At 67.8% G+C, this 44,611-nt stretch carries 48 protein-coding genes, 1 tRNA gene and 1 riboswitch (1 of these 50 cut by a window edge); of the genes, 26 read left to right on the top strand and 23 right to left on the bottom strand.

Translation table 11 applies throughout. The features are described from left to right. Positions 1–86 precede the first annotated feature (86 nt). The 3 genes from ON00_RS12755 to ON00_RS12745 all read right to left on the bottom strand — a co-directional run bounded on the left by ON00_RS12755 (position 87) and on the right by ON00_RS12745 (position 2,384). The gene (locus ON00_RS12755; RefSeq protein WP_010406287.1) at positions 87–392 is read right to left on the bottom strand and encodes a DUF6127 family protein; all 306 of its coding nucleotides are present in this window, start codon (positions 390–392) and stop codon (positions 87–89) included. Continuing rightward, positions 389–1,525 carry a phage portal protein gene (locus ON00_RS12750; RefSeq protein WP_010406286.1) on the bottom strand — a complete coding sequence of 379 codons (1,137 nt, stop codon included), beginning with the start codon at positions 1,523–1,525 and terminating at the stop codon, positions 389–391. Before ON00_RS12750 ends, ON00_RS12755 begins: the two co-directional genes overlap by 4 nt. Before the next feature lie 184 nt (positions 1,526–1,709). Next, positions 1,710–2,384, bottom strand: a complete 675-nt coding sequence (locus ON00_RS12745) for a spermidine synthase family protein (protein WP_010406285.1) — start codon at positions 2,382–2,384, stop codon at positions 1,710–1,712. Positions 2,385–2,545: 161 nt separating this feature from the next. Here ON00_RS12745 and ON00_RS12740 point away from each other — a divergent pair, with 161 nt between their 5' ends. Then, positions 2,546–2,917, top strand: a complete 372-nt coding sequence (locus ON00_RS12740; protein WP_010406284.1) for a hypothetical protein — start codon at positions 2,546–2,548, stop codon at positions 2,915–2,917. A 7-nt stretch (positions 2,918–2,924) separates the two neighbouring features. Here the strand turns inward: ON00_RS12740 and ON00_RS12735 are convergent, their stop codons facing one another. From ON00_RS12735 to ON00_RS12725, 3 genes are all read right to left on the bottom strand, one after another. Next, positions 2,925–4,262, bottom strand: a complete 1,338-nt coding sequence (locus ON00_RS12735) for a DNA-packaging protein (RefSeq protein ID WP_010406282.1) — start codon at positions 4,260–4,262, stop codon at positions 2,925–2,927. After that, positions 4,259–4,783, bottom strand: coding sequence for a hypothetical protein (locus tag ON00_RS19890; RefSeq protein WP_010406281.1), 525 nt, complete (start codon positions 4,781–4,783; stop codon positions 4,259–4,261). The genes ON00_RS12735 and ON00_RS19890 overlap by 4 nt, the downstream gene beginning before the upstream one ends. Before the next feature lie 165 nt (positions 4,784–4,948). Further along, positions 4,949–6,811 (bottom strand): methyl-accepting chemotaxis protein, encoded by a 1,863-nt coding sequence (locus tag ON00_RS12725; RefSeq protein ID WP_245535572.1) that lies wholly within the window; start codon positions 6,809–6,811, stop codon positions 4,949–4,951. A 179-nt stretch (positions 6,812–6,990) separates the two neighbouring features. Here ON00_RS12725 and ON00_RS12720 point away from each other — a divergent pair, with 179 nt between their 5' ends. Next, complete coding sequence (locus ON00_RS12720) at positions 6,991–8,205, top strand: carbohydrate porin (protein ID WP_010406279.1); 1,215 nt, start codon at positions 6,991–6,993, stop codon at positions 8,203–8,205. A gap of 34 nt (positions 8,206–8,239) precedes the next feature. Here the strand turns inward: ON00_RS12720 and ON00_RS12715 are convergent, their stop codons facing one another. From ON00_RS12715 to ON00_RS12700, 4 genes are all read right to left on the bottom strand, one after another. Next, entirely contained in the window at positions 8,240–8,770 is a 531-nt protein-coding gene (locus tag ON00_RS12715) for a glycine zipper 2TM domain-containing protein (protein ID WP_010406278.1), read from the bottom strand. A 71-nt stretch (positions 8,771–8,841) separates the two neighbouring features. After that, positions 8,842–9,786, bottom strand: coding sequence for a diaminopimelate epimerase (gene dapF, locus ON00_RS12710; RefSeq protein WP_010406277.1), 945 nt, complete (start codon positions 9,784–9,786; stop codon positions 8,842–8,844). Between the two features lie 37 nt (positions 9,787–9,823). Beyond that, positions 9,824–10,903, bottom strand: a complete 1,080-nt coding sequence (locus ON00_RS12705; protein WP_010406276.1) for a DUF2855 family protein — start codon at positions 10,901–10,903, stop codon at positions 9,824–9,826. 21 nt (positions 10,904–10,924) lie between these two features. Further along, entirely contained in the window at positions 10,925–11,398 is a 474-nt protein-coding gene (locus ON00_RS12700) for a DUF6456 domain-containing protein (protein ID WP_029622803.1), read from the bottom strand. Between the two features lie 91 nt (positions 11,399–11,489). Between ON00_RS12700 and ON00_RS12695 the strand changes: the two genes are divergently transcribed. The 9 genes from ON00_RS12695 to cobJ all read left to right on the top strand — a co-directional run bounded on the left by ON00_RS12695 (position 11,490) and on the right by cobJ (position 22,042). Then, positions 11,490–12,053: a helix-turn-helix domain-containing protein gene (locus ON00_RS12695; RefSeq protein WP_010406273.1), complete on the top strand. Its 564-nt coding sequence runs from the start codon at positions 11,490–11,492 to the stop codon at positions 12,051–12,053. Continuing rightward, entirely contained in the window at positions 12,050–12,817 is a 768-nt protein-coding gene (locus tag ON00_RS12690; protein WP_010406271.1) for a glutaminyl-peptide cyclotransferase, read from the top strand. Before ON00_RS12695 ends, ON00_RS12690 begins: the two co-directional genes overlap by 4 nt. 123 nt (positions 12,818–12,940) lie before the next feature. Beyond that, positions 12,941–13,999 carry a HoxN/HupN/NixA family nickel/cobalt transporter gene (locus ON00_RS12685; RefSeq protein ID WP_010406270.1) on the top strand — a complete coding sequence of 353 codons (1,059 nt, stop codon included), beginning with the start codon at positions 12,941–12,943 and terminating at the stop codon, positions 13,997–13,999. 72 nt (positions 14,000–14,071) lie between these two features. Continuing rightward, positions 14,072–14,300, top strand: a riboswitch (cobalamin riboswitch). Between the two features lie 180 nt (positions 14,301–14,480). Beyond that, positions 14,481–15,518, top strand: a complete 1,038-nt coding sequence (gene cobW / locus ON00_RS12680) for a cobalamin biosynthesis protein CobW (protein WP_010406268.1) — start codon at positions 14,481–14,483, stop codon at positions 15,516–15,518. Positions 15,519–15,527: 9 nt separating this feature from the next. Continuing rightward, a complete protein-coding gene (gene cobN / locus ON00_RS12675; RefSeq protein ID WP_010406266.1) occupies positions 15,528–18,797 on the top strand; it encodes a cobaltochelatase subunit CobN in 3,270 nt (1,089 codons plus the stop codon). Continuing rightward, the gene (locus tag ON00_RS12670; protein WP_010406264.1) at positions 18,794–19,930 is read left to right on the top strand and encodes a precorrin-3B synthase; all 1,137 of its coding nucleotides are present in this window, start codon (positions 18,794–18,796) and stop codon (positions 19,928–19,930) included. Before cobN ends, ON00_RS12670 begins: the two co-directional genes overlap by 4 nt. After that, complete coding sequence (locus ON00_RS12665) at positions 19,930–20,559, top strand: precorrin-8X methylmutase (protein ID WP_010406262.1); 630 nt, start codon at positions 19,930–19,932, stop codon at positions 20,557–20,559. The genes ON00_RS12670 and ON00_RS12665 overlap by 1 nt, the downstream gene beginning before the upstream one ends. After that, positions 20,556–21,287 carry a precorrin-2 C(20)-methyltransferase gene (gene cobI / locus ON00_RS12660; protein ID WP_010406259.1) on the top strand — a complete coding sequence of 244 codons (732 nt, stop codon included), beginning with the start codon at positions 20,556–20,558 and terminating at the stop codon, positions 21,285–21,287. The genes ON00_RS12665 and cobI overlap by 4 nt, the downstream gene beginning before the upstream one ends. Next, positions 21,284–22,042, top strand: a complete 759-nt coding sequence (cobJ, locus tag ON00_RS12655; protein WP_010406258.1) for a precorrin-3B C(17)-methyltransferase — start codon at positions 21,284–21,286, stop codon at positions 22,040–22,042. Before cobI ends, cobJ begins: the two co-directional genes overlap by 4 nt. On the opposite strand, the gene ON00_RS12650 is transcribed toward cobJ, so the two are convergent. After that, the gene (locus tag ON00_RS12650; RefSeq protein ID WP_010406256.1) at positions 22,012–22,767 is read right to left on the bottom strand and encodes a cobalt-precorrin-6A reductase; all 756 of its coding nucleotides are present in this window, start codon (positions 22,765–22,767) and stop codon (positions 22,012–22,014) included. The two genes, cobJ and ON00_RS12650, sit on opposite strands and share 31 nt — an antisense overlap. On the opposite strand from ON00_RS12650, the gene ON00_RS12645 reads away from it, so the two are divergent. Genes ON00_RS12645 through cobS form a run of 12 tightly spaced genes read left to right on the top strand, consistent with a single transcriptional unit; the run spans position 22,766 to position 31,911 of the window. Beyond that, positions 22,766–23,986 carry a bifunctional cobalt-precorrin-7 (C(5))-methyltransferase/cobalt-precorrin-6B (C(15))-methyltransferase gene (locus ON00_RS12645; protein ID WP_010406255.1) on the top strand — a complete coding sequence of 407 codons (1,221 nt, stop codon included), beginning with the start codon at positions 22,766–22,768 and terminating at the stop codon, positions 23,984–23,986. The genes ON00_RS12650 and ON00_RS12645 overlap by 2 nt on opposite strands. Next, complete coding sequence (locus ON00_RS12640) at positions 23,983–24,348, top strand: cobalamin biosynthesis protein (RefSeq protein WP_010406253.1); 366 nt, start codon at positions 23,983–23,985, stop codon at positions 24,346–24,348. The genes ON00_RS12645 and ON00_RS12640 overlap by 4 nt, the downstream gene beginning before the upstream one ends. Continuing rightward, positions 24,345–25,130: a precorrin-4 C(11)-methyltransferase gene (cobM, locus tag ON00_RS12635; RefSeq protein WP_010406252.1), complete on the top strand. Its 786-nt coding sequence runs from the start codon at positions 24,345–24,347 to the stop codon at positions 25,128–25,130. The genes ON00_RS12640 and cobM overlap by 4 nt, the downstream gene beginning before the upstream one ends. Beyond that, the gene (locus ON00_RS12630) at positions 25,127–26,443 is read left to right on the top strand and encodes a cobyrinic acid a,c-diamide synthase CobB (RefSeq protein ID WP_010406249.1); all 1,317 of its coding nucleotides are present in this window, start codon (positions 25,127–25,129) and stop codon (positions 26,441–26,443) included. The genes cobM and ON00_RS12630 overlap by 4 nt, the downstream gene beginning before the upstream one ends. After that, positions 26,440–27,162 (top strand): uroporphyrinogen-III C-methyltransferase, encoded by a 723-nt coding sequence (gene cobA / locus ON00_RS12625; protein WP_010406247.1) that lies wholly within the window; start codon positions 26,440–26,442, stop codon positions 27,160–27,162. The genes ON00_RS12630 and cobA overlap by 4 nt, the downstream gene beginning before the upstream one ends. Continuing rightward, positions 27,159–27,923 carry a precorrin-6A synthase (deacetylating) gene (gene cobF, locus ON00_RS12620; RefSeq protein WP_010406245.1) on the top strand — a complete coding sequence of 255 codons (765 nt, stop codon included), beginning with the start codon at positions 27,159–27,161 and terminating at the stop codon, positions 27,921–27,923. Before cobA ends, cobF begins: the two co-directional genes overlap by 4 nt. Next, the gene (cobO, locus tag ON00_RS12615) at positions 27,913–28,539 is read left to right on the top strand and encodes a cob(I)yrinic acid a,c-diamide adenosyltransferase (RefSeq protein WP_010406244.1); all 627 of its coding nucleotides are present in this window, start codon (positions 27,913–27,915) and stop codon (positions 28,537–28,539) included. The genes cobF and cobO overlap by 11 nt, the downstream gene beginning before the upstream one ends. Continuing rightward, complete coding sequence (bluB, locus tag ON00_RS12610; RefSeq protein ID WP_010406243.1) at positions 28,536–29,183, top strand: 5,6-dimethylbenzimidazole synthase; 648 nt, start codon at positions 28,536–28,538, stop codon at positions 29,181–29,183. The genes cobO and bluB overlap by 4 nt, the downstream gene beginning before the upstream one ends. A gap of 25 nt (positions 29,184–29,208) precedes the next feature. Then, a complete protein-coding gene (locus ON00_RS12605; RefSeq protein WP_010406241.1) occupies positions 29,209–29,616 on the top strand; it encodes a DUF1636 domain-containing protein in 408 nt (135 codons plus the stop codon). After that, on the top strand, positions 29,613–30,629 hold the full coding sequence (cobT, locus tag ON00_RS12600) for a nicotinate-nucleotide--dimethylbenzimidazole phosphoribosyltransferase (protein ID WP_010406240.1): 1,017 nt from the start codon (positions 29,613–29,615) through the stop codon (positions 30,627–30,629). The genes ON00_RS12605 and cobT overlap by 4 nt, the downstream gene beginning before the upstream one ends. After that, a complete protein-coding gene (locus tag ON00_RS12595; RefSeq protein WP_010406239.1) occupies positions 30,626–31,195 on the top strand; it encodes a histidine phosphatase family protein in 570 nt (189 codons plus the stop codon). The genes cobT and ON00_RS12595 overlap by 4 nt, the downstream gene beginning before the upstream one ends. Then, on the top strand, positions 31,192–31,911 hold the full coding sequence (gene cobS / locus ON00_RS12590) for an adenosylcobinamide-GDP ribazoletransferase (protein WP_010406238.1): 720 nt from the start codon (positions 31,192–31,194) through the stop codon (positions 31,909–31,911). The genes ON00_RS12595 and cobS overlap by 4 nt, the downstream gene beginning before the upstream one ends. Here cobS and ON00_RS12585 read toward each other — a convergent pair. Genes ON00_RS12585 through ON00_RS12575 form a run of 3 tightly spaced genes read right to left on the bottom strand, consistent with a single transcriptional unit; the run spans position 31,891 to position 35,268 of the window. After that, positions 31,891–33,351, bottom strand: a complete 1,461-nt coding sequence (locus tag ON00_RS12585) for a cobyric acid synthase (RefSeq protein ID WP_010406236.1) — start codon at positions 33,349–33,351, stop codon at positions 31,891–31,893. The two genes, cobS and ON00_RS12585, sit on opposite strands and share 21 nt — an antisense overlap. Next, on the bottom strand, positions 33,339–34,280 hold the full coding sequence (gene cbiB, locus ON00_RS12580; RefSeq protein ID WP_040602080.1) for an adenosylcobinamide-phosphate synthase CbiB: 942 nt from the start codon (positions 34,278–34,280) through the stop codon (positions 33,339–33,341). Before cbiB ends, ON00_RS12585 begins: the two co-directional genes overlap by 13 nt. Next, positions 34,273–35,268: an aminotransferase class I/II-fold pyridoxal phosphate-dependent enzyme gene (locus ON00_RS12575; RefSeq protein WP_010406234.1), complete on the bottom strand. Its 996-nt coding sequence runs from the start codon at positions 35,266–35,268 to the stop codon at positions 34,273–34,275. The genes cbiB and ON00_RS12575 overlap by 8 nt, the downstream gene beginning before the upstream one ends. Before the next feature lie 99 nt (positions 35,269–35,367). Here ON00_RS12575 and cobU point away from each other — a divergent pair, with 99 nt between their 5' ends. Then, entirely contained in the window at positions 35,368–35,889 is a 522-nt protein-coding gene (gene cobU, locus ON00_RS12570; RefSeq protein ID WP_010406233.1) for a bifunctional adenosylcobinamide kinase/adenosylcobinamide-phosphate guanylyltransferase, read from the top strand. A 12-nt stretch (positions 35,890–35,901) separates the two neighbouring features. Here cobU and ON00_RS12565 read toward each other — a convergent pair. From ON00_RS12565 to ON00_RS20405, 7 genes are all read right to left on the bottom strand, one after another. Then, positions 35,902–35,977: transfer RNA gene (locus ON00_RS12565), tRNA-Val, on the bottom strand. Between the two features lie 84 nt (positions 35,978–36,061). Further along, positions 36,062–37,027 carry a winged helix DNA-binding protein gene (locus ON00_RS12560; RefSeq protein WP_010406232.1) on the bottom strand — a complete coding sequence of 322 codons (966 nt, stop codon included), beginning with the start codon at positions 37,025–37,027 and terminating at the stop codon, positions 36,062–36,064. Positions 37,028–37,178: 151 nt separating this feature from the next. After that, positions 37,179–38,081: a hypothetical protein gene (locus ON00_RS19885; RefSeq protein WP_010406231.1), complete on the bottom strand. Its 903-nt coding sequence runs from the start codon at positions 38,079–38,081 to the stop codon at positions 37,179–37,181. 54 nt (positions 38,082–38,135) lie between these two features. Further along, entirely contained in the window at positions 38,136–39,608 is a 1,473-nt protein-coding gene (locus tag ON00_RS12550) for an NAD(P)(+) transhydrogenase (Re/Si-specific) subunit beta (protein ID WP_010406230.1), read from the bottom strand. A gap of 110 nt (positions 39,609–39,718) precedes the next feature. Further along, positions 39,719–40,027, bottom strand: coding sequence for an NAD(P) transhydrogenase subunit alpha part 2 (locus ON00_RS12545; RefSeq protein WP_010406229.1), 309 nt, complete (start codon positions 40,025–40,027; stop codon positions 39,719–39,721). Positions 40,028–40,149: 122 nt separating this feature from the next. Beyond that, positions 40,150–41,277 (bottom strand): NAD(P) transhydrogenase subunit alpha, encoded by a 1,128-nt coding sequence (locus ON00_RS12540; protein ID WP_010406227.1) that lies wholly within the window; start codon positions 41,275–41,277, stop codon positions 40,150–40,152. Positions 41,278–41,279: 2 nt separating this feature from the next. Continuing rightward, on the bottom strand, positions 41,280–41,408 hold the full coding sequence (locus ON00_RS20405) for an aa3-type cytochrome c oxidase subunit IV (protein WP_086010570.1): 129 nt from the start codon (positions 41,406–41,408) through the stop codon (positions 41,280–41,282). A gap of 212 nt (positions 41,409–41,620) precedes the next feature. Here ON00_RS20405 and ON00_RS12535 point away from each other — a divergent pair, with 212 nt between their 5' ends. After that, positions 41,621–43,045 carry a sigma-54-dependent transcriptional regulator gene (locus ON00_RS12535; RefSeq protein ID WP_010406224.1) on the top strand — a complete coding sequence of 475 codons (1,425 nt, stop codon included), beginning with the start codon at positions 41,621–41,623 and terminating at the stop codon, positions 43,043–43,045. Between the two features lie 89 nt (positions 43,046–43,134). After that, positions 43,135–43,476 (top strand): hypothetical protein, encoded by a 342-nt coding sequence (locus ON00_RS12530; protein WP_010406221.1) that lies wholly within the window; start codon positions 43,135–43,137, stop codon positions 43,474–43,476. 35 nt (positions 43,477–43,511) lie between these two features. Here the strand turns inward: ON00_RS12530 and ON00_RS12525 are convergent, their stop codons facing one another. After that, on the bottom strand, positions 43,512–44,396 hold the full coding sequence (locus ON00_RS12525) for a bestrophin family protein (RefSeq protein ID WP_010406218.1): 885 nt from the start codon (positions 44,394–44,396) through the stop codon (positions 43,512–43,514). A gap of 42 nt (positions 44,397–44,438) precedes the next feature. Then, on the bottom strand, positions 44,439–44,611 hold the 3' portion of the coding sequence (gene folP / locus ON00_RS12520) for a dihydropteroate synthase (RefSeq protein WP_010406216.1). 886 nt of this gene lie beyond the right edge of the window; 173 of the gene's 1,059 nt are visible here — the last part of the coding sequence; the start codon falls outside the window, past its right edge; the stop codon is at positions 44,439–44,441.

The following is a 44,611-nucleotide window of genomic DNA, read 5'->3' as shown; positions in this document are numbered from 1 at the left end:
GTGCCGCCAATTCGGCATCTGCGACTGGTGGATAGGCCCCACCCCAACCCCTCCCCTGAAGGGGAGGGGCTTTCCGGTGGCCCCCCTCACTTAACCCAATCCCAAAAGCCGAATTTGGCGGCCAGCCCGGTCAGCAGCAGCGCGCCCGCGATCCGCACCACCCACGCGAGCGCAGCCTTCCACACCGATCTTTTGGCATCGCGCCATGCCCCCAGCAATTCGCGCAATTCGGCCATGTCCTTGGCCGCCGCCGCATCGTCGAGCCCGAGCCGCGCCATCGCGCGCGACGCCGCCAGTTCGCCCGCTTCCTCGGCAATCGCGCGCAGCGTGGTCAAATCCGCGCCCTCGCCCGCGCCTTGCGCCATCAACTGCGCCAACACCGCCCCGCTCATGGTGCCACCTCCGCCGCGCCGGGCCCCAACCCCACCATCGCGCGCTTTTCATCCCTCGAGAGGAAGTCCGCCGCGCCCACCTGGCTCCACAAGCGTTCGCGATCCTCGGCCAGCGCGGTCACCCGGTCGAGGTCGACCGACAATGCGGTGTCCGGGAACCATCCGCGCAACCCCTGCGTCAACCCGGCCAGGATCGTTCCCGCCAGCGGCAGGATCGTCGATCGCCACAGCGCGCGATTGGCCTCCTTGTAATTGGCATAGGTCGCGTCGCCGGGCAGGCCGAGCAGCATCGGCGGCACCCCGAAAGCGGTGGCGATCTCGCGCGCGGCCGCCCCTTTCATGCCAACAAAGTCCATGTCGGCGGGCGTCAGGCTCAGCGCCTGCCATGTGAGGCCGCCTTCCAGCAGCATCGGTCGCCCGGCGTTGCGCGCGCCCGCAAAGCTCGCCTCCATTTCCTCACGCAACCGGGCGAATTGCTCGCGCGACAAGGTCGAGCCATCGCCCGGATCATAGATCAGCGCCCCCGATGGTCGCGCGGCATTGTCGAGCAGCCCGGCATTCCATGCCGCCGCTGCATTGTGCAGCGCGATCGCGCTCGCCGCTCCGCCGAGACACCCCAGACCATAATGATCGTCGAGCGGATGGAACGTCTTGATCTGCACGATTTCGGGCCGTGGCTCCTCCGCCGACAGCCGTACCGATCGATCGCCCACGCTATAGCGATAGGCGATCGGCCACCCGCCCGCATCGGGCTCGACCGTCACCCGCTCGGGGCGCAGCGCGAACAGCTCGACCACATCGCCCGCCGCATCGGTCAGCATCTGCACATAGGCGTTGCCGTGCAGCAGCAGATGCGCCGCCAGCGTCGCGGTCAGCGCCTGCCCGCCCGATCGTGCCTGGACCAGCGCGATGGTTTCGGGCGTCCCCGTCAGCGGCGCATCGCCCACCGCATCGGCAACCAGCCGCACCGCGCGCTGCGCCATCGCATTGCGCAGATACAGCGCGCGCACCTGTTCCGCATAACTTTGCGGCAGCGCCCCGAAAGCCGCCCCCTCGGCAAAGCGCGCACGCCGAAACTCCAGCGCCGGACGCGATTCCTCGCGCCCGGCTGCCTTCCAGCCGAACCATTTCATGCTGTCTTCCTTCTTATCGAGAAAAGACGGACAGGCGTCGCGCTCCGGGAGAACCCCAAGCATCCGTCACCCCGGGCTCGTCCCGGGGTCCACCCTGATCCTTATCCTGCGGCCGCAGAACCTGCGGCACGGTGGACCCCGGGACACGCCCGGGGTGACGAGAGGCTCGCGCGCCTCTTGCCCGTTACCCCGCCAGCGTCGCGAACCAGATCACATGGCGCGGCCCCTTGCCATTCTGCCGCGCCTTCACTGCCACTTCGTCGACCACAAAGCCCGCGCTCTTCAACCGCGTAACGAAGCGCGCATCGGGCGCCGCCGACCACACCGCCAGCACCCCGCCCGGCCGCAACGCCGCACGCGCCGCCGCCAGCCCGCGCGGGGCATAGAGCCGGTTATTCTCGGCGCGCACCAGCCCGTCCGGGCCATTGTCGACATCGAGCAGGATCGCATCATACCCACCCGGCGCAGCGGCAATCGCCTCGGCAACATCGGCCTCGACCACATCCACGCGCGGGTCATCCAGGCACCCGGCCGCCACCGCCGCCATCGGCCCGCGCGCCCAGGCAAGGATCTCGGGGACAAGTTCCGCCACCGTCACCTCCGCCTTGGGGCCGACCACGCCCAGCACCGCGCGCAGCGTAAAGCCCATACCGTACCCGCCGATCAGCACGCGCGGTGCCGCCACCCGCGATAGCCGCGCGCACGCCATCGTGCCGAGCGCCTCTTCCGAGCCGTTCATCCGCGTGCTCATCAATTCGTTGCGGTCGATCACGATCATGAAATCGTCGCCGCGCCGGTACAGCGTCATTTCCTCGCCGCCGGGAATGCGCGCGCTGTCGATCCTTTCGCGGGGCACCATGTCGTTCGTCCTCACACCTTCATTGCAAGCGCAGCGCGGTACGCCCCGCGCGCGCAAACCGACACCAAATAATCTCGCGGCGATTCGGCCCCGCCCCCGCTCTCCCGCCTACAACGGAGTCGGGGCATTCCACCAACGGGGCCAAGCGAAGGTACGATCGAATGAACTGCAGCGTCAGCGCGATCAGCGCAACAACGCCCACCACTGCCAGTCAAGCAAGCGCGGCGGCGAAACAGCGTAAGCAGGATTATGCAAACCTCATGTCCTCCTTGCAATCCTCCGACATCGAAAGCGCGAAAACCGCTTATGCCAAGCTGACCGCCAATCAGGCCCCTCCGGCAAACAGCCCGCTCGCCGCGCTCGGGGCCGCGCTGCAGACCGGCGACACTGCCGCCGTGCAGAAAGCTACCGCAGCGTTGCAGCAGGCGCGCGGCGGGCATCACCACCACCATCACGATGCCGACGCCAGCAAAGCACCCACGCCGCCCACGCCGCCCGCCACCGCGAACAGCACCGTCAACATCCTCGCCTGACGCCCGCTCACAAGCCCCGCACCCGCCCGCCGCCGCGCCGTTTGAGCAACAGCTCGCCCAGCGCCCAGACCAAGGCGTCGGCGCGGTCGGGGGAGCGGTTCGCCCCTTGATAGCCGCCTCCCACCACCAGCCCGCACAATTCGCGCTCCAGATCGGGCATCGCGCCGACATGCGAGACCATTCCGCGTTCGTACAGCAACGCCACCGGCTCGGCGCGCGCGACTTTGCCATCGCTGGCATGGACCAGCTTCAGCGGCAGACTGGCATCGGCGGCGAGCAGCACGCTCTGCACCATCCGCCCGCCTTGATTCTTCTCGGCGATCACGCGGTCGGCGCGGTGCCGCGCGGCGCAGGCCGCCACCGCCTGCGCCCAGCCCTCGGGGGATAGCCCCGTGACGCTCGCATCCTCCAGCACATAGCCGCGCCCGTCGCGCCCCAGCCCGACCGCGACGATCCCGCACGCATCGCCGCCGCGCCCGGATTCAGTCCCGGCGGGCGGATCGACCGCGACCACAATGCGCACCACCGCCGGGGCAGACACCACCCGCGCCGCGTCGAATTGGGCGTGTGACCACAAGGCCCCCTCGACATCGGCGAGCATCTCGCCCGCAATCTCCTGCCGCCCCAGCCGCGTGCCGCCATAGGCCTGCTCGATCGCGGCCAGAAAAGCGTCGGGCAGAAACGGATTTTGGTGCGAGCTCCCGCCGGTCTCCCGACACCCGTCCAGCGCCATGATCCGCCGCAGCAATGGGGTCGGGCGCGGCGTTGTCGTCACCACCACTTGCGGGGCGTCGCCCATCCGCATCCCCAGCATCAGATTGTCCCAGGTCGCGTCGCCCTTGCGCCATTTGGCGAGTTCGTCGCACCAGGCGGCGGCATGTTCGGGCCCGCGCAATTTCTCGGGCGCGTGCGCCGAAAAAATCGTAGCGCGCGCCTTGGAGGCAAATTCCACTTCGGTGCCGCGCGAGCGATAGCCGACCGATTCGCCCGGCCGCGCCACCGCGATCAGCCCGCTTTCGCCCTCGATCATCACGCGCCGCACATCCTCGATCGTCGCGCCGACCAGCGCGATCCGCGTGCCCGGCATCGTGCGCGCAATCTCGCTCACCCATTCGGCACCCGCCCGCGTCTTGCCGAAACCGCGCCCGGCGCGGATCAGCCACACCCGCCACGGGCCGGCGGGCGGCTCCTGCCCCTGCTGCGCCCAGCGCTCCCAGCTCCAATTGAGTTCGGCCCGCTGCGCGGCGGTCAGGTCGCGGAGCAAGGCGTCCCGCACGCCCGCAGGCAAGCGCGCGAGCTCGAGCAACAGCGCCCGCGCTTGCGCGGCGGAATATCGCTCGCTCATTTCGGCCCCATCCGCCGCGCGAGCTGATCGAGCTTGCGGCGCAGCGCCGCGTCGGTCTCGGCCGGCGACGCCATTTTCACCCTGCGCCCGAGCGTAACCTTTCCCTCGGCGGCAGCGCGTTGCCGATTGAGCAAGCCGACCGCGAAGTGCAGATCGCTGGCCGAAATGGTACGCTCGGCAAGCGCCGTAATCGGGCTTTGCGCCAGCGCCTCGGGATCGGCGGCGGCGGGATCGGGCACCTCACCGACAACCCGCGCCAGCGCATAATCGAGCAACGCCTCCTCCAGCCGTTGGTAGCCGGTGGCGATCGCCTCCTCCCACGCCGCCGCGAAGGCCGCATCGCGCATCCGCGCGCGATAGCAGCTCGACTGAGCCACGCCCGCCGCCCGCACCGCCGAGGTGACGTTGCACGTCGCCGCCAGCGTATCGAGGAAGCGCTTGCGCTTGGCCTTGTCGAACCCGCCAGAGCGCACCCGGCGCACTTGCAGGACGCGTTTGTTTCCTGCCGTAATCGCTTCCATCCGGCCCCCCCGCACAGCAAAACGGGCCGAAAGGCGTTGCCGCCCCGGCCCGTTGATCGACCCCGAGAGGCCGACTCGCAATTCTTCATCGTTCCTGTTATGTACCAAATCAGCGTTGCGATGTCAAGGCTAATTGTGCCTATTTGGTTATTTGAACCTCGCCCGTCAGAAGGTCGCCCATTCAGCGTTTTGACCGCGCCCGCTGGCCGCGACCGGCACAGCGCGCGCTGCCGCCGCAGCCGGTTTGCGCGGCGCCTTGGCGTAGCTCCGCAACGGTGCCGGTCGCCCGGCGCCCCCGATCGTAAACTGCGCCGCCCGGCTCGACAGCGCGGCAACCTCGTCGGTGAGATTGCGCGCAGCCGCGGAGGTTTCTTCCACCATCGCGGCATTCTGCTGCGTTGCCTTGTCCATCGTGCTGATCGCCGTGCTGATTTCGGAGATCATCGCCGACTGCGCATTATTGTCGTTCGCCATTTCACCCAGCAGCACATGCACCTCGCCCACATCGCCCGAAATCGTGGACAGCGCGCCATCGACCTTGTGGACGCGCTCGACTGCGGCGACGATGTCGGTCTGCGTCGCGGTCAACTGGTCGCGCGCGCGCCCCGCTTCCTGCTCCGCCCGGATCGCCAGCGCCGATACCAGATCGGCCACCACCGCAAAGCCGCGCCCGGCCTCGCCTGCACGCCCCGCCTCGACGGCAGCGTTCATCGCCAGCACGCGCGTCTGGAATGCGATCTTGTCCAGCCCCTCGATCACGCTGTCGATGCCCTTGGCGCTTTCGCTCACCCGGGTCATCGCCTGCACCGCCTCGTCGGCAATGCCGCGCCCGCCGGCCACCGTGGCGATCGCTCCGTCGGCACGCTGTACCGTCCGCGCGGCGGCGGAGGCGGTGGCTTTCAGGCGCTGTTCGATCTGGCTGATCGCCGCCGTGGTCTGTTCCAGGCTGGCAGCATTGCCTTCGGTCCGCCGCGCCAGATCCTCGCTCGCCTGCGCGATTTCGCCCGATCCGGTGCTGATCGCCGACGCGCTTTCCGTCACCGCCGCGATCAGCGCGTTCAACCCGCTGACCGCGCTGTTGAAATTGTCCTTCAACGCGGTGAACGGTGCCCGCAGGTCAGCCGTCACCGCCACCGTCAAATCGCCTTCGGCCAGCGACATCAGGCCCGACCCCAGACTATCCACAATCAGTTGCGCCTGCGCCTCTTTCGAGGCTTCCGCCGCTTGCAACTGGTCGCGAAATGCCAGCATCGCCTGCGCCATATCGCCCAGTTCATCTGGACGATCCGCCCCGACCACCGCGACGCCCAGATTGCCCGCGCCGAGTTCGCGCATCGTGTCGGCAAGGCCGCCAATCGGGCGGATCACGTGGCGGATGGCCATCATCACAAGCGCCGACGTTCCGGCAATCCCGAGCAGCACGATCAGGATCAAAGCGGCGATTGCCACAATCCCTACGGTCCTGCCGGAATCCGACGCTTGCTTGGCATTGGCCTCGATCACGTCCGACGCTTTCCCCATCGAAATCTCAAGGGCGCGGAATTGATCGAAAAATCCTGAAAGGTCCGACCGGGCACCCTTCGGATCGGTCTTGATCCGATTCATGATCTGCGTCGCGGACGCCGCATAGGCTTCCATCGGCGCGACGAGCTTGCTGGTGACCGCGGCGACCTCGACAGATCCGGTATAGCTGCCATCGGCGGCAATCCCCGCGCGCAGCGCCTTTAGATGTTCGTCAAAGTCCTTGGCGACGTCAGCGCTCTTGATCTGGCTCTTCGGCGTGGCGGCTTCGAACCCGGCAAGCACGTCGCTGCGGATCGCATCATGCATCATGTCGGCCAGTTCGTGATTGGCAAGCAACGCACCCGCCTCGTTTTGGCGCTCCAGCGCCGCCGACTGCAGCCAGGCCGCAGCGATCCCGCTGCCGCCACTCAGTACCATCAGGCTTAGCAAGGCGGCCCCCGCCATGCGGATGGCGCGATCGAGCGGCATCGCAGCTAGACCGCTACTGATATTATTGGATTTCATCTCGACGACCCCCTCAAATAGAAACGATGATCAATGTCCCTCAAAAGGGCGGCAATTGATCACCGAATACTTCGCCAGGCTGCACGCATGTCGGTCGCATCCAACACAAGCCCGACTGCACCATCCTATAATAGATCATATTTTTGGAAGCGGGTGTCCGCTTGTCTGGGAAATAGTCGATGCGCGCGCTCTCTGCTTCCGTTGTGGCCCTGACAATCCTGTGTGCGCGCCCAGCGTTCGGGCAAACGGATACGCCTGATCCCGTCCTTGCCCCCGCCCCCACTGCAGCCCCCGCGCCACGCCCGATCACCTTCGACGGTCGCTATGTGCTCGATCTGATCGGCGTGGCGGCGGGTGGCGAGGCGCGCCAGACCGGCGTTCTCGACAATCTCGAACTCACCGCCGACGCCGATCTCGCGCGCCTGGTCGGATGGCACGGTGCCAAAGCGCGGGTGCATCTGCTCAGCAATCAGGGCCGCGCCATCAACGATGCCGCGGGTACGCTGCAGGGGATCGACAATATCGAAGTGGCGGATGGCCGGGTCAAACTGTACGAAGCCTGGATCGAGCAGGCCTTTGCCGGAGGCCGCGCCGCGCTGTTGGTCGGGCTGGCCGATCTCAACGCCGATTTCTATCAGAATGACGGGGCGGCGATCCTGATGGCCCCGGCCTTCGGCGTCGGATCGGAACTGGCCGCGACCGGTCCCAACGGTCCGTCGATCTTTCCCTCCACTGCCCTGATGGCGCGGTTGAATGTTACGATCGGTACGTCAGGCTATGCGCGCGCTGCCGTGGTCAATGCGCGCGCGGGCGTGCTCGGCGATCAATATGGCGTTGACTTGACCATGCATGACGGCGCGCTGCTCATCGCCGAGGCGGGAAGCACGCGCGGAGGGAAACTGGCGGTCGGCCTTTGGCGCTACACGCGGCGGCAGGACGATATCCATGTGGTCGATGTCGATGGCAACCCGGTCCACCGCGCCGCAATGGGGGCCTATCTGCTGGTCGATCAGCATATCGCGGGCGGGGATGCGCACGCGCTGTCCTTGTTCCTGCGCGCCGGGCTGTCGGAGGGGAAGACCACACCGTTCCGCGGCGGGTTTCAGATCGGGGCCCATGTCCGGGGTCTCGTTCCCGGCCGCCCCGAAGGCCGTTTATCGTTCGGCCTCGCCCACGGGCTGCTGTCGAGCGGCTATCGGGCCAATGTGGCCGATACCGGCGAACGCGCCGCATCGGCCGAAAACGGGATTGAGATTACCTATCAGGATCGTCTGGCACCGTTCCTGACGATCCAGCCTGATCTGCAATATATCCGTCGCGCCTGCACCGACGGCGGCGAGCGGGATACGCTGGTGCTGGGCCTACGGATGATCGCGACCTTCGGTCGCCATTGATCCGCCGTAGGCCCGGCACCAGCGCGCAGAGGGATTAGCGGCAGCGCAACTGCGAGTTGTTCTGGTCGACCGACTTGCCAACCACGCCACCAGCAATCGCGCCAAGGATCGTACCGACCCCGCGCGAATGCCCGCCGTCGATCAGATTGCCGAGCACGCCGCCACCGATTGCACCGGCGATCAGCCCGGTCGTGCCGTCATTGCGCTTACAATAATATTGGCCGTCGCTGCCGCGATAGACCCGGTCATCGCTGGTCAGCACCCGCTCCTGATAGCGCGGATCGTTCCGGTAATAGCGTGCAGGGTCATAGCCGCCCTCATCGCGATCGTCCTGGCGCGGATCGTAATATGCAGGCGGCGGCGGGCGATAGCCGCGGGCACGCGCTTGCTGATACCGGTCGAATTCAGCCCGGAAGATCGCCAGTTCGCTGTCGAAACGCTGCTGCGCCTGCTGGAAACGCCGGTCGTCGGACGGGCTCTGCGCCAGCGCAGGGGTCACCGTCGCCAAGGACGATCCAGCGATCAGCATCGCCAAAGCGGGGGCGATACGGGAAAAACGGCTCATCTGCGGGGGCACTCCATCATGTTACGGTGCGACAACGATGCACCCCGACAATGGTTGCGGCAAGAATCGCGTCAGGCAATCGCCGCGATCACGCCACGCCATGCCGCAACCTCGTCGTCGTGGCGGCGCGTTACCGAGACCGGTCCCGCCGTCCGTGTCGCCAGATCGATCTCGACCGATCCCGCCCATTCGAACGTGGCATTGCCCGACAAGCGCACCATCCCATCGGTGCCCGCTTGGGCGCGCACCATGCCGCCGCGATTGAACACGGTGATCTCGCTGTCAAACGCCCGCCGTCCGGTCAGGCAGGCGGCATAGGTCGACGCCGCCATCGCGCTGCCACAACTGTCGGTCAGCCCCACCCCACGCTCAAAGGTGCGCACGAACACGGCATTGTCGCCGCGCAGTTCGACGAAGGAGACGTTGGCGCGGTTGGGCAGCCAATCGGGTGCCGCCTCGCAGCGCTCGCCGAGCGCGACCAGCTCCGCCTCATCGACCGTGTCGACAAAGCTCACCAGATGCGGATTGGGAATGGCGACGGCGGTAAAGGCGCGCGCGCTGCCCAAGGCCGCGATCGGTGCCTCGACGATGCGGTCGGCACCCACCACCATCGGCCAGCGCGTCACGTCGAGATCGACCGGCCCCGCCAGTTCGCGGATCGTCACCACACCCGGTGCCAGATCGGGGTCGCGCCACACTGCGACGGTCGAGGTCTGCAACCGCATCGCCGCTTCGGTGATGCCCAGCGCCTCGAACCCCGCGCGCGCCACGCAGCGCACACCATTGAGGCACGTCTCCGCCTCGCTGCCATCGGAATTGAACATGCGAAAACCCAGCGCGTGGTCCGCATCGCCCGCCGTCAGCAGCAACAGCCCGTCACCGCCGACACTCCCCTCCCGATCCGCCAACGCGACCGCGATCCGCGCCCAGCTCTCGTCGTCCAGCGTCAGCGCGCGCGCGTCCACCAGCGGAAAATCATTGCCCGAGCCGTGGCATTTGATGAAATCGATCTGCATGGCCGCCCTCTTAGCGGCGCGGCCCGTGCGACGATAGCTATAGCCGCACGACGAAGCCGGTGTCCGGCGCGGCCTGCCCCGCCACCTGCGTGCGCCAGATGCGCTGCAACGCCTCGACGCCGTCGCCATGCTCGACCTGCACCAGCCCCGCCGCCGTGGCGACAAAGCCGCTCCACTCTGCCGCGACCGCCGCGTTGAACCCGTCCTGGCCGATCTCGCCGATCAGCGCCGTCGCCGCGTCAGGGGCAAAGAACCACACGGGTTTCGGCCCCGGCAGCAGCCCGGTCTCGCTGCCGGTGTCATGATGCGTCACGCCCACGCGCAGGCACGCCGCCACGCGCTCGGGCAGTGCCGTATAGACCGCGTGCAGCAACCCCGCATTGCCCGCAAAATCGATTAGCACCGCAGCGCCAACGCCCGCCAGAGCATCAATCGCATCATAAGCCAGCACCGCGTCATACAGCCCGGTCTTCTCGACGAAACCGACATGCGCCGCGCTGGTCAGGCCGATCCGCCGCAGCTGCGGGCTGCGCGCGCGCAGCACATAAGCGGTACCAAGCGCGGTCTTGCTTGATGCACTGGTCAGCACCGCAGTGTCGGCGCCGTGATAGCCCGCACGGCGCAGCGCATCCTCGATCAGGAAGCTGGTCAGGAACAAAGGCTCGAACAGCATCCGCAAATCCTCCGCCGCCGCGTCGTGCGCGGGGTCGGCGTGGAGCCGCCGATACTGGTTGTAGACCGCGCTCATCGGCTGGCGGTGCGCCGCCATGTCGCGGAACAAGCCGGCCGAAATCTTGCCAGGCTGCACGATCAGATGCGACGCCATCGGCAGGAACCCATAGACCCGCTCGCCCACCGCAATCTCTGCAACGCGCGAGGCGATCACGCGGGCATAGCCCCAGGCCGGCACGATCCCCCAGCCTTCGGGCGCGGGGAAGAAATTCCAATAGCCGATCTGCGCGCCGACCACGCCGTAGGTCACCGTATTGGCGGTCACCGCAAACCCCTCGATTTGCAGCAGGATTTCGCCCTCGCCCGGCTCTGGTGCCAGCGTCTCGTTGATCGCCACCTGCGTCAGCGCATCGCGCCGCACCATCATCTCGCGCTTGATCGGCATGCTTCCCCCCAGTGATTCACCTCATCCCAGCCCATAATGGTCGCCCAGCCGGTCGAGCGCCAGTGTCAGCACGAGCCGGCCCGCGCGCTGCGGCCAGCCCAGCGCGCGCTCGGCGACCGGCAACCCTTCGCCCGCGCACACCACGCGCCACGCCACATCGCGCAAACCGCCGCCCAGCGCCGCCATCGCCGCATCGAAACGCCGTTTGGCGGCGATCTGCGCCAGCGTAGGATCGAGCCCGCTCGCGCCGCCATCGACCCGCGCGGCCCATTGCATCGTCACGCGTGGGGCGAGTGCCGCCATCTCATAATCGGCTCGCAAGCGCTCGCCCGCCTCGAACTGCCGCGCATCGACCTTGCCATGCGCGCGCAGCCAGCCGAGCGGCGATTCGCCAATATGCACCGTAACGCTGCGCCGCGACCGATGCGGGCGCGGTGCCGCCCCATCGCCCACCACGCCGCACGCATCGATCGCTCGCTCCACCAGTTCCCGCATCACCATTTCCTCTCGCCGCACCTTCGCGAAAAGCGTTGCCATGGCGGCGCGGATGTAGGACAGCGAAAACCGATTTGGTTAGAGGGCTGACATGATCACCGCGATCCGTGAAGTTCGCCGCGCCAAGGGCATGACGCTGGACGATGTCGCACGCGCATGCGTGCCGCCCACCACCGCGCAGACGATCGGTCGCTTGGAAACCGGCACCCGCACCGTATCGGTCGGCTGGCTCAACCGGATCGCCGCAGCGCTTGGCGTGCGCGCCGCCGATCTCGTCACCTTGCCCGACCGCGCCGATATCGCCGTCGCCGCGATCCTCGATACCAGCGGGGCACACGCCCCCAAGCGCCCGGCGACCGTCATCCCCCCCGCCCCCGTGCCGGAACATGTCGCGGTGTCGGTCCAGGCGGGCGTGGGGGACTATCGTGCGGGCGACACCATCTGGTGCCTGCGTATTCCACCGGCGGAATTCGCCCAGGCGCTCAACCGCGATGTGCTCGTCCCGCGCCCGGCAGGCCGTTTCCTGTTCGCGCGCCTGATCGGGCGCGAGGACGGAAAGCTCCACCTGCTCCCGCTCGGCCCCGGTGCCCGCCAGCAAGTCGTCACCGATCCGCCATGGATCGCCACCGCCGTTACATTGGTTCGCGCTTTATGATCCGCACCCTGCTCTTCGCCGCGCTCCTCGCCCTGCAAGGCGCGGCTCCCGCCCCGGCACCGCCGCCGCCCGTCACCACGGCGCAGATCCTCAACCGCTATCCGCATGACACAACCGCCTTTACCGAAGGTCTGCTGATCGACCACGGCGTGCTCTACGAAAGCACCGGGCGCGAGGGGCAATCGGACATTCGCCGCGTCGATCTCCCCAGTGGACGGGTGCTCGCGCGGGTAAAACTCCCCCCAAACCTGTTTGGCGAAGGCATCGTCGCGTGGAAGCAACACCTGTTCAGCGTCACTTGGCATGGCGGGCAGGGCTACCGCTGGTCGCTTCCGGACCTCAAACGCACCGGCGGATTTCGCTATAGCGGCGAAGGCTGGGCGATGACCGATGATGGACACGACCTGATCCTGTCCGACGGCACGCCGGTGCTGCGCTTTCTCGATCCCGTCACCCAAAAGGTTATCCGGCGCGTCACGGTGACGATCAACGGCCGCTTGCTCGACCAGATTAACGAGCTCGAATATGTCGATGGCGAGCTGCTCGCCAATATCTGGATGACGCACTATATCGCGCGGATCGATCCGGTCAGCGGCAAGGTGCTTGGTTTCATCGACCTGTCCCCGCTTCTGGCGCAGGTGCAAATGACCGACCCCGATTCGGTCGCCAACGGCATCGCCTATGATCGCGCGGCCCGGAAGCTCTATGTGACGGGCAAAAACTGGCCGACACTGTTCGAGATCGCGCGGCCAAAGGCTCCGTGATCCGGCCAATCGTCGTTTTGGTGCGGCTCTTGCCATCCAGCAGGAAATGGCGGTAGCGGCGATTCGCGTCTGAAGGGCGACCGCGCGTCGGGACCCAAGCGGTTGAAAAAGGGTCTGTTCAGTATGACGCACGCATCGTCAGCTTCGTCCCCGCCCCGTCAAGACGGCCTGCGCCGTCGCATCGGCTGGTTGTTCACGGCCCTGGCCCTGGCGAATGTCGGCGCGTGGATTTGGGCGTTCAGCGTGTTCCACGAACGCCCACTGATGCTGGGCACCGCCCTGCTCGCCTGGGGGTTGGGGCTGCGCCATGCAGTCGATGCCGATCATATCGCTGCCATCGACAACGTCACCCGCAAGCTGATGCAGGATGGCCAGCGCCCGGTCACCACCGGCTTCTGGTTCGCGATCGGCCATTCCGGGATCATCGCGATCGCCTCGGTCGCGGTCGCGCTGACGGCGAGCGCCCTCGCCAGCATGGCCGAGCTCAAGCAAATTGGCGGAACGGTTGCCACGATTGTGTCGGCAGGGTTCCTGTTCGCGATAGCAGCGACCAATCTCATCATCCTGCGCGCGGTGTGGAAGACCTTTGCCCATGTCCGCGCGGGCGGTGCCTATGTCGATGAAGATATCGACTTGCTGCTGGCGGGGCGGGGCCTGTTGGCGCGGGTGTTTCGACCGATGTTCCGCTTGGTCAACCGCCCGTGGCACATGGCCCCGCTCGGCTTCCTGTTCGGGCTGGGCTTCGACACCGCGACCGAGGTCGCGATCCTCGGGCTGTCCGGACAGCAGGCCGCCGACGGCACCGCGATCGGCACCATTCTGGTGCTGCCGCTGCTGTTTGCGGTCGGCATGGCGCTGATCGATACCGCCGACGGCGTCGTCATGTTGGGGGCGTATGAATGGGCCTTCGTCAAGCCGATCCGCAAACTCTATTACAACATCACGATCACGCTGATGTCAGCAGTCGTCGCGATCGTGATTGGCGGCATCGAGGCGCTGGCGCTGATCGGCGGGAAGCTCGGCTTGGTCGGCTGGCCGTGGGAGACGGCGGCGCGGCTGGGCGAGCAGTTCAACACGATCGGGTTTGCGATCATCGGCCTGTTCGTGCTGTGCTGGATCGTCAGCTTCGGCATCTATCGCTGGAAGCGCTTCGATGAGATCGAGGTCCGCCTGCCGGGTTGACCCGAACACCGTATCGGATTGGCATTGCCCGTGAACTCGGTTAAGCCACACGCGAACTCTCGGCAAAATCCGGGAGTTCATGATCGCACCGGTGCCCCGCGAGGGGCTTGAATGGGAATGTGGTGCGGGAGCGTGCTCCCAAATCCACAGCTGTCCCTGCAACTGTAAGCGGATAGTGCGATGCGCAAGTCTCCCCTTTGCGGGAGCAGCCACTGGAAAACCACGCAGGTGGGGCTCTGGGAAGGTGCGTATCAAACGGTGACCCGTGAGCCAGGAGACCTGCCAGTGCACCGGTCGCTCTTGCCCAGATCCAGGGGATGGTCTTGGCACGGTACTTCTCCGTCTGGGCGACGAAACTGTGCGGCTGGGGCTGCACGGTCGTGCGGCCACGGGCGCTCTCGCGTCGGTCCGGGGCGCACGCCGACCGGTGTTGCGCCGGCAAGCCCCGTCCTGTGTTCGTCCTGGCGCGGGGAGATGTACCATGTCCGATCTTTCCAAGATCCCCGTCACCATTGTCACCGGCTTTCTCGGGGCCGGCAAAACCACCCTGATTACGCACCTGATCCGCAACGCCGGCGGGCGGCGGCTTGCGGTCGTCGTCAATGAATTCGGCACGCTCGGCATTGACGGAGACATTCTCCAGGGCTGCGCCATTCCCGATTGCCCGGCGGAAAACATCGTCGAGCTGGCCAATGGCTGCATTTGCTGCACCGTCGCCGACGATTTCATTCCCACGGTCGAACGCTTGCTGGCGCTCGATCCGCGGCCCGACCATATCCTGATCGAAACCTCCGGCCTCGCTTTGCCCAAACCCTTGTTGAAGGCGTTCGACTGGCCTGCGATCCGCAGCCGGATCACCGTCGACGGCGTGGTGGCGCTGGCCGATGCCGAGGCGGTGGCGGCAGGCCGCTTCGCGCCGGATCTGGCGGCGCTGGAGGCGCAGCGCGCCGCCGACCCCGGCATCGACCATGAAACGCCGCTGTCCGAAGTGTTCGAGGACCAATTGGCCTGTGCCGACATCGTCCTGCTGACCAAGGCCGATCTGGCCGGCCCAGACGGCGTGGCGGCGGCGCGTGCGGTCATCATGGCGGAGGCACCGCGACCGGTGCCCATCCTCGAACTGACCGACGGCGTGGTCGATCCGCGCGTGATTCTGGGGCTCGGTGCCGCCGCCGAAGACGACATCGCCGCGCGCCCGTCGCATCACGATGGCGACGACGATCATGAGCATGACGACTTTGACAGCATCGTGCTCGACATTGGCGAAATCGCCGATCCCGCCGATCTCGCCGCGCGGATCGAACGAATCGCGCAACAACACCAGATCTTGCGCGTGAAGGGCTATGCTGCGGTCGCAGGCAAGCCGATGCGGCTGCTGGTGCAGGCGGTCGGCGCGCGCGTGCGCTACCATTATGATCGTCCGTGGCAGGCAGGCGAACCACGCCGCACCACGCTGGTCGTCATTGCCGAGCGCGACCATATCGATGGCGAGGCGTTGCGTACGGTGTTGGTCGGCTGAGGCCAGACCGTGCACATCCTGTTCCGCGAAAGCCACGGTCTGGAGGAAGCCGCGATCCCGCAGGATCTGGGGCAGAGCCCGGCTGACCTGGTCATCCTGTCCTTTTCGGATAGCGACCTTGGTGCCTTCGCGGGCGCGTGGCACAGCGCGCGAAGGTCCGGCCAGGCGGTGCCATCGCTGCGGCTGGCCAATCTCGCGGCGCTTGGGCATCCGCTTTCGGTCGATACCTATGTCGAGCGGACGCTGAGCAGCGCACGGGCGGTCCTTGTCCGGCTGATCGGCGGCATGCCCTATTGGAGTTACGGCCTGCACCAGGTCGAACGGCTCGCGCGGGCACAGGGGATCGCACTCGCGGTGTTGCCCGCCGATGGCCGACCTGACGCGCGCCTGGACGCTGTGTCCACGGTGCCGGAGCAGACGCTGCGGGATCTTGCGCGCCTCTGCGATGAAGGCGGGCCCGAGGCGAGTGGTGCCGCGCTGGCGCTGCTGGCGCGCGCCGCAGGGTTGTGCTGGGACGACACGGTCGCGCCCAGGCCGTTGCCGATCGCGGGCGGATGGCACCCCGATTTGGGGGTGGTCGATCCTGCAATGTTTGCGCGCGATCCTGATCGGCCGCTGGTGCTGCTCGCCTTCTACCGCGCCTATCTGGCGGCGCAGGACCTTGCTCCCTTCGCGGCGCTGCATAGCGCGTTGGAACAGCGCGGCTTTGCGACGCTGTCGCTGTTCGGACCGTCGCTCAAGCACCCGCAGACGCGCGACCAGATCGCGGCATGGATCGCCACGCTGGCACCCGTGGCGATCCTCAACGCGACGGCATTTTCGGCGCGGGACGATGCTGGCGAAACCCCGCTCGACGCGGCGGGGGTGCCGGTGTTTCAAGTGGCGCTGGCCACCTCCGGACGGGCGGCCTGGGCGGACGGCACGCGCGGACTGTCCCCAGCCGATCTCGCCATGCATGTCGTGCTGCCCGAAATCGACGGTCGGGTGTTCGCAGGTCTCGCCAGTTTCAAGCAAGCGGGCACGCGCGATCCGCTGCTCGAATTTGCCCGCACCGCGCATTGTGCCGAACCCGAACGGATCACGGCGATTGCAGACCGAGTCGCTGGCTGGACGGCATTGGCGGCCAAGGCCGCCAGCGAACGGCAGGTGGCGCTGATCCTCTCCACCTATCCCGGCAAGACCTATCAAATGGCGCATGCCGTCGGGCTGGATGCGCTGGCATCGGCCGAGGCGATTTTGGCCGATCTGGCCAGCGCGGGATATGACGCCGCGACGCGCGACGACCTTGCCACGGTGCTTCCCTCCGACTTTTTGACCTGGCCGCTGACCGAGTATCGCCGCGCGCTGGCGGCGTTGCCCGAGGCTTTGCGACAGGATCTGGCGGCGGCGTGGGGCGAACCCGAAGCCGACCCGGCACTGGTGGACGGGCTATTCCGGTTCGCGGCGGTGCGCGCCGGGCGCACGCTGGTGGCGCTGCAACCGGAACGCGGGGATAATGCGGATCGCGATCGGCACTATCACGACCTCACCCGCTGCCCGCGCCATGGCTATGTCGCTTTCTATCTGTGGCTGCGCGCGGCTGGGACCGATGCGATCGTGCATGTCGGCGCGCACGGCACGCTGGAATGGCTGCCGGGCAAATCCGTTGCCCTGTCGCATGCGTGCTGGCCCGAGGCGCTGGTCGGGCCTGTGCCCTGCATCTACCCGTTCATCGTCAACGATCCCGGCGAGGCAGCCCAAGCCAAGCGGCGCATTGGTGCGGTCACGATCGGCCATGTCCCGCCGCCTTTGGCCCCGTCCGGTACAGGCGCTGGGCTCGGGCGGATCGAGGCGCTGCTCGACGAATTTTCCAATGCCGACGGGCTCGACCCGGCGCGGCGCGACCGCTTGCAAACCGATATTCGCGCCGAAGCGGAAGCGCTGGGGCTCGAGGCCGAACTTGGCCTGGATCGCGCGACGACGCTGTCCGAGGCGATCACCCGGATCGATCGCTTCGTCTGCGATGTGAAGGAGAGCCAGTTTACGGACGGCCTGCACATATTCGGTCGCGGGCCGCAGGGGGCGGCAGAGCGGGCCGGGCTATTGGCGGCGCTGGCGGGTCGGCGCATCGCGGCGGGGCCGTCCGGCTCCCCGTATCGCGGGCGCAGCAACGTGCTGCCGACCGGACGCAACCTCTACACGATCGACCCGCGCGCGATCCCGTCGCGGTCGGCGCACGAACAGGGCGTGGTGCTGGCACGAGAACTCATCCGTCGCCATTTGCAGGACCATGGCGACTATCCGCGCGGACTGATCGTCGATCTGTGGGGATCGGCGACAATGCGCACGGCGGGCGAGGAATTCGCCATGGCGCTGCATCTGCTGGGGGCGAAGCCGGTCTGGGATTCCACTTCCGAGCGCGTCAGCGGGATCGAGATCGTGCCGCTCGCGCTGCTCGACCATCCACGCATCGACGTGACCTTGCGCGTGTCCGGGCTGTTCCGCGATGCGTTCCCCATGCTGCCGGTGCTGTTCGGGCAAACCGTGCGCGCGCTGGCCGAACGCGAGGAGCCCGCCGACTGGAATCCATTTGTCGGCCGAACCGCGACGGCGCGAGTTTATGGGCCGCAGCCAGGCGCTTATGGCGTGGGGCTCGGCGAGACGGTCGATCACTATACGGACGATGCGCGTCGCGCGGCGGGCGAAGCCTGGCTCGCTGCATCGTCGCATCCGCTTGACCTCCCCAACGGACAGACGTGGGCCGATGCGGACGGGATGCGCGATCGGATCGCGAAAGCGGATGCCTTTGTCCATCTCCAGGACTTGCCCGAAACCGACCTGCTGCTGGCCGCCGACTATGCCGCGCATATGGCGGGGTTCGCCGCTGCCAAAGCCCTCACGCAGGGCTCTGTCGCGCTCTATCATCTCGATCACCGCGATCCCGCCCGCCCGACTGCGCGCACGCTGACCGAGGAGTTGGCGCGGGTGGTGCGCGCGCGCGCCGCGCATCCGGGCTGGGTGGCGGGGATGCTGCGGCACGGCTTTCGCGGCGGGGCAGAACTGGCGGCGACGCTCGATCATCTGGGCACGTTCGCCCACCTCTCGGCCAGCGTGCCACCACATCTGTTCGACCTTTATTACGATGCGACGCTCGGCCAAGCCGAGGTGCGGGCGTTTCTGGAGCGCGACAATCCGGGTGCGCTGGCGGCGATGGAGGCGCGCTTCGCCGCCCTCCATGCCGCCGGGCTGTGGCCGACGCGCCGCAATTCGATCCTCGCGCAATTGCAGGGGGTCGCATGAGCGCCTTCACCGTCAAGGGCTGGTGCCCCGACGCCTGGCGACCGATGCGCTCGGGCGATGGACTGCTGGTGCGGGTAAAGCCCCGGCTTGGCCGGTTGACGGCAGATCAAGTGCGCGGGCTGTGCGCGGCGGCGATCCCTTATGGCAGCGGCGTGATCGACCTCACGTCGCGCGCCAACCTCCAGCTTCGCGGTGTGTCGGAAGATGGCTGGCAGCCGCTCTTGCAGACCTTGATCACGCTGGATCTGGTCGATGCCGATGCCGCACGGGAACAGCGGCGGACGATTCTGGTCGCGCCGCAGTGGCAGGAGGACGACGACACCCACCGCATCGCCTGCGATCTGATCGCGCGCCTCTGCTCCCTACCCGAGCTGCCCGGCAAGGTCGGGTTCGTCATCGATGCCGGAGCCGCACGCGCGCTCGGCGGGGAGACCGGCGATTTCCGCATCGAACGCGCCGTCGATGGGGCGCTGATCCTACGCGCCGATGGCCGTGCAACCGGGGTTGCGGTGCCCCGCGGTGGCGAGGCCGTCGCGTTGATCGCGCTGGCGCAGTGGTTCGTCGACAGTGGCGGTGCGGCGACCGGACGGATGACGCGGCACAGGGCGGCAGTGCCGGACTGGGCGATCGGCACCGTGCCGCCCTCCCCCTCGCGCGCGCCGCTTGCGCCGGGGCCATGGGTGCGGGGCGTGGCCTGGGGCCTGCCCTTCGGCCAAGTCACGGCGGAGAGCCTTGCCGATCTTGTCGCGCCGGGGTCGGAGGTCACCGCGCTCCGCCTTACGCCGTGGCGGCTGCTACTGGTTGAGGGACCGCGTGACCTGCCGCCACCGCACTCCATGCTGGCGGACCCAGACGACCCCGTGCTGCGCGCCGATGCCTGCCCCGGTGCCCCATATTGCCCGCAAGCCAGCGTCGAAACCCGCCGCCTCGCCGCCCGCCTGGCCCCTTTGATCGCCGGGCGGCTGCATGTGTCGGGCTGTGCCAAGGGCTGCGCATCACAACGCGCCGCTGACGTCACGGTGACCGGGCGCGACGGCCTTTACGATCTTTCCCTCAACGCGCGCGCCGGGGCTCCGGCGGTGCGCACGGCGCTCAACCATGACGCGCTGCTCGCTTATTTTGGAAGCAAGTGATGCCGCACCTCTATGAAACCGACGGCGCGGCAATCTATCGCCAGTCCTTCGCCACGATCCGCGCCGAGGCGGACCTTGCCCGGTTTACCGCCGAGGAAGAACCGGTCGCGGTGCGCATGATCCACGCCTCGGGCCTGGTCGACCTCGCCCCCCACATCCGTTTTTCGGGCAGCTTTGTCCAAACAGCCCGCGCCGCACTGGCGGAGGGCGCGCCGATCCTGTGCGACGCGCGCATGGTGAGCGAGGGGATTACGCGCGCGCGCTTGCCCGCCTCCAATCCGGTGCTGTGTACGCTGCACGATCCGCGTGTGCCCGATCTCGCGCGGGCGATGGGCAATACGCGCTCGGCCGCGGCGCTGGAGATGTGGCGGCCGCATCTCGCAGGCGCGGTGGTCGCGATCGGCAATGCCCCGACCGCCTTGTTCCACTTGCTCAACATGCTGGAAGACCCGGACTGTCCGCGTCCCGCCGCCATCATCGGGTGCCCGGTAGGCTTTGTCGGCGCGGTCGAATCCAAGGCGGCCTTATGGGCGGTACAGCCGGTGCCGTGCTGCGCGGTGGCGGGGCGGCTCGGCGGCAGCGCGATCACCGTTGCCGCGCTCAACGCACTCGCGAGCCGCGTCGAATGAGCGCGCGGGTGGGCACCATCCACGGCGTCGGGCTCGGCCCCGGCGCGGCCGACCTGTTGAGCGTGCGCGCCGACCGGCTGGTGCGCGGCGCGAGCCATGTCGCCTATTTCCGCAAGGCCGGACGACCCGGACAGGCCCGGCGCATCGTCGAGGGGATGCTGCGCCCCGACGCGATCGAGCTGGCGATGGAATATCCGGTAACGACCGAAATCCCGCTGAGCGACCCGCGCTACAATGCCTGCCTGGCCGCCTTCTATGCCGACTGCAGCACGCGCCTTACCGCGCTGGCGCAAACGGGCGCGGACGTGGTCGTGCTGTGCGAGGGCGATCCGTTTTTCTACGGGTCGTTCATGCATCTGCATGCACGTCTGTCGGGCGTGGTGCCGGTGGCGGTGGTGCCGGGGATTACCGGCATGGCCGGGGCGTGGACCGCAACGGACGTGCCGATCACCTGGGGCGACGATGTGCTGACGGTCGCGATGGCGACCTTGCCCGAGGACGAGCTGGTCCGCCGGATTCGCGATACCGACGCGCTGGTGGTGATGAAGATCGGGCGCAATCTGGCCAAGCTGCGCCGCGCCGTCGCCACTGCCGGGCGCGCGGAGGCAGCATGGCTGGTCGAACATGCCGCCATGCCGGGGCAGAAAGTGACGCGGCTGGCCGAGGCCGACAGCGTCACGCCCTATTTCTCGATTCTGCTGATCCACGGACAGGGGCGCAGGCCATGAGCAGCGGCTGGCTTTGCATCGCGGGCCTGGGTCCGGGCGACGAGGCGCTGATCACCCCCGAAGTCTCGGCGGCGCTGGCCAGCGCAAGCGATGTGATCGGCTATCTCCCCTATGTCGCGCGCGTTGCACCGCGCGCGGGGTTGACGCTGCACCCCTCCGACAATCGCGTGGAGCTGGACCGCGCCGCTCACGCCTTGGCCCTGACGGCGCAGGGGCGGCGGGTGGTGGTGGTGTCCTCGGGCGACCCCGGCGTGTTCGCCATGGCATCGGCCGTGTTCGAGGCGGTCGAAGCAGGCCCGACACGCTGGCGCGACCTCGATATCCGCGTCCTGCCGGGGATCACCGCGATGCTTGCCGCCAGCGCGCGCGCCGGGGCCCCGCTTGGCCACGATTTCTGCGCGATCAACCTGTCGGACAATCTCAAGCCCTGGGCGCTGATCGAGAAGCGGCTGCGGCTGGCGGCAGAGGCGGATTTTGCCATGGCCTTCTACAACCCGCGCTCGAAAGCCCGACCCGAGGGGTTTGCCCGTGTGCTGGCGGTGTTGCGCGCGGCATGTGGCGATGCGCGCCCGGTGCTGTTCGCCCGCGCGGTCGCGACGCCCGAGGAACATCTGCAGATCGTGCCGCTGGGGCAAGCCCGCGCCGATATGGCCGATATGCGCACGATGGTGATCGTCGGCTCGAGCCAGACGCGGACGATCGCGCGTTCGGACGGCGCGTTCCTCTACACCCCGCGTTCGGCGGCGCTATCATGAAGCAACCAGTCCAGCACCGCCGCCGGATCGCAGCTTTCGCGCCGTTCGGGCAGGACCGGGCGATCGATCATCAGCACCGGCACGCCCAGATGTCGGGCGGCGATCAGCTTGGCCTCGGCCCCGCTTCCGCCCGCATTCTTGCACACCACCAGGTCGATCGCATGATCGCGCAGCACTGCGGTATCGCCGTCGACGGTAAACGGCCCGCGATCGACGATCAGGCTGTGGTGCGGCAGCGGCGGTGGCTGATCCGGCACGTCGACGAAGCGCAACAGATAATGGTGCTGCGGCTGCGCGGCGAAGGCGTTCACGTGCATCCGCCCCAGCGCCAGCAGGACGCGGCGGGGCGGCCCGGCCAGCGCTGCCACCGCACTGGCGCTATCGGCGACATGGCTCCAGCGGTCGCCGTCGCCCGGCACCCAGGCGGGCCGGGTCAGCGCGATATGGGCAATTCCCGCGAGACGCGCGGCGGCTATGGCGTTGGCGCTCATCGTCGCGGCAAACGGATGTGTCGCATCGACCAGATGCGTGATCCGCTGCGCGCGCAGATAGGCGACCAGCCCAGCCACCCCACCAAAGCCGCCGACCCGCACCGGCACGGGTTGCGGACGGGGGGATTGCGTCCGCCCGGCGTAACTGAGCGTGGCCGCAATGCCGTTTGCCGCCAGCAGTACCGCGAGCGCGCTCGCCTCGGTCGTGCCGCCGAGCAGAAGGACATTGCGCATGGCTGAAACGGCTCCGCAGCTTCGGCACCAGCCGTGGTTGACGATTGTCGGCGTCGGGGCGGCGGGCCCGGATAGCCTTTCGCCCGCCAGCCAGATGGCATTGGCAGAGGCCGAGCTGGTCATCGGATCGGCCCGGCATCTGTCGCTCTTCCCGGCGATTAGCTGCCCCGTAATCGAATGGCCAGCGCCCTTTGCCGACGGCATTGCGCCGTTGCTGACGCATCGCGGGCAGAAAGTGGTGATGCTGGCCTCGGGCGATCCGTTCTGGTTCGGGGCGGGCAGCAGCGTGACCCGCCATCTCGCCCGCGATGAATGGGTGGCGCATCCAACGCCCTCCACCTTCAGTCTCGCCGCCGCGCGCCTGGGCTGGGCATTGCAGGACATCGTCTGTCTCGGCCTCCATGCCGCGCCGTTGGAACGGATGCGCCCGCACCTCGCCGCGCGCGCACGCTTGGTGGTGCTGGTCCGCGACGGCACGGCGGTTGCGGCGCTGGCAGCTATGCTACGCGGCTATGGCTTCGGCGCGTCGCGGCTGCACGTGCTGGAAGCGCTGGGCGGACCCGACGAGCGCATCCGTTCAACGCAGGCCGATACGCTCGATTTCACCGATATCGCCCATCCGGTCGCGGTGGCGGTGGAATGCGCGGGCACCGGCGAGGGAATACCCCGCGCGTCGGGCCTGCCCGACGCGCTGTTCGACCATGATGGCCAAATCACCAAGCGCCCGATCCGGGCGCTGACGCTGTCGGCGCTGGCCCCCCGGCCGGGCGAAACGCTGTGGGACATCGGAGCCGGATCAGGCTCGATCGCGATCGAATGGTTGCTGGCGCACTCGGCCAATCGCGCGCTGGCGATCGAGGCCGATCCGGTCCGCGCCGAACGCGCCCGCGCCAATGCCTGGGCGCTGGGCGTAGACCGGCTCGACGTGCGGATCGGCACCGCGCCGTCCGCTCTGCCCGAAGGCGCGAGCCCCGATGCGGTGTTCATCGGCGGCGGCCTTTCACACGCGCTGCTGGAGGCGCTGTGGGCACGGCTGCCAGTCGGCACGCGGCTGGTCGCCAATGCCGTGACGCTGGAATCGGAGGCACTGCTCGCCACCTGGCAGCGCGCCAAAGGCGGCACCCTCCTGCGGATCGAGCTCGCTCAGGCAGCGCCGCTCGGCGATCGGCGCGGGTGGCGGTCGCAATATCCCGTCGTGCAATGGAGTGTCGTGCTGTGATCGTCGCCGGGTTCGGCTTTCGCGCCGGGGCACCATTGGAATCGCTCCGCGCCGCGCTGATGCTGGCGCAGCAGAGCCATCCGGCGGTAACGCATCTTGCCACGGTGCAGGGCAAGCTCGCCCACCTCTCGCCACTGGCCGAAGCCTTGGGGCTGCCGTTACGAGCCGTGTCGCCTGATGCCCTGTCCGGCGTCATCACGCCCACCCACTCCGCCGCCAGCCTGGCCGCGTACGCCAGCGGCAGCGTCGCCGAAGCGAGTGCGCTCTGTGCCGCGGGTAACGGCGCACGCCTGCTCGCCCCCCGCCATATTTCGCCCGATCGCCTGGCGACCTGCGCGATCGCTGAAGGACCCCTGTCATGACCGTTCATTTCATCGGGGCCGGCCCCGGCGCGCCCGATTTGCTGACGCTGCGCGGGCGCGATCTGATCGCCGCCAGCCCGGTATGCCTTTATGCAGGGTCGCTCATCCCCGAAGCGGTGCTCCGCCACTGCCCGCCCGGCGCGCGGATCATCAACACCGCGCCGATGGAGCTGGACGCGATCATCGCCGAAATCGCCGCCGCCCATGCGCTGGGGCAGGATGTCGCGCGGCTGCATTCGGGGGATCTGTCCTTATGGTCGGCGATGGGCGAGCAAATGCGCCGCCTGCGCGCGCTGGACATTCCCGTCACCGTCACGCCCGGCGTGCCCGCCTTTGCCGCCGCCGCCGCCGCGCTGGAGACGGAACTGACCCTGCCCGCGCTCGCCCAGTCCGTAGTGCTGACGCGCACGCCCGGCCGCGCCAGCACCATGCCGCCTGCGGAAAGCCTCACCCATTTCGCGGTGACGGGCGCGACGCTGGCGATCCATCTGTCGATCCACGCGCTCGATCGCGTCGTCGCTGATCTTACCCCGGCCTACGGCGCGGATTGTCCGGTGGCGGTGGTCTGGCGCGCGAGCTGGCCCGATCAGCGGATCGTGCGCGCTACGCTGGCAACGATCGCGGCGGCGGTCGCGGGCAGTATGGAACGCACCGCGCTGATCCTGGTCGGGCGCGTGCTGGCGGCCGAAGATTTCGCCGAGAGCAGCCTGTACGCGCACGGCTATGACCGGCGCTTCCGGCCGCAGGATGCCACGTCGCGCTTTGCGGAAACCGCCGAATGAGCGTGCCGGGCGTGATGATCGCCGCCCCGGCCTCGGGCACGGGCAAGACCACGGTGATGCTGGGCCTGCTCCGCGCGCTCAGCGAGCGCGGGCTGGTGGTACAGCCCTTTAAGAGCGGGCCCGATTATATCGATCCCGCCTTTCACCGCGCGGCGAGTGGGCGCGCCTCGTTCAACCTCGACAGTTGGGCGATGGCGGGCGGTTTGCTCGATACGATCGCGGGCGAAGCGGCGGGCGCGGATCTCGTCCTCGCCGAAGGCTCGATGGGGCTTTACGACGGCGTTGCCCAACCCGGTGCCAGCGGCAATGGCGCGAGCGCCGATATCGCGCGCCGCATGGGCTGGCCCGTCGTGCTGGTGATCGACGTATCGGGCCAGGCGCAGTCTGCGGCAGCGATCGCGCTTGGGTTCAAGCTGCTCGATCCCACTGTACCGCTCGCCGGGGTCATCCTCAACCGCGTCGCCAGCCCGCGCCATGAACGGCTGGTACGGCGCGGACTGGAAGCGGTGGGGATTGCGGTACTGGGGGCCTTGCCGCGCCGTGGCGACTTGACCTTGCCCGAGCGGCATCTCGGACTCGTGCAGGCGATCGAACATCCCGCGCTGGACGCCGCCATCGCCGCTTATGCCGCCTTCCTGCGCGACCATGCCGATCTCGACGCGATCTGCGCCGCAGCGCGCTCGCACGAACATGCCGACACGCGCGACGGGGCGGGACTGCCCCCGCCCCCCGCCCAGCGCATCGCAATCGCGCGCGATGCCGCCTTTTCGTTCGTCTATCCGCATGTGCTGGAGGGATGGCGGCGCGCCGGTGCGGAAATCCTTCCCTTCTCCCCGCTCGCCGACGAAGCACCTGATGCCACCGCCGATATGGTGTGGCTACCCGGCGGTTATCCCGAGCTGCACGCCGGGCCGATCGCCGCCGCCACAACCTTTCTCCATGGCCTTCGCCGCCATGCCGAGACGCGCCCGGTTCATGGCGAATGCGGCGGCTATATGGTGCTGGGCACGGCGCTGATCGACAAAGACGGCACGGCGCATCGCATGGCGGGGCTGCTCGGGCTGGTCACCAGCCATGCCAAGCGCCGGATGCATCTGGGCTATCGCCTGGCCGAACTGTCGGCACCGGTGGGAGCCCTGGCGGCGGGCACGCGGCTGCGCGGGCATGAATTCCATTATTCCACCGTCATCGAGCAGACCGATGCACCGCTCGCGCGCGTAACCGACGCCGATGGCGCAGCGGTCGCGGAAACCGGCTCGCAGCGTGGCCGCGTCACCGGCAGCTACTTTCACATGATCGCCACCGCACCATGACCGGCTTCGTTTCCTTTGTCGGCGCAGGCCCCGGCGACCCTGAGTTGTTGACGCTGAAGGGCCTGTCGCGGCTGCAACAGGCCGATGCCGTGCTGTTCGACGACCTGGCTGCGGGCGCGATGCTCGACCATGTCCGCGCGGGGGCAACCTTGGTCGATGTCGGCAAGCGCGCGGGTCGCCCTTCCCCCAGCCAGAGTGACGTGAACCGCCTGCTCGTCGCCCATGCCGCCACCGGCGGAAGGGTGGTGCGCCTGAAATCGGGCGATGCCGGAATCTTCGGTCGGCTGGAGGAAGAGATCGAAGCCTTGCGGCTGGCGGACATCCCCTTCGAGATCATTCCCGGCGTCAGCTCGGCCAGCGCCGCCGCTGCCGCCGCCGCCATCCCGCTCACGCGGCGGATGCGGGCGCGGCGCGTGCAGTTCATCACTGGCCATGACGCAACCGGGGCGCTGCCGCAGGACCTCAATCTGGCCGCGCTCGCCGATGCCGACGCGACGACCGTGGTGTTCATGCCCAAGCGCACCTTCCCGGCGCTGGCCGCGCGGCTGATCACCGCTGGCCTGCCGCCGCAGACACCGGCGTTGCTGGCCGAAAATGTCGGCCATGCCGATCAACGGATGACGCGCGGTTCGGTCGCCACGCTGGCCGACGCGCTGACCAAGGGCGCAGGGTCGGCCCCCGCGCTGATCCTCTTTGGCCCGTTGATGGAGGACGCATGATCGATCTCGACCTGATCGGCATCGCCACCGGCAATCCCGACCATCTGACCGCGCAAGCGGTGCAGGCGATGAACAGCGCCGATCTGATCCTGCTGCCGCGCAAGGGCGAGGCGAAATCGGACCTGATCGACCTGCGCCGCGCGATCTGCACCCGGGTGCTGACCGGGCCGACGCGGATCGTCGCCTTCGACATGCCGGTGCGTGATGCCGGTGGGGACTATGCCGACACCGTCGATGCCTGGCACGACGCCATTGCCGCCGCGTGGAGCGCGCAGATCGCCGTGCATTTGCCGGACGGCGGGCGGCTGGCGCTGCTCGTCTGGGGCGATCCCGCGCTCTATGACAGCAGCTTGCGTATCGCCGAACGGTTGCAGGCGGGCGGCCTGCCGCTTCGTGTGCGGGTCGTGCCGGGGCTGACCAGCCTGCAGTTGCTCACCGCCGCGCACGCCATCCCGCTCAATGCCCTGGCGGGTGCCGTCACCATCACCACCGGGCGATTGTTGCGCGCCTGTGGCTGGCCCGACGCAGCCGACACGGTTGTCGTCATGCTCGACAGCGGCTGCGCGTTCGATGTGCTGGAGCCGCACGGCATTTCGATCTGGTGGGGGGCCTATCTGGGGATGGCGGAGGAAACGCTGTTCCACGGCCCACTCGCCACCGTCGCGCCGCGCATTGCCGCCGCACGCGCCGCGCTGCGCGCCCGTCATGGCTGGATCATGGATATCTACCTCTTGCGAAAGGACGGTGCCGATGTCGCTTGAACCCGAAGATGCTGCGGCGGCAATCGAGGCGCGCCACGCCGAGAAGATGCGCAAAAAGCAGGCCGCGCAAGCCAAGATCATGGCCGACAAGACCCGCGAAAAGGGCCTGCTGATCGTCCACACCGGCAAGGGCAAAGGCAAGACCAGCGCCGCGCTGGGCATGGTCGTCCGCGCGATCGGCCACGGCATGAAGGTCGGCGTCGTGCAGTTCGTGAAGGGCGCGATGCAGACCGGGGAAGCGCGCGTCTTCGCCGCCTTTCCCGACAATGTCGAGTTCAAGCCGATGGGCGAGGGCTTCACCTGGGACACGCAGGACCGCGCACGCGACATCGCCGCCGCCCGCCGCGCGTGGGACGAAGTGCAGCGCATGATCGCCGATCCCGCCTATCACATGGTGCTGGCCGACGAGATGAACATCGCCTTGCGCTATGACTATCTGCCGCTCGACGAAGTGCTGGCGGTGCTCGCCGCCAAGCCCGCGATGAAACACGTCATCGTCACCGGCCGCAATGCGCCCGAGGCGTTGATCGACGCGGCCGATCTCGTCACCGACATGACGATGGTCAAGCACCCGTTCCGCGCGGGCGTAAAGGCGCAGGCGGGCATCGAGTTTTGAGCGAGGGGCCGCCCGCCTTCGATGCCGCCTTTCAGGCGCGCTTCGTCGATGTGCTGCGCTGGCGGCGCGACGTGCGGCATTTCGACCCGCGCGCGGTGGCGGAAGCCGACCTGCGCGACATCCTGCACTGTGCCGCCCTTGTGCCGTCGGTCGGCAATGCGCAGCCATGGCGCTTCGTGCGGGTGCGCACGCCCGCCTTGCGCGCGGCGCTCGCCGCGCATGTCGACGCGCAAAACGCCAAAGCCGCAGCGCGCTACACCGGCACCGACCGGCACGATCGCTATCGCGCGCTGAAACTGCACGGCCTGCGCGAGGCCCCCGAAGTGCTGGCGGTGTTCTGTGACGAGCGACCCGCTGCCGGGCACGGCCTCGGCATCGCGACCATGCCCGAAATGCTGCGCTATTCGTGCGCGATGGCGATCCACACGCTGTGGCTGTCGGCGCGGTTGCGCGGCATCGGCATGGGCTGGGTGTCGATCGTGGACCCGCACGCGGTGCGCACACTGCTCGACGTGCCGACGCAGTGGTCGCTGATCGCGCTGCTGTGCGTCGGCTATCCGAGCGAGGACTCCCTTACCCCCGAACTGGAACGGCGCGGCTGGCAAGCGCGCGAGCCCGTCGACGACCGGATTTTTGAACGATGACCGCCACAGGAAAGACCCCGACCTTATGCTGACCCCCGTGGAGGATGGCCCCGCCATCGTCGCCTGCAACACCTGTCGCCACAGCGGCGACGCGAAAGAGGATGCGGCCGGTTTGCGCGGCGGCGCGCGGCTGGTCGCGGCGTTGCGCGAAGTGCAGGCCGGTGACCCACGCTATGTGGGCATCGCCGTCCAGGAAATGCCGTGCCTGTTCGCCTGCAGCGAATTCTGCACCGTGCATCTGCGTGCGCCGGGCAAGGTCGGCTATGTGCTGGGGCGCTTCACGCCCGATGCCGATGCCGCGACCGCCTTGCTCGATTACGCGCTGGCCTATGCCGAGAGCGAGCATGGCCGCGTGCCGTTCAAAGAGTGGCCGCAGGGCGTGAAGGGGCATTTCATCACCCGCACGCCGCCGCCGGGCTTTGTCGCGCAATGAGCGGTTTTGCATCGCGCGCCGCGTTCGATGCCGCGCTGGCCGATTTGCCCGAACCCGATCGGGCGGCGACAGGCGCTGCGCGCGCGCGGCAAGCGGCATTGACCAAACCGCCGGGCTCGCTCGGTCGTCTGGAGGATATCGCGCTGTTCATGGCCGGGTGGCAGGGCACCGCGCGGCCGCGCATCGCCTGCGGCCGCGCCGCCCTTTTTGCGGGCAATCACGGCTTTGTCGTCCACGGCGTCAGCGCCTTTCCCGCCAGCGTGACGGAGGCGATGGTCGCCAATTTCGTGAATGGCGGCGCGGCGATCAACGCCCTGGCGACGGCGGCGGGCCTGGAGCTTTCGGTGGTCGCGCTGGAGCTCGATCGTCCGACCGCCGATTTCACGCAAAGCCCCGCAATGACGGAGGACGAATGCCTGGCCGCGCTGTCCGCCGGGGCCGCAGTGGTGACGCCGGAGCTCGATGTGCTGGTGGTCGGCGAGATGGGCATCGGCAACACCACCGCCGCCGCCGCTTTGTGCGCGCGCAGCTTTGGCGGCGCGGTGGCAGAGTGGGTCGGGCCGGGAACCGGGGTCGACCCGGACGGCATCGCCCGCAAGATCGCGGTGGTCGAACGCGCGCTCGCCTATCATGCGGGCGCACCGCACACGCCGTTTGAAACGCTGCGGCGGCTGGGCGGGCGCGAGATCGCGGCGATTGCGGGCGCAGTGCTGGCCGCGCGGCGACAGCGCGTGCCGGTGGTTCTCGATGGCTTCATCACCTGTGCCGCACTCGCGCCGCTGGCCGCCCACGCGCCTGCCATTACCGATCACTGCATCGCCGGGCATTGTTCGGCCGAGCCGGGGCATGTCCGCCTGCTCGGCCATTTGGGACTGGAGCCGCTCCTGTCGCTCGGGATGCGGCTGGGGGAGGGCAGCGGTGCCGCAGTGGCCGTGTCGGTCATCCGCAGCGCACTCGCCGCGCATAACGGCATGGCGACCTTTGCCGAGGCGGGGGTGGCGGAGGCGTTGTGAGCAGCGTCCTCCTGCACCTCCTGCGGCATGGCGAGCCGGAACGCGCGGGGCGCTTCATCGGCCACACCGACGCGACCCCGCTGCCGTCGGGCATCGCCGCGTGCGTGGCGCAGGCGCGCGAGCTGGATGTCGCGACGCTGATCGCATCGGACTTGTCGCGCGCCCAGCACGCGGGCGCGGCGATCTCGACGGTGAGAGGGATCCCGCTAACGATCGATCCGCGCTGGCGCGAATTGGACTTCGGGCAGTGGGACGGCCTGCCCCCCAACGCGGTGGACAGTGACGCGCTCGCGCGCTTCTGGGACGACCCCGATGGCTGCGCGCCGCCAGGGGGCGAGCGCTGGTCCGATCTCGTCGGGCGGGTGGCAGAGGCGCTCGCCAATCTGGCGGCGGTGCCAACGCTCGTGGTGACGCACGCCGGGGCGATGCGGGCGGCGCTGGCAGTGCTGTGCGGGTTCGATGCGCGCCAGAGTTGGGCGATCGATCTGCCTTATGCCAGCCTGTTGTCGTTGCGCGTGTGGCGGGGCGAAACGCCCGCTGCGCAGATTATTGGCCTGCGCCGATGAAAAGCGTCCTCCTGGCGATCCAGTTCCTCACCCGCCTGCCAACGCCACAAGTGCAGGCGACCGAGCGCGACTTTGCCCGATCGATGCGCTGGTTTCCCGCCGTCGGACTGATCATCGGGGCACTGGTCGCGGGCGGCGCGTGGCTCGGCGCACAGCTCGATGGCTGGGTGGCGGCGCTGGCGGCGGTGGCGGTCTGGGTGGGGGTGACCGGGGCGCTGCATCTCGACGGGCTGGCGGACCTCGCCGATGGCTACGGTGCCGCACATAAGGACCGCGCGCGCTTGCTCGCGGTGATGGCCGATCCGCATGTCGGCAGCTTCGGCGTGGTCGCGATCGTGCTGCAACTCCTCGCCAAGCTGGTGCTGGTCCACGCCCTGATCGCGGCAGGCGATGTTTTCCCGGCGTTGATCCTGCTGCCCTTTGCCGCGCGCATTGGGCCGCTGGTGTGGACGCTGTGGTTGCCACCGCTGCATGCGGGGCTTGGCGCGCGCTTCGTCGAGCACGTGCGCGTATCGCACATCGTCGGATGGTCCGTCGCGCTGGCGGCGGGTGCGATAGTGGTGCCCGCCATCCTGCTCGCGGTGCCGTTGATTGCCCTGTGGGGCGTGTGGCTGCGGCGAACCCTCGGCGGTGTTTCGGGGGATTGCCATGGCGCGGGAATCGAACTGGTCGAAACCGGCTTGCTGCTCGCGGTGTTAGCCCTGCGCCATCTGTGACAGCGCGACCAACGCGTCGATGTCGAGATGGATTTCGAGCAAAGCGGCGATTTCGTCCAGCGCCTGATCGACCGCCACCTGCTGGTCGATGCCGCTGCCCGTCCCCCCGATCCGCGCGAGCCATGCCGCGCGCTGACCGGCAAGATCGAGCAGACCGTGGACATAGCTGCCCGCGATGCGCCCGTCGGCGCTGATCGCCCCGTCGCTCCGGCCATCGGCCATATGGGCAACCGGGCGGGCGGTATCGGGGCCGGTGGTCTCGCCCATATGAATTTCATAGCCCTGGAACGCCGCACCAAGCGCGGTGCCGTGCACCCGCTCCAGCGTCTTGCGCCCGGCAAGCACGGTGTCCACCGCGAGCAGACCCAGCCCGGCCACGCTGCCCGGCGGCCCCTCGACGCCCTGCGGATCGCTGATCGAGCGCCCCAGCATCTGATACCCGCCGCACAGGCCCAACACATGGCCACCCCGCCGGTGGTGCGCCAGGATGTCAATGTCCCACCCCTGGCCACGCAGGAAGGCAAGGTCGGCGATGGTCGCCTTCGATCCGGCCAGCACCACCAAAGCGGCCTCGGCCGGGATCGGCTGGCCGGGCGCGATCATCCGCACCTCCACGCCCGGCTCCAGCTTCAGCGGATCGAGATCGTCGAAATTGGCGATACGCGGCGTGATCGGGCAGGCAATGACGATCCGTTGCGCTTCGCTGACGATCGGGCGTTCGAGAATGACCGAATCCTCGCTTGGCAAGCGCGCCGCCGGGGCCAGCCACGGCACCACGCCAAAGCCGCGCCAGCCCGCCAGTTGCTCGATCTGGCGATACCCGTCCTCGAACAGCGCCGGATCGCCGCGAAACTTGTTGATCAGAAAGCCGTGAATCATCGCGGCATCGTCGGGGTCGATCACCGCGCGCGTGCCAACGATCGCCGCGATCACACCGCCGCGATCAATATCGCCGACCAGCACCACCGGCACCCCCGCCGCGCGAGCAAACCCCATATTGGCGATGTCGCCAGCCCGCAGGTTGATCTCGGCGGGCGACCCCGCCCCCTCCACCACCACCACATCACATTCGGCGCGCAGCCGACGATAGCTCGCCAGCACATCCTCCAGCAGGGCCCCGCGCGCTTGCCGGTAATTGCCCGGGCGCAAGGTGCCGCGCACGTGGCCATGCACGATCAGTTGCGATGTGTGATCGGCCTGCGGCTTCAGCAGCACCGGATTCATGTCGGTAGTCGGCTCGGTGCGGCAGGCAATCGCCTGGGTCGCCTGGGCCCGCCCGATCTCGCCGCCATCGGCGGTGACGGCGGCGTTGTTCGACATATTCTGCGGCTTGAACGGGCGCACGCGCAATCCGCGATTGGCAAGCGCGCGGCACAGCCCCGCCACCAGCACCGATTTTCCGACATCCGAGCCGGTCCCCTGCAACATTACAGCGCCCATGCCAGCCCTCCTGCGATTGCCCACAGCAACAGGCACGCCCGGCGATAAATCACCAGCGCGCGGCGAATGTCGACGCCCCCCGCATCGTTGCGTCCGTGCGCGCCGATCCAGGGCTTGTCGTGCAGAACGCGATCATACCAGACCGGGCCAACCAGCCGCAGATCGAGCGCGCCCGCCATCGCCGCCTCGGTCCATCCGGCATTGGGGGAGGCGTGCTTGCCCGCATCGCGCGCCATCGTTCGCCACCCTTTGCCTGCGGCAAGGCAAATCGCGATCCCGGCAAGGCGCGCCGGTACCAGGTTCGCCCCATCGTCGATCCGCGCCGCCGCCCAGCCGAACGCGCGCCAGCGTGGCTCACGGTGGCCGATCATGCTGTCGGCGGTGTTGATCGCCTTGTACATCCACACGCCCGGCAGCCCCAACGCGAGCAGCCAGAACAACGGCGCGGCAACCCCGTCGCAAAAGCTTTCCGCCAGACTCTCGATCGCGGCACGGCTGACCCCGGCGGCATCGAGCGCGTCGGGGTCGCGCCCCACGATCTGCGCGACGGCAGTACGCGCGGCGGGCAGGTCGCCTTGCTCGAGCGCCAGCGCAACCGCGCGGACGTGATCGTCCAGGCTGCGCTGCGCCAGCGCGGGAAAGGCGAGCAGCGCGCACACCAGCCACCCGATTGGGCCAAGCCCCTCCAGCACCGCGCGTTGCAGCAACCAGCTTGCCCCGCCGACCGTCCCGATCAGCAGCGCCATCGTGAGAACCCCGAGCGCCCGGCGCGCCGCAAAAGAACGGTCGGGCCGGTTCCATGCCTGTTCACACATGTCGAGGATTCGGGCGAACAGCCCGATCGGGTGACCGATCCGCCGATACAGCCAGGCGGGCCACCCAATCGCCGCATCCAGGGCCAGCGCCACCAGCGCGACCGGTTCAGCCACCGGCCAGAGCCCGATCGAGACGCGCGAGATCTCCGCGCGATGCGGGCACACCCAGGCGCAACCAGCGCGGATCATAGTCGAACGGTCGCGTCAGGATACCGACGCGCGCCAAGCGGTCGAACAGCGCGCTCGCCTCGCACGCCACCAGCCGGAACTGCGGCGAAGCGCCGATCGGCTCCAGTCCGTGGCGGCGCAACACCCGGTCCAGCGCCGCTGCCCGCTCGAACAGGGCGGCGCGGGTGCTGGCGATCCAGCCGCTGTCACCATAAGCCGCCGTGCCAATCGCGATCGCGGCGGCGGAGAGCGGCCAACTGCCGACGGTCGCGCGCCAACGTGCGATCATCGCGGCGGGCCCCACCGCAAAACCCAAACGCACGCCCGCCAGACCGAAGAACTTGCCAAACGAGCGCATGACCAAAACGGGCTCGGTCCCGTCCAGCAACGGCACGATACTGCCGGCGTCCTGCGCATCGATGAACGCCTCATCGACCACCAGCCATCCGCCGCTGCGCGCGAGCACCGCCGCCAGCGCCATCACATCGGCAGGCGCAAGCAAGCGCCCATCGGGGTTGGACGGGTTGGCCAGCACGATCGTGCCGCCCTGCCCCGCCAGCTCGATCGCGGCGTCGAAGGACACGGGGACGCTCCCCGGCAACGCTTCGGCATGGGTGCGATACCCCGGCCAGACATGGCGGAAGGGCGCGGGCAGGCCAAGCGTCGCCAAACCGCGCAAGCCGAATTCGGTGCCGGGTAGCGCCAGAACCTGCGGCCCCCGCGCTCCGAAATAGGCCGTGGCGACCGCTTCAAGCTGACGAAGCGCGGCGTCGTCCGGCAAACGCGCCCAGTCGAAGGTCAGCGCGTCGGCTCCCGGCCACGGCTCTGGATTGATCCCGGTCGACAGATCCAGCCACGGTGTCGGCGCGTCGCGGTAATGAAGCTGCGCTTCCGCAAGCCGACCGCCATGTATGGTCCATTCCCGCAAGCGCACAGTATCCCGTCGTCTGGCCCCACCCGCGCTCGATCGAACGGTGCAGAGTGCCGCGTCCGCGCTATAGGGCAACGCGACTCTGTTGGAACCGCCAAAGCGATGTCGATTGCATTCACACGGACACAATTGATCCTGGGCGGCGCGCGCTCCGGCAAGAGTGGCTTTGCCCAGCGCCAGGCGGAAGGCCTGCCGGGGGCGCTGCTCTATCTGGCCACCGCGCAAGCGCTCGATGGCGAGATGGACGATCGCATCGAGCGGCATCGCGCCGAGCGTGGTGCGCGCTGGCAAACGCACGAGGCACCGCTCGCGCTGGCCGAGGCGATTGCCGCGCACAGTCGCCCCGAAACCGTCCTGCTGATCGATTGCCTGACGCTATGGGCGTCCAACCTGTTGTTCGCGGAGGCCGATCTGACCTCGGCAATCGACGACCTCACCGCCGCCATCGCCGCTGCGCCGGGGAAAATCCTGCTCGTATCGAATGAAGTCGGCCTTGGCATCGTGCCCGACAATGCGCTGGCGCGCCGCTTTCGCGATATGGCGGGCACGATCAACCAGGCAATCGCACGCACCGTCGATTCGGTGGTGTTTGTCGCTGCCGGTTTGCCGTTGGTGCTGAAATAGCCGTGCAGGGCGTGGTGGGCGATGACGGGCTCGAACCGCCGACATTCTCGGTGTAAACGAGACGCTCTACCAACTGAGCTAATCGCCCGCGACCCCGCTCGCGGGAACGAAGAAGCGCCCTGTGCCATCACCGGGCCGACACTGCAAGCCTCTGCGCCGCCGCAGCGCGCAATTACGCGATCGGCGCGCCGATCCGTTGCACCGCCCCAAAATAGGCGCGCATCGCCGCACTCGCGCGGGCGGACAGCGCCATAAAGGCGCGGCGGCGATCGAACGGGTCGGGCTGGCGCTCGAACAGCCCGGCATCGGTCAGCTTGGCGATCCAGCGCAACGCGGTGGTCGGCGCAACCGCTGCGGCAATGCAGAGGCTGGAGACCGAAACCTGCGACCGCTCCAGCTCGGCGGCGAACAGATCGAGCAGCATGTCCCATGCCGGATCCTCGAACAGTCCGCTCCCGAAATGCTGGTCGCGCATGCGCCGCGCGCGGATCGCATCGCGAATGTCGCGCGCGGCGATGGGGCTGGCAGCGGCAGCGGCAGGCCCGCCGCGATAGGACATGCCATGTTCGCCGACATGGCCGCTTTCGCGCGCGGGCAGGTCGGTCGCTTCGCCGGTCAAGCGGGCGAGCGTTTCGGCAATGCGCGCGACCTGTTCGTGCAATTGCCGCAACCGCTCGGCCTCCGCCTCGCGCCCGCTGTCGCGCACGCCGCCGGTGCCGCCCCCCGCCACAAACAACGCCGCGACATATTCGGCAAGACTCGGCGCGCATAACAATTCGATCCCTGGCGTCGCGAGCGCGGCGGAAATGAGATCGATCTGCTCGAAATCCAGCGCGACGATCACCCGCTGCCCCGCGCCGCGGGCGAAGGCGTCGAGCTGTGACAGGACGGGTGCAAGCTGCGCCTCGCTAACCCCGCGCGTGTCGGCCAGGACGATCCCGACCGACCCGGCATGCTCCAAACGCTCGGTCGCGCCGTGCCAGTCGGTCCATGCCCAGCGTTCCCCGCGCACGGCGTCGCACACCTCCGCCACCATCGCGCGCCGATCGTCCGCGACGATCGCCAGAATGTCCGGGGCCTGTCTTCTTGCTCCGCCGATCGGAAACGCCCCGCCTGTCGCTTGCCCGTCTTTGTCCATCGCTGCCGCTCCGCTACGCCGGGCTAGGGCCGCGGCTGAGTACGCAAAGTACGTATTTCCTAATGGCGGAACAGCGAAAGCCGCGCCGTTTCGGCAGCGAAAGGTACGCGAATGCGTGTCTTTGCTCCGCAATGGAGCAAAGCCGCCTCGTTCATTCGTAGACGGCACCGATGTCGGCAAAGGCATCGTCGCGCAATCCGGTCGTCGCCGCGCCCGCCACGCCCGCCGCCAGCGTGATCCACAACGTCATCAGCACCGCGCCCAGCACCCAACCCACCACGGTCAGGCCGGTAATCGCGCCGAATTGCTGCTCCATCTGGTGGCGCTGCGCCGCCTGCACCGCCTCGGGCCGGAAGCCGCCCTGCGCCATTTCCGCAATGTAGCTGCCCTGGGTAAGGCCAAGCACCAACACCGACACCACGGTCACGATCAGGCCAACGACGAGATACGCAGCGAACAACGTCCAGAACCGCCCCTTGGTCAGGTTCCACGATTCGCCGATCATGATCTTGCCGCGCTGCATCGTCAGCGCGAAGGCGAGCGAGAAGCGCACATAGAAGAACATCAGCACCGCCAGCACGATCAGGCCAAGCAGAACGAACACCGGCAAAGCCGCCCCGCGCGCGACCACCGCCACCACACCGCCAACCACGCCCACGACCAGCACGAGCAACAGGTACAACAGAAAGAAGCCGACCGAGAGCACCAATGCGACGAGCACCATGCGCACTTCGTCCATGCCCAGGCGCAGATAGGCAAAGCCGCTTTCCGCCGGGCGCACAGCGGCGCGCAACGCGGCTGTGTACAGCACCAGCAGGCCGATCATCAGCAGCAGGTAGAGGCCGAACATCTGGCTCATCCCCGCCATCATCAGCGCGGGATCAGGGGCCACGCCCGCTGCCTGCGCCGCCAGCGTTCCGGCCATTATCGGCCGTAGCCCCAAAACCACGGCGACGTTCATCACCAGATACAGGCCAGCCCATACCGCCACCGCACCGATCCGCTCCCGGATCAGACGAAAGCCACCGCCGATAATATCGCCAACCGTCACCATCGCCCAAACCCCCGTTCGCGTTTCAGATCAAGAGCTTGGCCGAAGGATACTAGCTTAGTCCAGCGATTTGACGATCTCTTCGACCATCTTCTTGGCGTCGCCCAGCAGCATCATGGTGTTGTCCATATAGAACACGTCATTGTCGACCCCGGCATAGCCGACCCCGCCCATCGAGCGCTTGATGAAGAGCACGGTCTTGGCCTTGCCCACGTCGAGCACGGGCATGCCGTAAATCGGCGAGGTCTTGTCGGTCTTGGCCGCCGGGTTGGTCACGTCGTTCGCGCCGATCACGAAAGCGACATCGGTCTGCGCGAATTCGCTGTTAATGTCCTCCAGCTCGAACACATCGTCATAGGGCACGTTCGCTTCGGCCAGCAGCACGTTCATATGCCCCGGCATGCGCCCGGCGACGGGGTGAATCGCATATTTCACGCGCACGCCATGCGCCTTCAATTTGTCGCCCATTTCGCGCAGTGCGTGCTGCGCCTGGCTCACCGCCATGCCGTATCCCGGCACGATGATGACCTGTTCGGCCTGTTCGAGCAGGAAGGCGGCGTCCTCCGCCGATCCGCGCTTCCATGGCCGCTGTTCCTTGGGCGCGCCGCCCGCCGCCGCGGTTTCGCCGCCAAAGCCACCCGCGATCACGCTGATGAAACTGCGGTTCATCGCCTTGCACATGATGTAGCTGAGGATCGCGCCCGACGACCCGACCAATGCGCCGGTGATGATCATCGCCGTATTGTGCAGCGTGAAGCCCATCGCCGCCGCCGCCCAGCCCGAATAGGAGTTCAGCATCGACACCACCACCGGCATGTCCGCCCCGCCGATCGGCACGATCAGCAGGAAGCCGATCACGAAACTCAGCACCGTGATCGTCCAGAACACCCACGCGCTCTGGTCGATGGTGAAATAGCCGACCAGCCCCAGGATCGCGGCGAGCACGCCGAGGTTGATCACATGCCGCCCCGGCAACAGGATCGGCGCGCCGCCCATATTGCCGTTGAGTTTGAGGAAGGCGATCACCGAGCCCGAAAAGGTGATCGCGCCGATCGCAACGCCCAGCCCCATTTCGATGCGGCTTTGCGCGAAGATCACGCCGCCCTCGGCAATGCCGAACGCGCCCGGATTGAGGAACGCCGCGCACGCCACCAGCACCGCCGCCAGCCCGACCAGCGAATGGAAGGCGGCGACGAGCTGCGGCATGTCGGTCATCGCGATGCGCCGCGCGGTGGTGATGCCGATCGCGGCACCGATCCCGATTGCGGCGAGGATTTCAGCAACAGTAAGCCAGTCGATAAACGGCGTGATATCACGGGCGGGTGCGTAGAGCGTCCAACCATCGCTGAACAGATAGGGCACATGCGTGATGAGCGTCGTCACCACGGCAATGGTCATGCCGATGATGCCCATGCGGTTGCCGCGCTGGCTCGTCGCCGGACTGGACAGCCCGCGCAGCGCGAGGATGAAGCACACCCCCGCAACGAGATAGGCCAGCGATGCCCAGGGATTGACGGTTATGTGTTCCACGTGTCTTCAACCCCTTGCCGTCACCCCGGCCTTGTGCCGGGGTCCACCGCGCCAATAGCCTTAGCGTCAGTGGATGAGTGGACCCCGGCACAAGGCCGGGGTGACGAAATTCAGTGTTTAGCCCCAGCAGGAGCCTTCTTCTTATACATCGCCAGCATCCGCGCAGTGACCGCAAAGCCCCCGAAGATGTTGACGCTCGCCAGCACCACCGCGAGCAGCCCGAGCCATTTCGACGTCGCCCCGCCCTCACCGATCCCGGCCGCCGCCGCCGCGATCAGCGCACCGACGATAATCACCGAGGAAATCGCATTGGTCACCGCCATCAACGGTGTGTGCAACGCGGGCGTGACCGACCACACGACGTAATAGCCGACGAAGCAGGCCATAACGAAGATCGAAAGGATCGAGATAAAGTCCATGGCCGATCAGAACCTCTCAAATTTCAGGATGCTCGCCCGTATCGCAGAGAAAAAAGAAAAAATTCGGACGGGCTTGCACCCGATCAAGGGTAGCGAAACGGGGGCGTGTAGGACAGCAGCGCTCATGCCGCCGGGAGCAACCGTGCGTTGACGATCTTGCCGCCTTGCGTCAGCCGGATCGCGTCGCCGATTTCGGCATCGAGCACGGGCTTGCCCGCCTCCTTGTCCCAAAACGCGCTGAGGAAATTGAACAGGTTGCGCGAGAACAAGGCCGAGGCGTCCGCCGCCAGCCGCGACGCGACGTTGCGATGCCCGACGATCGACACGCCATTCACCACCACGGTCTCCCCCGCCACCGCGCCCTCGACATTGCCGCCGCTTTCGACCGCGAGATCGACGATCACCGAGCCCGGCCGCATACTCGCCACCTGCGCCGCCGAGATCAGCCGCGGCGCGGGCCGTCCCGGAATCAGCGCGGTCGTAATAACAATGTCCTGCTTGGCGATGTGCGACGATACCAGTTCGGCCTGCGCCGCCTGATATTCCGGGCTCATCTCGCCAGCATAGCCGCCCGAGCCTTCGCCCTCGATCCCAGCGACCGATTCGACGAAGACCGGTTTGGCACCCAGCGACAGAATCTGCTCCTTGGTCGCCGAGCGTACGTCGGTCGCCGAGACTTGCGCGCCGAGACGCCGTGCGGTGGCGATCGCCTGCAATCCGGCGACGCCAACGCCCATCACGAACACGCGCGCGGCGGACACAGTCCCCGCCGCCGTCATCATCATCGGAAAGGCGCGGCCATAGACGCTCGCCGCATCGAGCACCGCTTTATACCCGGCAAGGTTCGACTGCGACGACAGGATGTCCATCGATTGCGCGCGGGTGATGCGCGGCATGAATTCCATCGCCAGCGCTTCAAGACCGGCTGCCGCATACCCCTCGATCCGCGCGCGGTCGGCAAAGGGGTTGAGCGCGGCGGCAAGCCATGCGCCGGGCGCGACACCGCTCAGCGTATCGGCGGCAGGCCCCTGCACGCCCAGCACGATTTCCGCCCCGGCCAGCGTCGCGGCGCGGTCGGCAACGCTCGCCCCGGCGGCGGCATAATCGGCATCGGCGATCGAGGCGGTCAGCCCCGCGCCGCTTTCGACCGCGACGCTGGCACCAAGGCCCACGAATTTCTTGACGGTTTCGGGGGTGGCGGCAACGCGGCGCTCACCCTCGGCGGTTTCACGCAGGACAGCGATCTTCACGCTTATTTGCCCGAGATCAGCCACACCACCACGAACGCGATGATGAAGCACGCGATCGCACCATATTTCAGGACGGCAATGACCTTTTCATAGGTCGCGCGGTGAACTTGCAGCTCGCTATCGGCAGCCATCGTTTCTCCCCTCGAAGATCCGGGGTTACCCCCGCTTCGGACCCGTGCTTAGCCCGCACAGCCTGGGCCCTCAACCCCCCTTACATTTGTTACAGGGCGCGCGTGCCATCGTGCCGCTGTGTCCCACCCGTCCCAGGACGGGGCGTTTAAGCCCGCTTTCATACCTTGTCGCTATGGCAGGCGGCTGGATTTGGCACGCATTGGGGTAAAGCATGACGCGCAACGGACAGCGCCTGCTGATGTTGATCGACGACGAACCCGCGCAGCGCCGCCTCGTCGCGGCGATCGCGGTGCGGCGTGGCTGGCGCGCGGTGTTCGCGGCCGACGGCGAAATGGCGATCGCGATGCTCGGCACGCCCGACGGGATGCAGCTTGATGCCGTCTTGCTCGACCAATGGGCCCCCGAAGCCGATCCGAGCGCGCTGATCGACGAAATCCGCGCCCGCCGTCCCGATTTGCCGCTGTTGCTGCTCACCGCCAATGGCTCGGTCGCGCAAGCGGTCGCGGCGATGCGCAGCGGTGCCACCGATTTCCTGGTCAAGCCGCTCGCGCCCGAACGGCTGCTCGGCGCGCTCGATGCGGCGGTCGCGGGCAAGGCGGCGGGCGAATTGCGGCCGCTCACCGAAAAGATCCCGGCGCTGCTGGCGTTTGACGAGATCGTCGGTTCGGCCCCCGATTTCCGCGCCGCGCTCGCCATCGCCGCCAAGGCCGCGCGCGCGCGCGTGCCGGTGCTGCTCGAGGGAGAGAGCGGCGTCGGCAAGGAAGTCGTCGCCGAGGCGATCCACGCCGCCTCGCCGCGCAACAAGAAGCCGATGGTCGCGGTCAATTGCGGCGCGCTGCCGCCCAATCTCGTCGAATCCGAGCTGTTCGGCCATGAAAAGGGTGCCTTTACCGGCGCGTTCGAGCGCAAGATCGGGCGTTTCCAGCTTGCCGATGGCGGCACCTTGTTCCTCGACGAAATCGGCGAAATGCCGCTGGAGGCGCAGGTCAAATTGCTGCGCGTGCTGCAATCGGGCGAGATCCAACCGATCGGCGCACGCCATGTTCGCGAAGTCGATGTTCGCGTCATCGCTGCCACCAACAAGCGCTTGATCGAGGAAGTCGAGGCCGGGCGTTTCCGCGAAGATCTCTATTACCGCCTCAACGTCGTGCAGGTGACGATCCCGCCTTTACGCGAACGTACCGGCGATATTCCGGCGCTCGCCCGCCATTTGCTGGCCCGCATCGCGCAGCAGCCGGGCCTGCGCCAGCTTGGCATTACCGACGATGCGCTCGCCTTGCTGGGACGGTATGACTGGCCTGGCAATGTCCGCCAGCTGCAGAACGCCTTGTTCCGCGCCGCCGTCTTATGCGACGGATCGGCGCTGACCCGCGCGGATTTCCCGCAGATCGCGGCGCTGGGCGGGCAGCGCCACACCACGCCGACTCCGGTGCCGATGGCGACCAGCGGCGGCGTCACGCTGTTCCATGCCGATGGCAATTTGCGCGCGCTCGAGGAAATCGAGGCCGATGTCATCCGGCTTGCGATCGGCCATTATCGCGGGCGCATGACCGAAGTGGCGCGTCGGCTCGGCATCGGGCGTTCGACCCTGTATAGGAAGCTCGGCGAATTGGGGATCGATAACGCTGCGGCCTAACCGCGGCTGTACGATCGCTTCATCGCAAATTCAGAGCCGATGCGGAAATATCTGCGGCGCTGTCTGTTACAGTGTGGAGGAGATTACCCATGTCGAAGAAATCCGTTTTCGCGGCGCTGGCCGTGCTGTCGATGATCCCGGCGGCCCTGCCGACCATGGCCGCCGCGCAAGATCGCGATGACCGCGACCGCCGATATGAGCGCCAGGACGACCAACGCACCTATCGCGGGCAAGACGGCCGTTATTATCGCTGCAAGCGCAGCAGCGGCACGACCGGCGCGATCGCCGGTGGCGTCGGCGGCGCGGTCGCGGGCAATGTGCTGGGCGGCGGCGTGCTCGGCACGCTGGCAGGCGGCGTTGGTGGTGCCCTGCTCGGCAAGCATCTCGACAAGAAGCATGACGCGGCGCAGAATCGCAAGAACGGCTGCTGATCTGCGGTGGGCGGTAGGCGACTACCGCCCTTCCCCTACCAGAGGATCCCTTTGACCGGACGCATCGGTTCGGGAGCAGGATCGCCCAACGCTTGCAGCAGGTCGATCTCGATCGTGCGGCACATCGCGCTCAGCGGCACGTCGTGCACGGTATTGGCGAAGGGATCGACCAGATCGTCGCCAATCCGCAGCACCGCGAGGAACATCGCCCCCGCCACGGTCGACCCGATCGGCGTGGCAAATTCCAGCGTCTCGACCAGCCCAATCGGCAGCAGCACGCAGAACAACCGGGTAAACAGCTCGGGGAAGAAGCGATATTGATTGGGCAAAGGGGTGTTCTTCAGCCGCTCCATGCCGCCCTGTGCGTTGGTGATATCGACCAGGAGCCGCTCGATCGCCGCTTGTTGCACGGTGTCGATCCAGCCGAGCGCGCGCGCATGGTCGATCCGGCGGCCCGTACCATCAAGGATGCCATTGGCGGTGTTGGTGCGCGCGAGCGAGGGCTTGGCTTCGTCCGGTGACAGGAAGCGCTCCACCTCGGGCTTGGGGTCCTGCCGCCGCAACTGACACCGCAGCACGTTCACATACGTGATCTGGCGCAGGATGATCGCGCGTTGCAGATCGCGGCCTTCCGCATCGGGCAGGTAACTGCGCACCGTGCGCGACAGGCTGCGCGAGGCGTTGATCATTGCGCCCCATAGGACGCGCCCTTCCCACCAGCGCTGATAGGCCGAGGTGCTGCGAAACCCCAGAAACAGCGCCAGTGCCGACCCGAACAGCGTCAACGGCAGCGACGGCGCGTGGAAGGGGAGCAGGTAATAGCCGCCCGTCACCACCACATCCCACACGAACAAAACGAGCAGCGGTCGCCACACCTCCGCAAAAATCTGACGCAGGCGCGGGCCGGAATCGATAATCATGGGCGTCCTCCCTCCAACCTGATGGCTGGGTTACCCGTGCCGCTAGCGTCCGACCAGTGCCCGATCGCGCAAGCCACGCCAGACGCGCACCGTCTGCGCCGTTTCCGCGACATCATGCACCCGCAGCACCTGAGCGCCCGCCGCCACGCCCGCCATCGCCAGCGCGATCGATCCGCCAAGGCGCTCGCGCGCGGGCGCTTCATTGGACAGCGCGC

The sequence above is a fragment of the Sphingomonas echinoides ATCC 14820 genome (assembly GCF_000241465.1).
Lineage (GTDB): Bacteria > Pseudomonadota > Alphaproteobacteria > Sphingomonadales > Sphingomonadaceae > Sphingomonas > Sphingomonas echinoides.
The sequence above is the reverse complement of the archived record's forward strand: the minus strand, read 5'-3'. Positions and strand labels throughout refer to the sequence as shown.

What these genes read in the sequence shown, in the direction of transcription:
- ON00_RS12755 (WP_010406287.1), bottom strand. Translation starts at nt 392, where the DNA reads ATGAGCGGGGCGGTGTTGGCGCAGTTGATGGCGCAAGGCGCGGGCGAG.
- ON00_RS12750 (WP_010406286.1), bottom strand. Translation starts at nt 1,525, where the DNA reads ATGAAATGGTTCGGCTGGAAGGCAGCCGGGCGCGAGGAATCGCGTCCG.
- ON00_RS12745 (WP_010406285.1), bottom strand. Translation starts at nt 2,384, where the DNA reads ATGGTGCCCCGCGAAAGGATCGACAGCGCGCGCATTCCCGGCGGCGAG.
- ON00_RS12740 (WP_010406284.1), top strand. Translation starts at nt 2,546, where the DNA reads ATGAACTGCAGCGTCAGCGCGATCAGCGCAACAACGCCCACCACTGCC.
- ON00_RS12735 (WP_010406282.1), bottom strand. Translation starts at nt 4,262, where the DNA reads ATGAGCGAGCGATATTCCGCCGCGCAAGCGCGGGCGCTGTTGCTCGAG.
- ON00_RS19890 (WP_010406281.1), bottom strand. Translation starts at nt 4,783, where the DNA reads ATGGAAGCGATTACGGCAGGAAACAAACGCGTCCTGCAAGTGCGCCGG.
- ON00_RS12725 (WP_245535572.1), bottom strand. Translation starts at nt 6,811, where the DNA reads ATGAAATCCAATAATATCAGTAGCGGTCTAGCTGCGATGCCGCTCGAT.
- ON00_RS12720 (WP_010406279.1), top strand. Translation starts at nt 6,991, where the DNA reads ATGCGCGCGCTCTCTGCTTCCGTTGTGGCCCTGACAATCCTGTGTGCG.
- ON00_RS12715 (WP_010406278.1), bottom strand. Translation starts at nt 8,770, where the DNA reads ATGAGCCGTTTTTCCCGTATCGCCCCCGCTTTGGCGATGCTGATCGCT.
- dapF (WP_010406277.1), bottom strand. Translation starts at nt 9,786, where the DNA reads ATGCAGATCGATTTCATCAAATGCCACGGCTCGGGCAATGATTTTCCG.
- ON00_RS12705 (WP_010406276.1), bottom strand. Translation starts at nt 10,903, where the DNA reads ATGCCGATCAAGCGCGAGATGATGGTGCGGCGCGATGCGCTGACGCAG.
- ON00_RS12700 (WP_029622803.1), bottom strand. Translation starts at nt 11,398, where the DNA reads ATGCGGGAACTGGTGGAGCGAGCGATCGATGCGTGCGGCGTGGTGGGC.
- ON00_RS12695 (WP_010406273.1), top strand. Translation starts at nt 11,490, where the DNA reads ATGATCACCGCGATCCGTGAAGTTCGCCGCGCCAAGGGCATGACGCTG.
- ON00_RS12690 (WP_010406271.1), top strand. Translation starts at nt 12,050, where the DNA reads ATGATCCGCACCCTGCTCTTCGCCGCGCTCCTCGCCCTGCAAGGCGCG.
- ON00_RS12685 (WP_010406270.1), top strand. Translation starts at nt 12,941, where the DNA reads ATGACGCACGCATCGTCAGCTTCGTCCCCGCCCCGTCAAGACGGCCTG.
- cobW (WP_010406268.1), top strand. Translation starts at nt 14,481, where the DNA reads ATGTCCGATCTTTCCAAGATCCCCGTCACCATTGTCACCGGCTTTCTC.
- ON00_RS12670 (WP_010406264.1), top strand. Translation starts at nt 18,794, where the DNA reads ATGAGCGCCTTCACCGTCAAGGGCTGGTGCCCCGACGCCTGGCGACCG.
- ON00_RS12665 (WP_010406262.1), top strand. Translation starts at nt 19,930, where the DNA reads ATGCCGCACCTCTATGAAACCGACGGCGCGGCAATCTATCGCCAGTCC.
- cobI (WP_010406259.1), top strand. Translation starts at nt 20,556, where the DNA reads ATGAGCGCGCGGGTGGGCACCATCCACGGCGTCGGGCTCGGCCCCGGC.
- cobJ (WP_010406258.1), top strand. Translation starts at nt 21,284, where the DNA reads ATGAGCAGCGGCTGGCTTTGCATCGCGGGCCTGGGTCCGGGCGACGAG.
- ON00_RS12645 (WP_010406255.1), top strand. Translation starts at nt 22,766, where the DNA reads ATGGCTGAAACGGCTCCGCAGCTTCGGCACCAGCCGTGGTTGACGATT.
- ON00_RS12650 (WP_010406256.1), bottom strand. Translation starts at nt 22,767, where the DNA reads ATGCGCAATGTCCTTCTGCTCGGCGGCACGACCGAGGCGAGCGCGCTC.
- cobM (WP_010406252.1), top strand. Translation starts at nt 24,345, where the DNA reads ATGACCGTTCATTTCATCGGGGCCGGCCCCGGCGCGCCCGATTTGCTG.
- ON00_RS12630 (WP_010406249.1), top strand. Translation starts at nt 25,127, where the DNA reads ATGAGCGTGCCGGGCGTGATGATCGCCGCCCCGGCCTCGGGCACGGGC.
- cobA (WP_010406247.1), top strand. Translation starts at nt 26,440, where the DNA reads ATGACCGGCTTCGTTTCCTTTGTCGGCGCAGGCCCCGGCGACCCTGAG.
- cobF (WP_010406245.1), top strand. Translation starts at nt 27,159, where the DNA reads ATGATCGATCTCGACCTGATCGGCATCGCCACCGGCAATCCCGACCAT.
- cobO (WP_010406244.1), top strand. Translation starts at nt 27,913, where the DNA reads ATGTCGCTTGAACCCGAAGATGCTGCGGCGGCAATCGAGGCGCGCCAC.
- ON00_RS12605 (WP_010406241.1), top strand. Translation starts at nt 29,209, where the DNA reads ATGCTGACCCCCGTGGAGGATGGCCCCGCCATCGTCGCCTGCAACACC.
- cobT (WP_010406240.1), top strand. Translation starts at nt 29,613, where the DNA reads ATGAGCGGTTTTGCATCGCGCGCCGCGTTCGATGCCGCGCTGGCCGAT.
- cobS (WP_010406238.1), top strand. Translation starts at nt 31,192, where the DNA reads ATGAAAAGCGTCCTCCTGGCGATCCAGTTCCTCACCCGCCTGCCAACG.
- ON00_RS12585 (WP_010406236.1), bottom strand. Translation starts at nt 33,351, where the DNA reads ATGGGCGCTGTAATGTTGCAGGGGACCGGCTCGGATGTCGGAAAATCG.
- cobU (WP_010406233.1), top strand. Translation starts at nt 35,368, where the DNA reads ATGTCGATTGCATTCACACGGACACAATTGATCCTGGGCGGCGCGCGC.
- ON00_RS12560 (WP_010406232.1), bottom strand. Translation starts at nt 37,027, where the DNA reads ATGGACAAAGACGGGCAAGCGACAGGCGGGGCGTTTCCGATCGGCGGA.
- ON00_RS19885 (WP_010406231.1), bottom strand. Translation starts at nt 38,081, where the DNA reads ATGGTGACGGTTGGCGATATTATCGGCGGTGGCTTTCGTCTGATCCGG.
- ON00_RS12545 (WP_010406229.1), bottom strand. Translation starts at nt 40,027, where the DNA reads ATGGACTTTATCTCGATCCTTTCGATCTTCGTTATGGCCTGCTTCGTC.
- ON00_RS20405 (WP_086010570.1), bottom strand. Translation starts at nt 41,408, where the DNA reads ATGGCTGCCGATAGCGAGCTGCAAGTTCACCGCGCGACCTATGAAAAG.
- ON00_RS12535 (WP_010406224.1), top strand. Translation starts at nt 41,621, where the DNA reads ATGACGCGCAACGGACAGCGCCTGCTGATGTTGATCGACGACGAACCC.
- ON00_RS12530 (WP_010406221.1), top strand. Translation starts at nt 43,135, where the DNA reads ATGTCGAAGAAATCCGTTTTCGCGGCGCTGGCCGTGCTGTCGATGATC.
- ON00_RS12525 (WP_010406218.1), bottom strand. Translation starts at nt 44,396, where the DNA reads ATGATTATCGATTCCGGCCCGCGCCTGCGTCAGATTTTTGCGGAGGTG.